This is a genomic window from Kitasatospora sp. NPDC004669 (assembly GCF_040609455.1).
In the GTDB taxonomy this organism is placed as follows: domain Bacteria; phylum Actinomycetota; class Actinomycetes; order Streptomycetales; family Streptomycetaceae; genus Kitasatospora.
This window is the reverse complement of the sequence record NZ_JBEXKB010000031.1, coordinates 1-55,628: the sequence shown is the minus strand read 5'-3', so window position 1 is coordinate 55,628 and position 55,628 is coordinate 1. Positions and strand designations below refer to the sequence as shown.

Sequence of the window (55,628 nt, the reverse complement as noted above, 5' to 3'; positions counted from 1 at the left end):
CGAAGCAGTGGCGCGACGATCATCTTCATCAGTCGGTAGAACAACCCGGGCCTCCTGTTATGCGGACCGGTCGATCCTAATGCCCCGCGGCCGTCGGCTGTGCCCGGCCCCGCCGCAGGGGGTGTACGTCCCGGCGCGGAGCGTGGGACGATGCGGCTTCCCGCAGCTCTTCCCCATCAAGCGTCCCCTCCCCCAGCGCCACCCGCCCGCGAAGGAGTCCGCCATGTCGCTGCTGCCCGGTGCCGAACCGTACCGCCACCGCGGCGGACCGGTGGGAGTGCTGCTGTGCCACGGCTTCACCGGGTCGCCGCAGTCGCTGCGGCCCTGGGCCGAGGAGCTGGCGGCGGCCGGATTCACCGTCTCGCTGCCGTTGCTGCCGGGGCACGGCACGCGTTGGCAGGACATGCAGGTCACCCGGTGGGAGGACTGGTACGCCGAGGTCGAGCGCGAGCTGCTGACCCTGGCCGAGGAGTGCGAGCAGGTCTTCGTCTGCGCGCTGTCGATGGGCGGGGCGCTGGCGCTGCGGCTGGCCGCGCTGCACGGCCCGAAGGTGTCCGGACTGGTGCTGGTCAACCCGTCGGTGCGCTCCGACAACCCCGCGAGTGTGCTGCTTCCGGTGCTCCGGCACCTCGTCCCGAGCCTGCCCGGGATCACCGACGACATCCGCAAGCCTGGCGTGACGGAGCTCGGCTACGACCGCACCCCGCTGCACGCCGCGTGGTCACTGGCCAGGCTGTGGCAGGAGGTCCAGCGGCGGCTGCCGCAGGTGACCCAGCCGGTGCTGCTGCTCCACAGTCCGCAGGATCACGTCGTCTCGCCGGCCAACTCGGAACTGGTGCTGGCCCGGATATCCTCGACCGATGTGACGGAGCGGCTGTGCCAGCGCAGTTTCCACGTCGCGACGCTGGACCACGACGCGGCGGAAATATTCGCGGCGAGCCTGGACTTCATCCGACGGCTGGCCCCCGCGCACGCGGCGGGGGGCAGGGCCGAATCCGACGATCACCAGGGCTGAAGGGCCGGAAGTGCACGAGAGCAGCACGGCGGGCGGCGGGGACGAGAAGCCCCGCGAGGACGGCGCGCGGACGGACGGCGCGCCCAAGGACGGCACGGTCCAGGGGGACGGCGCCATGGGTGGTCCGGCAGGCGGTACGGGGACGGACGGTACGGAGGCGGGCGCGGCCGCGCCCGCGAAGCCCGCGGGGGGCGCCGCCGAACCGGCCGCCACCGCCCCCGCGGAGTCCCGCACGCGCCGCACCCCCGAGCGCAGCCAGGCCGAGCAGGACGCGATCTTCGCCGCGCTGGTGGCCCAGTTCGACGACCCGGTGGACCTCACCAACCCCAACTGGCCGGAGATCGAGAACCTCCGGGCGCAGAACGGGCTCAAGGGCGGCTTCAAGGACGGCGTCGGCCCCGAGGCCGCCCCGGACGACCTCTCCGACCTGGCCCCGCGGCCCCGCCCCCGCTCCGGCCGACCCGTCCTGCCGGCCGCCGCCTCCGGCCCGCGCGACTTCGAGCTGGCCGAGGAGACCGACGAGGGGCACTACGTCCCGCCGGAGCCCCCGCCGCTGCCCGCCGCCGACGTGACCGCCAAGTTCGCCTGGCTGGCCGTGCTCGGCGGCCCGGCGCTGCTGCTGATCGACGCGGTGGTCTGGCGGGAGATCTCCGGCTGGCCGGCCTGGGTCGGGATCACCGCCTTCCTCGGCGGCTTCGTCACCCTGGTCGCCCGGATGAAGGACCGCGACGAGGACGAGCCGGAGGACCCCGACCACGGCGCGGTCGTCTAGGAGTCTGATGAAGATCTTGAAAATGCGCCCGGCTTGCACCAGTTCGACCTGATTGACATTTACCGGCAATCTGGGGCGAACTGGGCGACCGAACCAAGATCTTCAGGAGACTCCTAGGGCCCGCTGGACAGGCCCTGGCTTTCGGGCAGTTCGAGGAAGGCCAGCACCGGCAGGTGGTCGGTCGCGGCCCGCAGGTCGGCCCCGGTGACGCCGGGCAGCCCGTGCGGCACCCCGCAGCCGAGGACGGTGATCCCGGGCGTGGCGAAGACGGCGTCGATCCGCTGGTAGGGGTTCTCGGGGACGGAGGTGAACTCCCCGCCCCAGGGCGCGGTCGGGTACCCGTCCCACAGTCGCGAGGCCAGCAGCCGCCAGCCCGGCCCGTCCGGGTGCTCGTTGAAGTCCCCGGCCACGATGCCCTGTTCGGCGATGGCGAGCTGGTCGAGCAGCAGCTCGAACTGCCCGTGGCGCTCCTCGGCGTCAAGGCTGAGGTGGCAGCTGGTGACGGTGAACGGCGCCGTGCCGGGCAGCCGCAGCAGAGCACTGGCGAAGCCGCGCGCGTGCAGGCCGCGGGTCTTGGGCAGCAGCCGGTCGTAGACGCCCAGCACCTCGACCGCGCCGGGCCGGCCGAGCAGCAGCGGCCCGGCGGTGGTGCGTCCGCCGCCGGCCAGCACCACCGTCCCGGTGCTCCGGGCCAGCCAGGCGGCCTGGCCCTCGGGCCGCCAGTAGCGCGGTGACTCCTGGACGCAGACCAGGTCGGGCGCGCAGGCCCGGATCACCCGCACCAGCGCCCGGCGGTCGTCGCGCAGTGAGCGGATGTTGTAGCTGAGCAGGCGCAGTCGGCGCGGGCCGGGCGGCGGTGCGACGGGTGCGGCGGTCATGTTCCTCCCCTGTGCGGTGTCACTGGGAAGGACGGTAGTGCGACGGCGGCGGCGCGTCCGGGATTGGTCGGGGCCCGGTCGCACCGCCGCCGGCGGGCTTGAAGGCTCCCCCTGAGCCGAAGGGGCGCGCCGGTGCCGATAGGGAGGAGGGCCGGGCTCCCGACGCAGGAGGAAACGCGGCGCCCGACGACCGTCGGCACCGGGTACGAACGCCCCGGCGGCGAAGGGGGTGTAACGGCTAGGCGGTGCGGGCGAGGTCCGCCGCGCCGACGATGCCGGCCGCGGAGCCCATCGAGGCGAGCACGACCTCGGCGCGCGGGCGGTGCACCCCGCCGGTCAGGTAGTGCTCGAAGGCCTTGGCGACCGGGTCGAGCAGCAGGCGGCCGGAGTCGGAGACACCGCCGCCGAGGACGAAGACGCCCGGGTCGAACAGCGCGGCGAGGTCGGCCATGCCGCGGCCCAGCCAGTCCGCCAGCTCGGCGTAGCACTCCAGGGCGAGCGGGTCGCCCCCCTCGGCCGCCTCGGTGATGTGGATGCCGCGGATGGTCTCGGCGACACCGTCGTTGAGCTCCAGCATCCGCCGGCCGCGCACCGGGTCGGCCGCCGTCTTCTCCCGGCCGTAGCGGCGCAGTGCCCGCCCGGAGCCGTACTGCTCCCAGCAGCCCTTGCCGCCGCAGCCGCACTGCAGGCCGTCCGGGACCATGTTGAGGTGGCCGATCTCGCCGGCCACGCCGAAGCGGCCACGGTGCAGCCGGCCGTCCAGGACGATGCCGCCGCCGATGCCGGTGCCGACGGTGATCAGCACCATGTCCTGGTGGTCGGCGGCCGCGCCGAAGCGGAACTCGGCCCAGGCGGCGCAGTTGGCGTCGTTCTCGACCACCGTGGACAGACCGGTGAGCTCCTCGATCCGGCCGCGCAGCGGCTCGTTCTCCCAGTCGATGTTGGGCGCGAAGATCACCGTGGACCGGTTGCTGTCGACGAAGCCCGGGGCGCCGACGCCGACCGCGGTGACGTCGGGGTGCTGCTCCTTGAGCTCGCGCACGGCCTGCGCGATGGCGTCGACCGCCCACTGGGGGTCGGCCGGGGTGGGCACCCGGGTCCGGGCCAGGATCGCGCCCTCATCGTCGACCACGCCTGCCGCGATCTTGGTCCCGCCGACATCGACGCCGATGGTCAGAGCCATGTGTCCCTCAGCTATTCACTCGTTCCCGCTGGACGGAACGGTACCGCCCAACCCTGTCCCCGTACACTGCCTCGCATACATTATCCGAAGACATTTTTGGGAGAAGCGGGCCGGGACACTTCAAAAGTCGTATCTAATCCCCTTCTTCGTGACGCACGAGAGCAGCGCGATCACGCTACGGAATTCACGGATTCACTGCTTGGCGGACAGCCCGTCAGCCTCGCCGGTCCCCTCGGCCCCGCCCGGCGCATCGAGGTCGATCTTCTCCACCGACGCCCCCTCCCCCGCCGTCCAGCGCTGCTCGTGCCCGGCCACGGCGGCGCGGTAGGCGGCCAGCAGCTCGGTGCCCGCGGCGGCCAGCCCGGAGCCGGCCGCGGCGAGGTGGGAGTAGATCTCCGGCTGCTGGGTGCGCAGGCGATCGGCCAGCCCGGAGAGGGTGATCAGGGTGGTGGCGCTGGTCTCCTGCGCCTTCTCGCCGAGGGCCGCGGCGAACCGGCGCACCTCGTCCACCAACGGGCCCAGCTCCGGCCCGAACGGGTGGGACTGCCCGCCGTCCGACCCGCTGCGGTCGGCGCCGGGCTCGGTGCGGTCGGCGCCGGGCTCGGTGCGGTCGGTACCGGGCTCGGTGCGGTCGTCGGTGCTGGTCATCGCGGGCGCCTCCTCAGCCGTGGCCGCACCCCGCGGCCCTTTGGCCCGACGCTACCCGACCGGCCCGGCAGCCCGAAAAGAGCGGAAGGTCCGTCAGCCCTGCGGCCAGAGCGAAGGGTCGGGGGCGAACCGCACCGAGAGCACTCCCTCGTGCAGCCCCGCCCCGGCCACCGTGCAGCGGCGCAGCGCGGCCGGCAGGGCGAGCACCCGGCGGTGGGCACCGAGGCCGACCACCAGGTCGTCGCCCCGGCGGACCAGGTCCAGCTCGGCGCGGTCGGCGCCGGGCAGGTCGAGGTGCCAGACCAGCAGACCCTCCTCGGCGAGCCGGTCCTCGACCGTCCAGGACGCGGGGGCGAGCCGCTCGGGGCCTGGTCCGTCCCCGTACAGGTGGTCGGCGACCGCCTCCAGGGTGCCCTCGGCCAGGCCGGAGACCAGCACCGGGGCGTCGGTGTCGGCGGCGAGCCGGTCCAGCTCCTCCCGACGGCGGCGGGCCAGCTCGGCCAGCCAGGGGTCGGGCGAGGCGAGGGCGGCGGGCGGCAGCGCGCCGTGCACCACGACCGCGTCCGGCCGGTGGCCGTACAGCGCGAGCCCGGCCCGGATCCGGCGCAGCCCCTCGTACGGGTGGCCGTCGGCCGGGACGACCAGGCGCACGCTGGTGCCGGGGTCGCTGATCGCGGCGCGGGACTCGGCGAGCACCGCCGCGGCCTTGGTGCGCCCCTCGTACAGCCACTCGGCGGGCATCGGGACGCCGGCCAGGCCGGCCAGCAGCGGGCGCAGCGCCCGGGCGGCCTGCCGCTGCTCGGGGACGAGCCGGTCCAGGTAGCGGGTCAGCTGCTCGGGCAGGGCGAGGGTGGCGATCAGCTCGGCGGGCGGCGGGGCGAGCACCACCAGGACGTCCTGGTCGGCAGCGGGCAGGGCGCGCAGCAGAGCGAGCCGGGCGATGCCGGGGAGGGCGGTCAGCTCCTCGGGGTCGAGCTGCTCGGCGCCGAGCAGGTCGAGGGCCGGCTTGAGTCGGCCGGTCAGCTCGCCGACGGCGTAGCGGAAGGCGGCCTGCTCGTCGATCCGGGAGACGGTCAGGCCCGGTGCGTAGCCCAGCGGTTCGGGTTCCAGGCGGGTGCCGAGGGCGGAGTCCAGGGCGCGGTGCGGGTCGTCGGCGGCCAGCAGCCAGGTGCGGTGGCCGCGCCGGGCGGCGTGCAGGGCGGTGGCGGCGGCCACGGTGGGCGCGCCCGCGTCGCCGCTGACCAGGATGGTGCGTGTCGCCGTCATGCCGTCCAGCCCCCGTTCTGTGGTGTCAGCCCTCGACGCGCTTCTTCAGACCGGCCAGGGCGCGGTCGATGATGACCTTCTCGGCCTTGCGCTTGATCATCCCGAGCATCGGGATCTTGACGTCGACGGCGAGCTGGTAGGTGACCTCGGTGCGGCCGCCGGCCAGCGGGGCCAGGGTGTAGGAGCCGTCCAGCGAGCGGAGCATCTGGCTGCGGACGAGGGTCCAGCCGACCTCGCGGTCGCCTTCCCAGGTGTAGGCGAGGACGTGCTCGTCGCGGATCGCGCCGGCGTCCAGCAGCAGCCGGACCTGAGCGGCGCGGCCGTCCTCACCGGTCTCCAGGACCTCGACCTCCTTCACCTCGCCGGTCCAGGCCGGGTAGGCGGCGAAGTCGGCGATCACGGCCATGACCGTGGCCGGGGTCGCGTCGATGGTGATGCTCGACCTGGTGTGCTCCGCCATGGAATGGCCCTCCGCCTCGTCCCTCTGCCTGCCGATCCGGTCGAGGCGCGCTCGACCCGATCCGCCCGGAGCAGGCTATCGCGACCGGCGATCGACTCGGCGGCACGGGCACCGGCCACGGACCGTACGAGCCGGGCGGCGGAGCATGCTACCGGTCGGTCACCGGGGCGCTGCCGTAGGGTGCCAGTCGAACGACCCGGTCACCGCCTGGTCCGACCGGCCGGGTGTGACACTTCGAACACCGGGGCCGACCCCTCTGGTCGAAGCTGCCTACCGGGCAGTAACGTCCTGCCGTCCCGCAGCGTCGCGAACGAGGAGCAGTCTTGCTCGACTTCAGCCTTCCGGCCCTCTACCAGGTACCGAGCGGCGGTAACCTCTCCGACCCTGTGCACCGGAACGCCGAGGAGCACCCGGATGTCGCGGTGCTCAGCCGGAAGGTGGACGGCCACTGGCAGGAGTTGACCGCGGTCCAGTTCCTCGCCGAGGTGCACGCCGCCGCGAAGGGCCTGATCGCCTCGGGCATCGAGCCGGGCGACCGGGTGGGCATCATGTCCCGCACCCGGTACGAGTGGACGTTGCTGGACTTCGCGATCTGGACGGCCGGCGCGATCACCGTGCCGGTGTACGAGACCTCCTCCGCCGAGCAGGTCGAGTGGATCCTCGGCGACTCGGGCGCGGTGGGCGTCCTCGCCGAGACCGACCAGCACCGCACGGTGGTCGAGGAGGTCCGCGACCGGCTGCCGGAGCTGAAGCACCTCTGGCAGATCGAGGGCGGCGCGATCGCCGCGCTGGCCGAGGCCGGCAAGGACGTCCCGGACGCGACGGTCCAGGAGCGCCGCTCGATCGCCGGCCCCGACTCGATCGCCACCATCGTCTACACCTCGGGCACCACCGGTCGCCCGAAGGGCTGTCAGCTGACGCACGGCAACTTCCTCGCCGAGTGCGGCAACATCGTCGAGCGGCTGACCCCGCTGTTCCGCACCGGCGAGGGCTCCGTCCTGCTGTTCCTGCCGCTGGCCCACGTGCTCGCCCGGATCGCCGAGATCGCCCCGGCGATGGCCCCGATCAAGCTGGGCCACGTCTCAGACATCAGGGACGTCACCGCCGAGCTGGCCGCGTTCAGGCCGACCATGATCCTGGGCGTGCCCAGGGTGTTCGAGAAGGTCTACAACACCGCCCGCGCCAAGGCCCAGGCCGACGGCAAGGGCAAGATCTTCGACAAGGCCGCCGAGACGGCGATCGCCTACAGCCGGGCGCTGGACGCCGGCGGCGCGGGCCTGGGCCTGCGGATCAAGCACGCGGTCTTCGACAAGCTGGTCTACAGCAAGCTGCGCGCCGCCCTCGGCGGCCGGGCCACCCACGCACTCTCCGGCGGCGCCCCGCTCGGCGAGCGGCTCGGCCACTTCTACCGGGGCATCGGCTTCACCGTCCTGGAGGGCTACGGCCTGACCGAGACCTGCGCGGCCACCACCTTCAACCCGTGGGACAAGCCGAAGATCGGTACGGTCGGCCAGCCGGTCCCCGGCGCCTCGGTGCGGATCGCCGAGGACGGCGAGGTCTTCTTCAAGGGCCCGCACGTCTTCACCGGCTACTGGAACAACCCGCAGGCCACCGCCGACACCCTCAAGGACGGCTGGATCGCCACCGGCGACCTCGGCTCGCTGGACTCCGAGGGCTACCTGACCATCACCGGCCGCAAGAAGGAGATCATCGTCACCGCGGGCGGCAAGAACGTCGCCCCGGCCGTGATCGAGGACCGGATCCGGGCCCACGCCCTGGTCGGCGAGGTCATGGTGGTCGGCGACCGCAAGCCGTTCATCGCCTGCCTGATCACCGTCGACCCGGACTTCTTCCCCAAGTGGAAGGAGCTCAACGGCAAGCCCGCCGCCGCCACCGTCGCCGAACTCGCCGACGACCCGGACCTGCTGGCCGCCCTGCAGTCCGCGGTGGACGACGGCAACGCGGCCGTCTCGCACGCCGAGGCGGTCAAGAAGTTCCGCCTGCTGGACACCGAGTTCACCGAGGAGAGCGGCCACCTGACGCCCTCGCTCAAGCTCAAGCGCAACGTGGTGCTGAAGGACTTCGCCGCCGAGGTCGAGGCCCTTTACAGGAAGTAAGCACAGCAGGAAGTAAGCACAGCAGGAAGTAAGCACAGCGAGAAGCAGGCTCAGCGAGAAGCAGCGGTAACGCGCGAAGGCACCGTCTCCCCCGAGAAGGAGGCGGTGCCTTCGCCGTGTCGGCCCGTCCTAGCCCGCCAGCAGCGAGGTCAGCCGCCCGGCCAGCAGGTCCCAGCGCCAGGAGCGCTCCACCCAGCGCCGCCCGGCCTCGCCCATCCGCCGCCGCAGTTCCTCGTCCCGCAGCAGCCGGACGATCCGCTCCGCGGCCGCCGCGGCCGAGCCGCCCGGCACCACGTACCCGGTCTCGCCCTCCAGCACCGCGTCCGGCGCGCCGCCGGAGTCCCCCGCGACCACCGGCAGGCCGGTCGCCGAGGCCTCCAGGTAGACGATCCCCAGGCCCTCCACGTCCAGCCCACCCCGCCTGGTCCGGCAGGGCATCGCGAAGACGTCCCCGGCCCCGTAGTGGGCGGGCAGCTCCTCCCACGGCACCGAACCGGTGAACCGCACCGAGGTCCGTACGCCCTTGGCTTCCGCCAGCTTCTCCAGGTCCGCCCGGTACGGGCCGCCGCCGACGATCAGCAGCACCGCGTCCGGCACGTCCGCCAGGATCTGCGGCATCGCCTCGATCAGGGTGTCCTGGCCCTTGCGCGGTACCAGCCGGGAGACGCAGACCACGACCGGCCGGTCCGCCAGCCCCAGCCGGCGGCGCACCTCCGCACCCCCGGACCCGGGGTTGAAGGTCGTCTCGTCCACCCCCGGCGGCAGCTGCACCATCCGGGCGGCGGCCTGCGGCCCGACCGCGGCGGCGATCCGCGAGCGGGTGTACTCGCCGAGGTAGGTGAGCACGTCGGTGCCCGCGCCGATCCGCCGCAGCAGCTGCCTGGAGACCGGCAGCTGGGCCCAGGCGGCCTCGTGCCCGTGGGTCATGCCCAGCAGCCGCCCGGCCCCGGCCCGGCGCAGCGTGGGCGCCATCAGGCCGAGCGGGGCGGCGGCGCCGAACCAGACCGAGTCGCACTTCTCGGCACGCAGGATCTCGGCGGCCCGCCGGGTGACCCGGGGTGTGGGAACCATCACCTTCGTGCGGTCACGGATCACCGGGAACGGCTGCTCGGCGTCGAAGCGCCGCACCTCGCTGCCGTCCCGCCAGGTCGAGGCGTACACCACGACGCTCCCGGCGGGCTGACGGACAGCCATGTTGTGCACGAAGGCCTGGATGCCGCCCGGGCGGGGTGGGAAGTCATTGGTGACGATCAAGGTTCTGTGCATCAGGCCACGGCTCGCTCGGTCGGGGGGTGCTCGGTGTACCTCTGGGTGATCCGTACGATAGGTCAACACCATGACCCGCCGGGAACGGAACCGCACACGGCAACCGTTGGACCCCCGGGTCAGTCCTAGTACCTAGGCCGCGACGCGGCGGCCCGGGCGTCCGTCAGTACGACGCCTCCGGTGAGGACGTCCGAGACGAACGAGGGAGCGCAGTGGAATTGGCCCCGGCCACCGAGCCCGGTTCTCCGCGCGGCCGCCTCGGCCGCCCGATCGGGGCGCTCGCCGCCCTCGGGGCGACCTGGGTGGCCACCCGTACCCTGCTGGTGCTGCTGATGACCGGCGTGCTGAAGGCGCCCGGCGGCGACGTCACCGCCGACGTGTGGATGATCTACCACGCCTGGTACGGGGTGCTGCAGACCGGCACCTTCCCCTTCGACGACGTGACCTGGCAGTACCCGCCGGGCGCCGCCCTGATCATCCTGCTGCCGGGCCTGCTGCCCTGGTCGTACCTGGTCTCCTTCTGGGTCATCTGCGGGATCGCCGACGCCGCCGCGGCCGCGCTGCTGATCCGCACCGGCCTGCGCAAGGGCCGGGCGCTGACCGGCGCCTGGATGTGGGTGGTCGGCGTGCCGCTGCTCGGCCCGATGATCTACAACCGCTTCGACATCCTGGTCACCGCGCTCGCCCTGGCCGGGCTGCTGGCGCTGGTCCGCCGCCCGGCCGTCGGCGGGCTGCTGCTGGGTCTGGGCGGCATCGTCAAGATCTGGCCGCTGATCGGCCTGATCGGCACCCCCTCCGGCCGCCGCACCCGCCGCTCCTGGACGCTGGCCGCCGCCACCGCCGTCTCGGTGGGCTTCCTGCTCGCCGCCGGGATGAACGGCGCCTTCGACTTCCTGACCTTCCAGGCGGACCGCGGCATCGAGGTCGAGTCCGTCGGCGCGCTGCCGCTGCACTTCGCCCGGATCGCCGGGGCCTGGGACGGCAGGGTCACCATGAACTACGGCTCCCCCGAGATGCTCGGGCCGTGGGTCAGCGTGATCAGCAAGGTGATGATGGCCGGCACCGTGCTGGGCTTCCTCTGGCTGCTGCTGTGGCGCTTCACCGCCCACCGCCGCAACGCGGCCACCATGTACGACGCCGCGCTGTGCGCGCTGCTGATCTTCGTGGTGACCAGCCGGGTGATCAGCCCGCAGTACCTGGTCTGGCTGATCGGCGTCGCCGCGGTCTGCCTGACCGTACGCGGCACCAGCCAGCGGCCGGTGGCCCTGCTGATCCTGATCGCCTGTCCGCTGACCCTGGTCGAGTTCCCCACCATGTTCACCCAGATCCTCGCCAGCGACCCCTGGGCGATCACGGTGCTGACCCTGCGCAACCTGCTGCTGCTGACCGCCGCCGTGCTCTCCGGCATCCGGCTCTGGCGCTCCACCCGCGCCTCGGCGGCCCTGCCGCCCACCGTGGTGCTGGAGGAGACCCCGGCGCTGCCACCCGCCTCCGCCTACCCGGTCCGCCCCGGCATCGCGTACGAGCAGGACCTGCTGGACGGCATCGACCACCCGGCCGGCCGTTGACCCCTGGGCCCGGCCGGGCGCCGAGGGCCCGGCCTTCGGACGCTAGCCCTTCAGCGCCGACACCTCGGTCAGCCAGAGCGCGGTGAACTCGGCCGACCCGACGCCCAGCTCACCACGCAGCAGCCGGTCGATCCGGTGGTCCCGGTCCTCGCTCTGCCCGTCGCCCGCGCCGACCGCCCGGTAGAAGGCGACCATCCGGTCGCGCCCCCAGCGGCGGGCGATCAGGTCGCAGGCGAGCCAGGACTGTTCGTAGGCCTGGGCGATGCCGCTGGCGCCTGCGGTGAAGTCCCGGTCGGCGGGCAGCGCGGTGGGCAGCTTCCCGGCCGTGACGTCCCGGGCCAACTCGGGGGCGATCTGCTGGGGGCGGCGGCCGGAGTCCCGGTAGGCCGTCCAGTCGGCGACGCCCTCGGAGAGCCACAGCGGGGTCCAGGCCCGGGTATCGGCCCTGGTCGCGACGTGGGTGGCCTCGTGGGTGACCACCACCTGCCGACCGAAGTCGCTGAGCCGCCCGAACGCCTCGGGGTTGACCACCACCCGGTCCGCCGGGGTGTGCCAGGGCGCGCCGGGGGCGGCCACGGTGACCGCCGCCATGCCCGTCCAGCCTGCCGGGTCGGCCTCCAGCAGCCGGGCGAACTGGGTCTCGTCGGCGGGCAGTTCGAGCAGCAGCCGACCGGGCCCGCCACCGCCCCAGACCGCGCTGACGGCCGGCAACGCCTTGTCCCCGACCGCCACCAGTCCGGCCGGGTCGGGCCCTTCGGCCAGGCCGAGCACCAGACAGTGCTCTCCGGGGGCGGTACGGGCGGGGCCGAGGTCCCACAGCGCCGGGGGCCCGCTCGCGGCCTCCTCCCGCTCGACCCGCCAGCCGCCCGCGTCCCGGACCAGCGCGATCCGGCGCGGGTACACCATCGGGTACTCGTCGTACCCGACGATCCGCACCGCCAACTCGGCGGAGGCGGTCAGCCGGTCCGGCCCGTCGGCCGCCGACGACCCCTGGTCGGGCGACAGCACCAGATTGCGGTAGAGCGCCTCGGCCCCCGTGAGCCCGGACCACGCGGGCAGTGAGCGCGCCCGCGCCGCCAGCAGCTCCGTCACCTCGGCGCGCTGGTCCGCCGCCCGCCCGGCGGGTGCCGCCGGGGCGGCCGGGGGCAGCGACAGCTGGGCCAGCCCGCCGACCGCCAGCAGCAGCGCACCGCGCCGGGACAGCACGCAGCGGGCCGGGCCCATCGGGTGGGGCCCGGCCGGGCCGGAGGGCGTCGCGCTCAGAGCCGGACCACCCCCGACACCGGCATCGCGCTGACGCTCTCGTACCGCACCTTGGCGCCCGGGTAGGGGGCGTGCACCATCACCCCGCCGCCGGCGTACATCCCGACGTGGTGCATGTCCCGGTAGAAGATCACCAGGTCTCCCGGCCGCGCTTCGGAGAGGCTGACCCGCTGCCCGGCGTACGCCTGGGCCTGCGAGGTGCGCGGCAGGGTCACTCCGGCCTGCCGCCAGCTGTAGTACATCAGACCGGAGCAGTCGAAGGCGCGGGGCCCGGCTGATCCGTAGACGTACGGCGAGCCGATCATCCGGACCGCAGCGGCCAGCGCGGCCGCCCCGCGCTCGGAGGCGGGCGGGGCGGTGCCGAGGTCCAGCCGGTCGGTGCCGCGGGTGGCGCGCTGCTCGGCGTCCTTGGCGTCCTGGGCGACCATCCGGGCCCGCTCGGCCGCGCCCAGGCTGTCGAGCAGCTTCTGCGCCGTGGCCAGCCGCTGCCGGATCTGCTGCTTGTTCTCGGCCAGCGAGCGCCGGGCCTGGTCCAGCTCGGCGAGCTTGCCCGCGGTCTCGGTGCGGCGCTGGTCGAGCCGACGCTGACGGCCGACCAGCTCGTGCAGGGTCTCCTGCTGCCGCTCGGCGGCCTGGCCGAAGGTGCGGGCGCGGGCGAGGTAGGACTCGGGGTCGCTGGAGAGCACCAGCTGGGCGGCCTGGGTCATCCCGCCGCCGCGGTACTCGGCCCCCGCCACGGTCGCGAGGTCCCCGCGCAACTGGTTGAGCTGGTCCTGGGCGGCGGCCACCTCGCCCTGCAGGGTGGCGGTCTCGCCCTGGAGCCGCTTCTGCGCCTCCTGCGCGGCGTTGTACTTCTCGGACGCCTGCTCGGCCTCGTCGTACAGCTGCTCGACCCGCGCCTTGACGTCCTTGCGGTCGGGGGTGTCCGGCCCACCCGGAGTGGCTTGGGCGCTTCCACAGGTCGCCACACCCAGGGCCGTGGTGGCGGCTGCGGTCAGTACCAGCGCACGGGCGAGCAGTCGGGAACGGCGGTGCACGGGCATGGCGGCAGCGGCTCCAATCCTGCGGCGCGGCCCGCGGCCGCGCCCCAGCGGGCGGCCGTCGAGCGGGAGTCCGGTGGCAGACGTTAGCGAGTCCGGGCAAGCGAGTCCAAACACCTCCCTACCCGAATATTTGACCCTAAATCAGACATCTGCCCGAGCCGCCGGAAAAGCCGCAGGCCCGGCCCTCCGTGACGGAGGACCGGGCCTGGAACGGCCTGGGCGGGGATCAGACCCGCACGATGGAGGCCAGCGGCATGTTGGAGACCGCCTCGTAGCGGACCGAGGCACCCGGCTTGGGCGCGTGCAGCACCTGGCCGTTGCCCGCGTAGATGCCGACGTGGTGGGCGTCGCTGAAGAAGATCAGCAGGTCGCCGGGCTGGGCCTGGGAGATGTCCGAGCCGATCCGGGTGCCGGCGCCGGCCTGCTCCTGCGAGGTGCGCGGCAGCGACACGCCGACCTGGTTGAACGCCCAGACCATCAGGCCGGAGCAGTCGAAGGAGCCGGGGCCGGTGGCGCCCCAGACGTACGGGCTGCCGACCTTGCCGGCGGCGGCGGCCAGCGCGGCGGCACCGTGCGAGCTGCCGGGCGCGGCCGGCTTGACGACCGGCGAGGACGAGGAGCCCGCGGAGGAGCCCGAGCCGATGTCGGTGCGGCCGCTGTCGCGCGAGGCACGGTCGGAGGCGGCCTGCTGCTGGGCGGCCTTCGCGGCGGCGTCGGCCTTGGCCTTGGCGTCGGCGGCGGCCTTCTCCTCGGCCTGGCGGATCGCCTGGCGCTCCTGCTCGGTCAGGGTGTTGAGCAGGTCCTGGGCGGCCTTCAGCTTGTTCTGGACCTCCTCCTTGGAGGCCTTCAGCTGCTGGGTGGTGGACTCCAGTTCGGCGAGCTTGCCCTGGGCCTCGGTGCGGTCCTGGTCGAGCTTGCGCTGCTGCTCCTGGAGCTGCTTCAGCTGGTTCTTCTGGGTGTCACCGGCCTGGTTCAGCGCACCGGCCTGGTTGAGGAAGTTGTCCGGCTTGGACGAGAGCATCAGCTGGACGGTCGGGGATATGCCGCCGTTGCGGTACTGCTCCCCGGCGATCTCGGCGAGCCCGCCCTGCAGGTCGGTCACCTGGGACTGCTGCCGGGCCACCTGGTCCTGCAGGCCGGAGACCTGCTTCTCCAGCGCCTGCTGCTTCTCCTGGGCGGCGTTGTACTTCTCGGTCGCCTGCTCGGCCTGCTCGTTGAGCTGGTCGACCTGCTCCTTGACCTGCTCCTTGGTCGGCTGCGGGTCGGCGTGCGCGCCGGACTGCGCGGAGAGGGCGACGGCTGCCGCGGCGACACCGGTCAGGATCGAGACACGGGCGCGGCTGGCGGGCTTGGGACGACGATGGGACGCCACGAAGGCGGACTCCTTCTTCCTACGTCCGCCTACCGGGTGAGCTGACGGGTTCGGGCCGGAAGCATGCCCTACGACGCCTCACGGCCGTTCCACCGGCCGACCTGGCGCCGATTCACCCCGGAGGAACGTGGTTCCCCGGCTCCGCTCCGCAGCGCCCCCGACCACTGGGCTCCCCTGTCGGACAGTCGCTTCGACCTGCCCCGCTGTTTCGCGAACTCGACGGAAACCACCGCCGCCACCCGGGCTGGGCGATCGACAGTGCGGTGGTTCGGAGCACGACCCTAGTAACTGAACCGTGATCCGTTCAAATCCTTGTCAGAAAAAAGTCGGAAGATTACCCATGTTCTTTTGTGAAAATGACTGATGGTGATCGTCGCTGCACACAAAGCTGATCGGTTCTCACCAGTCGGACGTTGAACCCGCAAACCCGAAGCGCCACCCCCGGTCGGAGGGTGGCGCGGATCACAGGGCCGGAGCCGGCCCCTCGGGCGTGTCGGGTCGTCAGACCCGGCGGATCGTGTTGATCGGCATCGCGTCGGCCTTCATCACCTTCACCACGTCCCCGGTGTGCGGCGCGTGGACCACCATGCCGTTGCCGATGTACATCCCGACGTGGTGCCGGTCGCTGCCGTAGATGACCAGGTCGCCGGGCTGAGCCTGGTCCAGCGAGGGCACCGCGGTGCCGACGTTGCCCTGCTCCTGCGAGGTGCGCGGCAGCGAGACGCCGGCCTGGGAGTACGACCAGACCATCAGACCCGAGCAGTCGAAGGTGTTCGGCCCGGTGGAGCCCCAGACGTACGGCGAGCCCTGCTTGCTCATCGCCTTGGCGACGGCCACGGCCGCGTAGCCGCTGGCCGGCGGCAGGCTGCTGAGGTCGACCCGGGCGCTGCCGCGCGAGGCGCGGTCGTCCTGCTGCTGCTGGGCCTTCAGCGCGGCGCGGTCCGCGGCGCTGAGCGAGTTCAGCAGGTCCTGGGCGGTCTTCAGCTTCGTGTTGACGTCCGCCTTGGCCTGGTTCAGGTCCTTGGTGGTGGAGTCCAGCGAGGCCAGCACGGCGGCGGCCTCGGCCTTCTCCTGGTCCAGCCGGCGCTGCTGGTCGAGCAGGCCCTTGAGCGCCTCGGTCTGGCTGGCGCTGGCCTGCTGGACGCTGGAGGCCTTCTCCAGGTAGCCGGACGGGTCGGAGGAGAGCATCAGCTGGACGGACGGGTCGACGCCGCCGGTGCGGTACTGCTCGCCCGCCACCTGGGCCAGGCCGGTCTGCAGCTGGCTCATCTGGTCCTGGCTGCGGGCCACCTGGTCCTGCAGCTGGTCGGCCTGCTTGCGGAGCTGGTCGGCGCGCTCCTTGGCGCCGTTGTACTTCTCCGCCGCCTGCTCCTGCTCCTGCTGGAGCTGGTCGATCTGCGCCTTGACGTCAGCCTTGTTCGGCTGCGGCGCGGCGTGCGCGGCCACCTGGGCGGAAAGGGCGACCGCGGTCGCAGCGGCAGCGGTGAGCACGGAGACCCGCGCGCGGCTCGGCTGCTTGGGACGGCGGTGGGAGGCCAAGGGACCGGCTCCTTCTTCCAACGGACTCACCTGTTCGGATGAGATTCCGGAAAATAGGTTTGACGCCAGACCCTAGTGAAGATCTATCCGTTTTACCACTCCCCCGAAGGCGTGAAGTCCGGTTCCCACGCTGACTTCACGGGATCCGCACACCCTTGCAAAACGGGCGATAAACAGGTGTCACCCCGCCCGGACCGAGGTCAAAGCCGAGGTCAGGGCCGAGCCAGCCGGTTCAGCAGCAGCACCGAGGCCACCGGGCGCGCACCCGCCTTGCGCACGCCCTCCGCCACCTCCCGGTCGGTGGACACCACCACCACCGGACGGCCCTGCGGCTCGGCACGCACCAGACGACGGATCAGCTCGTCCGCGGTCTCACCGGTCCGGCTGAACCGTACCCGAACCCCGCGCGGCGGCGCCATGATCACCGGAACGTCCAGGTCCTGCCCGTCGAACACACAGGTGACCTCCGCCTGGGTGCGCTGGGCCAGCATCGCCAACCCGCCCAGCAGCCGGATCCGCTGCTGCTCCAGCGGCAGCGTCGGATAGCCGGTCTTGGTCACGTTGTAGCCGTCCACCACCAGGTGGACCTGCGGGATCGCCAGCAGCTGGTCCAGCAGCGCCGGGTCGTCCTCCGCCAAGCCGCGCCGGGCCACGTCGTGCGGTGAGGCCGCCCCCGGCACCACCGCCTCGACCAGGTCCGCCGGGCGGATCTGGGAGACCGGCAGTGCCAGCTCCCGCTGCAGCCCCTGCGCCGACTGCAGCACGGTGTCCAGCAGCAGCCGCAGCCGCATGTCCTCGACGCTGCGCCCCTCGCGGGCCGAACGGCGGCCCTGCTCGGCGACGTTCTCCAGCTCGGACACCCGGTGCCGCAGCCGGCGTGCCTCGCTCTCGGCCGCGCCGCGCTCACTCGCCGCCTGCGCCTTCGCGGCCTCCAGTTCCCCGGCCACCCGCCGGGTCTCGGCCTGCGCCCGCCGGGTGTCGCTCTCCAGCGAGCGCACCTTCTTGCGCAGCGACTCGGCCTCCCGCCGGACGCCCTCGAACTCCGCGCGCTGCCGGTCCAGGTCGGCCCGCGCGGCCGCCCGCACCTCGGCCAGCTCGGCCTGCAGCTTCTCCACCAGCCGGCCGGCCTCCGCGGCCGCGTCCTCGGCGCCGGCCCGCTCGGCCTCCTCGCCGGCCTCGGTGACCAGTCGGCTCCAGCCGGCCGAGCGCACCAGATAGGCGGCGGCTGCGACGTCCATCGGATCGGCGGCGCCGGGAACGGTGCCCGACTCCAGTGCCTTCACCAGATCCGGCTGGCCCAGCCGCAGCCGCTCCGCTATGCGCACCCGGAAGGCCGGCTCGGACTCCAGCGCCGCCGCCAGCGCCGTGGCCGCGTACTTGGCCCGGCGCGCGGGGGTGAACTTGACGTACTGACGCAGGCTCTGCGGCAACTCCGCCGACGGCAGTCCGCCCAGCGCGTCCGAGGCCAGCCCGACCACGCGCCGGCGCACTCCCTCGGGCAGCGGCCGGCCGAGCTTCTCGACCGCACCCTCCGAAACGGCGTCCGGGGCTCCGGACCCACCGGACTCGGCGGTCTCAGGGTCAGCGCCCTCCGGGAGGGGGGCCTCGGACGGCGCCGCCCCGGCGCCCGGCTCCGGTGTCGGCGCAGCGGGCTGAAGCCCCTGCGCTTCGGCGGGCTCCTTCGCTGCGTCCACCACGTCCTCGGCTCCGATCCTGGTCCAGCGGGTGCGGCCGCGGCCGCCCCTGTCGTCACGCTCCGTGCGTCTTGTCTGTATTGTCCCGTGCGGCGGACGGGCGCGTCGCGCACCGCCCACCGCACCGGCGGGGATCAGCCCTGCTCGGCGTGGGCCTCCGCGCCCTCGGCGCCCGGACGGGCCACCAGCTCGACCTGGTCCACCGCGTTGCACCAGCGGCAGCGCACCGACTCGATCGTCTCGCTGAGCACCTCGGTCTCCTCGACCTTGGACTCGCCGGCCAGGTCGAAGTGCAGGAACTCGGTCACCCGCGCGGTGCGGGTCACGTCGAAGCGGGTGAGGTTGCCGCACAGCGTGCAGCGCCAGCGCGTCTCGGCGGTCAGAGCGGGGACGGTCATCGGGGATCCTCTCGGCTGGTCCCTGGGTGGGCTAGGCGCTCCCCCCGGAGCCCCGGCGTCGGCGGCGGGAGGCGGGAATGCCCGCCCCAAGCCTATTGCCTGGGGCAACCACCACGACCACCGGTTACCAGAACCCGAGGGCTAGTCCACCTGCCGTAAACCGCCGTGTCACCTGCGGCGTCCGGAGGGATGCTTGGCCGCATGGCACTCGCGGCCCCCGACCACACCGACGCGCGGGACGGCCGCCCGACGGTGCCCGCCCCGGCGGTCACCTACGCCCTGATCGCGGTCAACACCCTGGTCTTCCTGCTCGGCCCGGCAGCCGGGCTCAACCCGCTGTACAGCAGGGGTCAGGCCCGGCTCTGTGCCGAACAGCGGTACGAGCAGCGCTGGGGCGCCGTACCGGCCGAACTGCTGGCCGGACACCCGCTGACCGCCGAACAGCTGGCCGAGGCCCCCGACCCGGTCCCCGGCTGCCCGGCCGCCCCCACCCCCGGCAAGCACCCGGCGGTGTCCGCCCTCACCGGGCTCTTCCTGCACGCCGGCTGGCTGCACCTGCTGGGCAACCTGCTCTTCCTCTATGTCTTCGGCCCCACCGTCGAGCGTCGACTCGGCCGGGCCCGGTTCCTCCTCTTCTATCTGGCGGGCGGCAGCCTGGCCTCGTACGGCTTCGCGCTCGCCGAGGCGCACTCGGCGGACTCCACCCGGGTCCTGATCGGCGCCTCGGGCGCGATCTCCGCCGTGCTCGGCGCCTACCTGCGCTTCCACCCCCGCGCCCGGGTGACCACCCTGGTCCCGCTGCTCCTCTTCCTCCCGCTGCGCTTCCCGGCCTGGCTGGTGCTCGGCCTCTGGTTCGCCCTGCAGTGGTGGTCGGTGCACTCGGCCGGGCCCGGGGTGGCCTACCTGGTCCACGTGATCGGCTTCTCGGCCGGCTTCCTCTACGCCTGCACCGTCGTCGGCCGCCCCCCGGGACGCCCCGGCTGAGGCCCGATACCCTGGCCGCACCCCACAAAGGAGCCCGAACAGTGATCACCGCCATCGTCCTGATCAAGACCAGTGTCGACCGCATCCCGGAGATCGCCGAGGCCATCGCGGCCATCGAGGGCGTCAGCGAGGTGTACTCGGTGACCGGCGGCTACGACCTGGTGGCGATGGTCCGGGTCCGCCGCCACGACGACCTGGCCGAGGTCATCCCGGGTCGGCTCAACAAGGTCCCGGGCGTGGCCCACACCGAGACCCAGATCGCCTTCCGCACCTACTCCCAGCACGACTTGGAAGCGGCATTCGCCCTCGGCCTGGACGAGTAGGACTCAGCCCTCGCGACGGCCCCTGTCGATCTGCACAGTGGCGACGCAACGGCCACCCTCGTTGCGGTAGTTCCAGGCCGCGCCGTCCGTGACCAGCTCCCGGACGGCGGTCAGAAAGCGCTCGATGTGCTCGTCCGGCGTCCCGGCGCCGAAGCTCACCCGGATCGCGTTCAGGCTGCGCTCGCCCGGCAGCGAGGGCTCGGGCGCCCCGCACTCGGAGACCGGACCGGGCGCCACCCCGGACTCCTCCCCGAGCAGGGTGCGCACCAGCGGGTGGGCGCAGAACAGTCCGTCGCGAACCCCGATGCCGTACTCGGCGGACAGCGCGGCCGAGAAGTGCGAGCTGTTCCAGCCCTGGACGACGAAGGACAGCACGCCCACCCGGGCGGCGCTCTGAATGTCACCGGTCGCGCCGAACAGGCTGAGCACCCTGACCTGCGGGATCTCCGCCAGCCCCGCCGTCAGCCGCTCGACCAGCTGCCGCTCCCGGGCCTCCAGCGCGTCGAAGCCGGCCTCGGTCAGCGCCCGACAGGCCGAGGCGATCGCGTAGGCGCCGATGACGTTCGGCGAGCCGGCCTCGTGCCGGGCCGGGCCGGTGTGCCACTGGACGGCCACCGAGCCGTCCACCTCCCGCGCCACCGTCCGGGTCGCCCCGCCGCCGGCCAGGTACGGGTCGGCCGCGTCCAGCCAGTCCGTCCGCCCGGCCAGCACCCCGGCGCCGAACGGCGCGTACAGCTTGTGACCTGAGAAGGCGATCCAGTCGACGTCCAGCTCGCGCACCGAGACCCGGTGGTGCGGGGCCAGCTGGGCGGCGTCCAGCACCACCCGGGCGCCGTGCCGGTGCGCGGTCGCGGTCAGTTCGGCGACCGGCCACAGCTCACCGGTCACATTGGAGGCCCCGGTGACGCACAGCAGCTTCGGCCCTGCGGGCGCCCCGGCGAGTGCGGCGTCCAGCACGGCCACCGCCTCGGCCCGCGAGCGCGGCGCCCGCAGGTAGTCGACCTCCAGCCCGGCGTGCGCCCAGGGCAGCAGCGCGGCGTGGTGCTCGGTCTCGAAGGCGAACACCCGGGTGCCGGCCGGAACGGCGGAGGCCAGCAGGTTGAGCGAGTCGGTGGTGGCGCGGGTGAAGACCACCTGGTCGCCCTCGCGCAGGTCGAGGAACTCGGCGACGGTGCGGCGGCTCTGCTCGAACAGGTCGGTGGACAGCTGGGAGAGGTACCCGGCACCCCGGTGCACGCTGCCGTAGTAGGGCGCGTAGGCGGCGACGTCGTCCCACACCCGCTGGAGCGCCGGCGAGCTGGCCGCGTAGTCGAGCGCCGCGTAGCCGACCTTCTCCCCGCTGGCCAGCGGGACCTGGACGTCGTGGCCGAGGACGGCGAGCGGGGCGCATGGGAGGGACCGCGCGGAGCGCGCCGAAAGAAGGGTGGTGGCGGGCGACGGGTGGGAGACGGACATGAGGATGCACTCCTTCGGGGGTAGGGACCCCGGGAGTGCCAGTCGTCGGGCGTCCGCGCTTGTCGCACGGACGGCTTGCCGAGCGACCCGGTCCTCACCCAGGGCACCCCGCCACGGACGGAGGGTTGCCGGACAGCAAGCTGGGGCTTGACGCTGTCACTCATGACCTGGCCAGGACTCTAGGTCGGGTCCGTCGAGCGGTCAAACAGGAATCCACCATCCGGACAGTGCTCTCGCCCGCTCTCCTCCGGGGCGCGCGAAGGGCCCGCGCCGACGAACCGGCACGGGCCCTCAACTGCCGCCTCAGCTACGGCTGGTGACGTCCGCCCAGCGCCGCAGCAGATCCTGCGCCGCGCCCGAGTCGATCGCCTCCGCCGCCCGCGCCATGCCCGTCGCGAGCTGCTCGGTCAGCGGCGCGTCGCCCAGGTCGAGCGCCACCAGCGCCGCCGCGGTGTTCAGCAGCACGGCGTCCCGCACCGGCCCGCGTTCCCCGGCCAGCAGCCGGCGCGCGACCTCGGCGTTGTACGCGGCGTCCGCCCCGCGCAGCGCCTCGATGCCGACCAGCTCGATGCCGACGTCCCGCGGGTCGAAGGTGGTCTCGGTGACCACCCCGTCGCGCACCAGCCACACCCGCGAGGTGGTGGTGATGGTCAGCTCGTCCAGCCCGTCGTCGCCGCGGAACACCAGTGCGGTCGCCCCCCGCCGGGCGAGCACCCCGGCGATCAGGCCGGCGAGCCGGGTGTCGAAGCAGCCGATCGCGTGCGAGGTGACCTTGGCCGGGTTGGTCAGCGGGCCGAGGATGTTGAAGGCGGTGGGCACCCCGAGGTCGCGCCGCGCGGTGGCGGCGTGCCGCATCGAGGGGTGGAACTTCGCCGCGAAGCAGAAGGTGAGCCCGACCTCCTCGGCCACTTCGGCCACCCGGCGGGCCGACAGGTCGAGCGCCACCCCGAGCTTCTCCAGCACGTCCGAGGAGCCGCTGGTGGAGGAGGCCGACCGGTTGCCGTGCTTGACCACCTTGGCCCCGGTGGCCGCCGCGACGATCGCCGACATGGTGGAGATGTTGACGGTCTTCGCCCGGTCGCCGCCGGTGCCGACGATGTCCACCGCCGGGCCGGGGATGTCCAGCGGCTCGGCGTGCTCGTACATCGCGTCGACCAGCCCGGAGATCTCCTCGACCGACTCGCCCTTGGCCCGTAGCGCCACCATGAACCCGGCCACCTGGACGGGGGACGCCTCGCCGCTCATGATCCGGTCCATCGCCCACGCGGTGGACGAGCGGTCGAGGTCCTCCCCCTTCAACAGCGCCGCCAGGAGGTCCGGCCAGGTGCGGACCACCTGCGCGGGGTCGGTACCACCGTTCGCAGGGTTCACGTTCACCATGGCTGACTCCAGCTATTGTCGGCTCCCCTACACCGGGGACGTCCGTACGGATGGAGCCAGCCTATCCAGCGGTGGGGTTCCTACGGCGGTGTCTTCTCTAGTGGTGAGACAACACCGCTCAACGCGTGGCCGGGGTCCGCTTGGCCAGTCGGGCCCGCAGCAGGGTGGCCACCGCCCCGGCCAGCGCGACCGGGTCCACCGGGCGGGAGATCGCGGCGTCGGCCCGGCTCCAGGCGGCGAGCCAGGAGTCCTGCGGCCGGCCGATCAACACCAGCACCGGCGGGCAGCCGTAGATCTCGTCCTTGAGCTGGCGCCCGAGGCCGAGCCCGCCGGCCGGCACCGCCTCGCCGTCCAGGACACAGAGGTCGATGCCGCCCTTCTCCAGCGCCTTGAGCACCGCGGGGGTGGTCGCGCACTCCAGGTAGGACAGCTCCGGAAGATCCTCGGCGGGCCGACGGCCGAGCGCCGTCAGCAGCTGCTCGCGGGTGTTGCGGTCGTCGCTGTAGACGAGGACGGTGAGCGTCTCGTCGGTCGTGTACGCCATGGGTCCTGCTCCCTCAAGTGTGATCCGGACCACGTTCACCTGATCCGGATGCTACTCCCGTTTCCCCCGCTCCCGAGCCCCCATCGCGCACGTTCACCCTCAAGTCGCCGCGCCCACGGCTCACCCGCCCGGAGGACGGCCCGTCACCCTGACCCGCCCAGACCACCCGGACGGCCGACCGGGCACCCTGCCCCCTACAACCGGACGCTGCGCCGACCGTGCAACGACGCGCCGGGCAACGGGGTCGCGGGCCGCTCCGAGGAACCGTCAGAAAAGGGACACGCCGCTGCCCAATCGCCGTCCGGACACCCCGTCGGCCGCCAAGCGGGCATACCGCACGCACCGGACACTCCGAGGGACACCCCCCGGCGTGAAGACGGAATAAGGGACCGACATAATGTCCGTCGTGGCGACAGCAACAGCAGTAGAAACCGGGCACGCGCACGGGTCGGTCAACCGACCGAACATGGTCAGCGTCGGAACGATCGTCTGGCTCAGTTCCGAGTTGATGTTCTTCGCGGCCCTCTTCGCGATGTACTTCACGCTCCGCTCCGTCAAGGGAGCCGAGTTCTGGACCGAGAAGGCGCACGCCCTGAACGTGGGCTTCTCCTCGGTCAACACGACCATCCTGGTGCTCTCCTCGCTGACCTGCCAGCTCGGCGTGTTCGCCGCCGAGCGCGGGGACGTGAAGAAGCTCCGCATGTGGTTCATCATCACGTTCATGATGGGCGCGATCTTCATCGGCGGCCAGGTCTACGAGTACACCGAGCTGGTCAAGAAGGACGGCCTCTCGCTGTCCTCCGACCCGTACGGCACGGTGTTCTACCTGACCACCGGCTTCCACGGGCTGCACGTGACGGGTGGTCTGATCGCCTTCCTGCTGGTCCTGGGACGGACGTACGCAGCCAAGCGCTTCACGCACGAGCAGGCCACCGCCGCGATCGTCGTGTCGTACTACTGGCACTTCGTCGACGTCGTGTGGATCGGCCTGTTCGCGACCATCTACCTGATCAAGTAACCAGCTGATCAGGTCGCTGGCCACCGGCTGCGGTCCCCGCCCTCATCGGCGACGGGCCGCTTCTGCCGGTGCCGACGCTCCCACCGACCGACCGCGCGCGCAGCCTTGGAACAGGCAGCCTCGTGCCGGCCAGACCGGCCGCCGGGTGCACCCACCAGTCGACCAGATCCTGACACCGGGGTTATTCCGTGAAAAAGCTCTCCGCACGACGGCGCCACCCATTGGCGGCGCTGGTCGTCCTACTTCTCGCCCTGGCGGCAACCGGGGGGCTGTACGCCGCGTTCGCGCCCGCCGACAAGGCGCAGGCCGACGTCGCCGCGCAGTCGCTCGCGATCGATGAGGGCAAGAAGCTCTTCGCCGTGGGCTGCTCCTCCTGCCACGGCCTGAACGGCCAGGGCAGCAGCGAAGGCCCGAGCCTGGTCGGCGTGGGCTCCGCCGCTGTCGACTTCCAGGTCGGCACCGGCCGCATGCCGGCCCAGCAGCCCGGCGCGCAGGTCCCGCGCAAGAAGGACATCTACTCGCAGGCCGAGATCGACCAGCTCGCCGCCTTCGTCGCCTCCCTCGGCCCCGGCCCGGTCACGCCGGAATCGAAGCAGTACACCTCGACCGACCCCGAGGACATCTCCAAGGGTGGCGAGCTGTTCCGCACCAACTGCGCCCAGTGCCACAACTTCGCCGGCCAGGGCGGTGCCCTGACCAAGGGCAAGTACGCCCCGTCGCTGGAGGGCGTGGACGCCAAGCACATCTACGAGGCCATGCAGACCGGCCCGCAGAACATGCCGTCGTTCCCGGACACCACCATGCCCGAGGAGCAGAAGAAGCAGATCGTGGCCTTCGTCCGCCACACCACTAGCGAAGAGCCCAACCCCGGTGGTCTCACGCTGGGCAGCCTCGGTCCGGTGACCGAGGGTCTGTTCGGCTGGATCTTCGGGCTCGGCACGCTCATCGCGGTCGCGATCTGGGTCGCCGCCCACACCACCAAGGCCAAGAAGTCATGAGCCACGACATGTCAGAAGAGAAGCTCCCGGAGTCGCACGGCTCCGCCGGCGAGGTCGCCGAGCACGGCAACCCCTTCGCCGACCCGGGCCTGCCGGCCCACGAGCCCCGTCGCACCGACATCGACGAGCGGGCCGCCCAGCGCGCCGAGCGCCAGGTCTCGCTGATGTTCGTGGTCTCGATGCTCGCCACCGTCGGCTTCATCGCCTCGTACGTGGCCATCGACCCGGACAAGATCGTCTACATCTTCCCGCTCGGGAAGGTCAGCGCGCTGAACTTCGCGCTCGGTCTGACCCTGGGCGTCGCCCTGTTCATGATCGGCGCGGGCGCGGTCCACTGGGCCCGCACCCTGATGTCGGACGTCGAGATGCCGTCCGAGCGTCACCCGATCGAGGCCTCCGACGAGGTTCGCGCGGACGTCATCGAGCAGTTCAAGACCGGTGCCGCCGAGTCCGGCTTCGGTCGCCGCAAGATGATCCGCAACACCCTCATCGGCTCGATGGCGCTGGTCCCGCTCTCCGGTGTGGTCCTGCTCCGCGACCTCGGCCCGCTGCCCGAGAAGAAGCTGCAGGAGACGGGCTGGAAGGAGGCGACCCCGGCCAAGCCGCTGGCACTGATCAACATGAACACCAACCAGCCGATGAGGCCCGAGGACATCGCCGTCGGTTCGCTGACCTTCGCCATGCCGGAGGGTCTGACCACCCACAGCGAGGACTTCCAGCAGCAGATCGCCAAGGACGCCCTGATGCTGGTGCGCATCGCGCCGGAGGACATCAAGGACGACAAGTCCAAGGAGCTGGGCTTCGAGGGCATCCTCGCCTACTCCAAGATCTGCACCCACGTCGGCTGCCCGATCAGCCTCTACGAGCAGCAGACCCACCACGCGCTCTGCCCCTGCCACCAGTCGACCTTCGACCTGGCGGACGGCGCGCGCGTCATCTTCGGCCCGGCCGGCCACCCGCTGCCGCAGCTGAAGATCACCACTGACGAGAAGGGCAATCTGGTCGCCACCGGCGACTTCGAGAAGCCTGTCGGCCCGAGCTTCTGGGAGCGTGCTCGATGAGTAGCGCGAGCAGCACCACGACCGGTGCCGCCAAGCCCTCCAGCACGCGCGCCAATCCCGCCAACAAGTGGGAAGCCGCGGCTGACTGGACGGACGGTCGGCTGGGGATCTACTCCCTCGCCAAGGCCAACCTGCGCAAGATCTTCCCGGACCACTGGTCCTTCATGCTGGGCGAGATCTGCCTCTACACGTTCGTCATCATCATCCTGACCGGTGTCTACCTGACGCTGTTCTTCAAGCCGTCGATGGCCGAGGTCGTCTACAACGGCTCGTACGTGCCGCTCAAGGGCATCGGGATGTCGGAGGCGTACGCCTCCACGGTGGACATCAGCTTCGAGATCCGCGGCGGTCTGCTGATCCGGCAGATCCACCACTGGGCCGCCCTGGTCTTCGTGGCCGCGATGCTCGTCCACATGATGCGCGTGTTCTTCACCGGCGCGTTCCGCAAGCCGCGCGAGATCAACTGGGTCTTCGGCTTCCTGCTGCTGGTCCTGGGCATGTTCGACGGCTTCTTCGGCTACTCGCTGCCGGACGACCTGCTGTCGGGCACCGGTATCCGCTTCATGGAAGGCGCGATCCTCGCCGTCCCGCTGATCGGCACCTACGTCCAGATGTTCCTGTTCGGGGGCGAGTTCCCCGGCCACGACATCGTGCCGCGCTTCTTCACCATCCACGTGCTGCTGATCCCGGGCATCATGCTCGGCCTGCTGGTGGCGCACCTGATCCTGGTCTTCTACCACAAGCACACCCAGTGGGCGGGCCCGGGCAAGACCGAGAAGAACGTCGTCGGCATGCCGCTGATGCCGGTCTACATGGCCAAGGCCGGTGGCTTCTTCTTCCTGGTCTTCGGCCTCATCGCCGCCATCTCGGCGATCGCCACGATCAACCCGATCTGGGCCTACGGTCCGTACCGTCCGGACCAGGTGTCGACCGACGCCCAGCCCGACTGGTACATGGGCTTCTCCGAGGGTCTGATCCGTGTCATGCCGGGCTGGGAGATCAGCCTGTGGGGCCACACCCTGAACCTGGGTGTCTTCGTCCCGCTGATGATCTTCCCGCTGGTCCTGGTCTCGATCGCGGTCTACCCGTTCATCGAGGGCTGGATCACCGGCGACAAGCGCGAGCACCACATCCTGGACCGCCCGCGCAACGCCCCGGTCCGCACCGCCCTGGGTGCCGCCTGGATCAGCCTGTACCTGGTGCTGCTGGTCGGTGGTGGCAACGACCTGTTCGCCACTCACCTGCACCTGTCGATCAACTCGATCACCTACTTCGTCCGCGTCGGCTTCTTCGCGGTGCCGGTCATCACCTTCATCGTCACCAAGCGCTGGTGCCTCGGCCTGCAGCGCCGTGACAAGGAGAAGGTGCTGCACGGCCGCGAGACGGGTGTCATCAAGCGCCTGCCGCACGGTGAGTTCGTCGAGATCCACGCCCAGCTGCCGCAGAAGGACCTGCACACGCTCACGGCGCACGAGCAGATCCAGCCGGTCGAGCTGCCGGCCCAGACGGACGAGAACGGCGTGGCCCGCAAGGCCGGCGTCCTCACCCGCACCCGGGCCAAGCTCTCCCGCGGCTTCTACGGCGAGGGCAGCCAGATCCCCAAGCCGACCGCCGAGGAGCACCACGAGATCACCAGCGGCCACGGCCACCACTGATCCCGTACGCACCCCCGCGTCACCCCGAGGGCCGCTGACCAGAGTTCATCTGGTCGGCGGCCCTCGGGCTTTCCCGTACCCGCACCGCTTCCAGGAGCCCCCGTGCAGCTGTCCGTCGACCCCGCCGCCGCCACTCCCCCGTACGAGCAGATCCGCGCCCAGATCGCCGAGCAGGCCCGCACCGGCGAGCTGCCGACCGGGCTGCGGCTGCCGACCGTACGGGCGCTGGCCGAGGAGCTGGGACTGGCCGCCGGGACGGTGGCCCGGGCGTACCGGGAACTGGAGGCGGACGGCGTGGTGGAGACCCACGGCCGCCGCGGCACCCTGATCGCCGCCACCGGGGACACCGCCCACCGGCTCGCCGCCGTGGCCGCCGGCGAGTACGCCGAGCGGGCGAGCCGCCTGGGCCTGTCCCGCCAGGACGCCCTGGCGGCCGTGGTCACCGCGCTGGGGCTGGCCTACCCCGAGGCCTGAGCCGCCCCCGAGGCCGCGAGCGGAGGAGTGACAGTCTCAGACCTCCGGCCGCACCATCCCCGAGGCATGGGCCTGGGAGTCCGGTGCGATGGTGCTGAGGGGCTGCCCGAGGGCGCTGTGCTTGACCCAGTCCGTCCAGGAGACGTTCCAGTCCCCGAAGCCGTTGCCGAAGGGCTCCATCCTGGCGCCGCGGCTGTTGACCACCGTCACCAGGTCCCCCACCCGGGTGTTGTCGTAGAACCAGTGGGCGTTGTCGGTACTCATGCCGGTGCACCCGTGGCTGACGTTCTCGTACCCCTGAAAGCTGACCGACCAGGGCGCCGCGTGGACGTACTCGCCGCTCCAGGTCACCCGGGTGGCAAACTCGACGTTCAGGTCGTAGGAATCCGAGCCGCCGGCCGCGATGCCGATCGTCTCGCCGTTCATCCGGACCGAGCGCTCCTGGCCGAGCACCACCTTGATGCCGTTGCGGGTGTCGAAGCCGGGCTTGCCGGTGGTGACCGGCATAGTCCGGACCACCACGCCGTCGCGCTTGAGGGTGAGCTCGTGGGCGGCGGCGTCGACCACCGACTCGACCCGCGCGCCGATCCGCAGCCGCAGCGAGCTGCGGTCGCCGCCGTAGAGGCCGTCCGCTATCCGGCTGCCGGTGTCGTCGAAGGCCAGGGTGACGGCCGTCCCGGCCGGCCAGTACTCCTCCGGGCGGAAGTGCAGGTTCTTGTCGTCCACCCAGTACCAGGCGCCCGTGACGGCGGGCTGGGAGGTCACCGTCAGGGCCCGTTCGACCTCCTGGCGGGCCTGCGGGTCCTTCACCGCCTCGGACAGCTGGACGGTGAGCGGCTGGCCCACGCCGTAGACGCCGCTGCCGGAGGAGTCCGGGCCGAGCTTTGCGGTGAGCACGCGCTGGGCGGTCAGGGTCCTGAAGTCGGCGGTGGTGTCGCCGCGGCCGTTCCTGCCGTTGTCGGCGGAGATCCGGACGGTGTACGCGGTGTCGGCCTTCAGCCGGCCGGTGGTCTGCCAGCTGCGCTGGTCGTCGGCGAGCTTGCCGGCCACCATCCGGCCGTCCGGGCCGACCATGGTGACATCGGTCAGCCGACTGCCCTCCACGGCCGTCACGGTGACCGGCTGGGACGGGTCGACCTTGCCCTTGGCCGAGAGGTGGACGAGCCGCGCCGCGTCGATCCGGTGAGGTCTGGACTCGTCCTCGCCGGACGAGCAGGCGGCCAGCGGGGCCAGTACTGCCAGGGTCAGTGAGATGCCGCCGATACCCACGATTCCACGCCTGCCGGCCATGACCGCCTCCGAGGTTTCGCACAATTCGCACGATTGATCAGATCGTAGGAACGACCCGGATCGAACGACATCCGAGCGCCCCTCCGTTCACCCGGGTGAGTGAGGCGGTCACTCCCGCGACGCAGCAGGGCCGGTCCCCCCGTGCGGGGGGACCGGCCCTGTCGGCAGAATCGGAACCTTACTGGTTCTGGTTCTCACCGCGGTAGAACTCGAAGACCCATCCGAAGATGCCGATCAGGATGATCGGGGCGGCCCAGAACATCAGCCACCAGCCGAAGATCACACCCAGGAAGGCGAGCGCGCCACCGAGCGCCAGCGAGAGCGGCTGCCAGCTGTGCGGGGCGAAGAAGCCCAGCTCGCCGGCGTCGTCCGCGACCTCGGCCTCGGGGTTGTCACCCGCGCCGCTGTCCACCCGGCGGGCGGTGAAGGCGAGATAGTACCCGATGAAGGCGCAGAGGGCGAAGGCCAGGAACAGCGCCGTGGTACCGGCGGCCTCCAGACCCGGGCCCGAGTTGTTCGTCCACAGGCCGTAGGTGATGGCCATGGCCAGCACGAAGACCGACAGGCCGAGGAAGATCTTTCCCTGTTCCTTCATCAGGCGTCGCCCTCCTTCTTGCCCTTGCCCAGCTGCGGGGCGTCGTACTTCGCCGGGGTCACACCGGCGAGGTGCTTGGCCGACTCACCGTGGTTCTCCAGGTAGTCCAGCGCGGCGATCTCCGGGTGGTGGAGGTCGAAGGCCGGGGATTCGGAGCGGATCCGGGGCAGGGTGAGGAAGTTGTGCCGCGGCGGCGGGCAGGAGGTCGCCCACTCCAGCGAGCGGCCGAAGCCCCACGGGTCGTCCGCGGTGACCTTCTCGCCGTACTTGGCGGTCTTCCAGACGTTGTAGAGGAACGGCAGGATCGACAGGCCGAGCACGAAGGAGCCGATGGTCGAGACGGTGTTCAGGGTGGTGAAGCCGTCCGAGGCCAGGTAGTCGGCGTAGCGGCGGGGCATGCCCTCCGCGCCGAGCCAGTGCTGTACCAGGAAGGTGGTGTGGAAGCCGAAGAACAGCGTCCAGAAGGTGATCTTGCCGAGGCGCTCGTCCAGCATCTTGCCGGTCATCTTCGGCCACCAGAAGTGGAAGCCGGCGAACATCGCGAAGACGACGGTGCCGAAGACCACGTAGTGGAAGTGGGCGACGACGAAGTACGAGTCCGAGACGTGGAAGTCGATCGGCGGCGAGGCCAGCAGGACACCGGTCAGACCGCCGAAGAGGAAGGTGACCAGGAAGCCGACCGTCCACAGCATCGGCGTCTCGAAGCTCAGCGAGCCCTTCCACATGGTGCCGACCCAGTTGAAGAACTTCACACCGGTCGGGACCGCGATCAGGAAGGTCATGAACGAGAAGAACGGCAGCAGTACCTGTCCGGTGACGTACATGTGGTGCGCCCACACCGTCACGGACAGACCGGCGATCGCGATGGTGGCCGCGATCAGACCGGAGTAACCGAACATCGGCTTGCGGCTGAAGACCGGGATGATCTCCGACACGATGCCGAAGAACGGCAGCGCGATGATGTACACCTCGGGGTGGCCGAAGAACCAGAACAGGTGCTGCCACAGCATCGCCCCGCCGTTGGCCGGGTCGAAGACGTGGGCGCCGAACTTGCGGTCGGCCTCCAGGGCGAACAGCGCGGCGGCCAGCACCGGGAAGGCCAGCAGGACCAGCACCGAGGTCAGCAGGACGTTCCAGACGAAGATCGACATCCGGAACATCGTCATGCCCGGAGCGCGCATGCAGATGATCGTGGTGATGAAGTTGACCGCACCGAGGATCGTGCCGAAGCCGGAGAAGGCCAGACCCATGATCCACATGTCACCGCCGACGCCGGGCGAGTGCACCGCGTCCGACAGCGGGGAGTAGGCGAACCAACCGAAGTCGGCGGCGCCGTTCGGGGTCACGAAGCCCGCCACCGCGATGGTCGAACCGAAGAGGTACAGCCAGTACGCGAACATGTTCAGACGCGGGAAGGCCACGTCCGGGGCGCCGATCTGCAGCGGCATGATCCAGTTCGAGAAACCCGCGAACAGCGGCGTCGCGAACATCAGCAGCATGATCGTGCCGTGCATCGTGAACGCCTGGTTGAACTGCTCGTTCGACAGGATCTGGGTCCCGGGACGAGCCAGCTCGGCGCGCATGACCAGGGCGAGGATGCCACCGATCAGGAAGAAGGCGAACGACGTGCCCAGGTACAGGGTGCCGATCGTCTTGTGGTCAGTGGTGGTCAACCACTTGATGATGGTCGAACCCGGCTTCCGGGTCCGCTGCGCCCCGACCGTGACGGCCTCGGCGCCCCCGCCGGCCGCGGCGGGCTCGTTGAGGATGGTCACTTCTCTTCACTTCCCATGGTGATGAGGCCGGAAGGCACAGCACCGTTCTGGCCCTTGGCGCGAAGCTCGGCCAGGTGCTTGTCGTAGTCGGCGCGGTCGACGACCTTGACGTTGAACAGCATGCGCGAGTGGTCGACGCCGCAGAGCTCGGCACACTTGCCCATGTACTCGCCCTTGACGGTCGGGGTGACCTCGAACTTGTTCACCACGCCCGGCACGACGTCCATCTTCATCATGAAGTTGACGGGCCAGAAGTCGTGGATGACGTCACGAGAGGTGAGCCGGAACTGCACCGTCTCGTTGACCGGAAGCCAGAGCGTCGGAGCGTCCTTGGGCGTACCGACCTCGTACGCGGCGTCCTTGTTGGCCGGGTCGGGGGTCTCGGTGTTCTCGTAGTTGAACGCCCAGCTCCACTGGAAGCCCACCACGTTGACGTAGTGCTGCGGCTTCGCGGAGACCGACGTCAGCTTCGCCTCGTCGCGGGCGACGAAGTAGAAGAGGACCGAGACGATGATGATGGGGACCGCGGTGTAGAGCGCCTCGATGGGCACGTTGTACCGGGTCTGCGGAGGGATCTCCACACCGGTGCGCTTGCGCCGGTGGAAGATCACGCTCCAGATGATCAGACCCCACATCAGTACGCCGACCACCAGCGCCGCGATCCAGGAGCCCTGCCACATCTGGAGGACCATGGGCCCTTCCTTCGTGACCGGGCTCGGGAGGCCAAGCCTGGGGAGGTCGTTGGCCGAGCAGCCGGTGGCGGTCGCGATGACGAGGCCCAGTGCCAGCGCCTGAGGCAGCTTCCGCCGCATCGTGCGCCGCGGCGAGCGGTCGGAGCCGTTGGGACTCACGTAGCGCCTTCCCGAAGTCTCGCCCGCCTTCGCGTCGCACCGAAGGCGGATTGTGAGCCTCCCCGGCGACCCGTCCACGGGCACGGTTTGAATGCTTATGCGGGCCAAACCCTACTCCAGCCTTATGCGCTCCTGACGGGCAGCCCCCGGTAACGCGCCGCCCGGTCGCCCGATCAGGCCCGGCAGCGGCTGCATCGCAGGTCATCGTAGGCATTCGAGGTCCTTACCCCCGATCGGGGGATGACCTCGAACAACGTGAGTGACGGCCCGTCGGTCGCGGACGAAGCGGACATTCGGGGTGATCGACTGACGGCCGGTGAGCAGTGCGAACGGCGCAGGGACACTCCCAGGTGTGTCGTTAAATGTGACCGTGTACTTCGACGTGGCTTCGACGGCCCCTCTGCACCCCGTCGCGCGGCAGGCCCTGACCGCCGCCCTGGACGAGGGCTGGGCCGATCCGGCCCGGCTGTACCGCTCCGGCCGACAGGCCCGGATGCTGCTGGACGCCGCCCGCGAGACGGTGGCCGCCGTCCTGGGCGCACGGGCGGACGAGATCGCCTTCACCGCGAGCGGGACGCAGGCCGTCCAACTCGGTCTGCTGGGCGCCCTGACCGGGAACCGGCGGCGCGGCGGGCACCTGGTGCACTCCGCGGTGGAGCACTCCAGCGTGCTGCACGTCGCCGAGCGCCACGAGGCGGGCGGGGGCGAGGTCTCGGTGGTCCCGGTGGACCGCGCCGGCCGCGTCGACCCGGAGGCCTTCGGCGCCCTGCTGCGCCCGGACACCGCACTGGCCGCGCTGCAGAGCGCCAACCACGAGGTGGGCACCGTCCAGCCGGTCGGCGAGGTCGCCACGCTGTGCGCCGACGCCGGGGTCCCGCTGCTGGTGGACGCGGCGCAGAGCGTCGGGCGGGTGGACGTCCCGGCGGGCTGGTCGCTGCTGACCGCGAGCGCGCACAAGTGGGGCGGGCCGCCCGGGGTCGGGATCCTGGCCGTGCGCAAGGGAGTCCGGTACTCCTCGCCGCTGCCGGCCGACGAGCGCGAGGGCGGCCGGGTGCCCGGCTACGTCAACGTCCCGGCGATCGTGGCCGCGGCCGCCTCGCTGCGCGCCGTACGGGCCGAGGCCGAGCGGGAGAACGCCCGGCTGCACGAGCTGGTGGAGCGGATCCGGGCCCGGGTACCGCAGCTGGTGCCCGAGGTCGAGGTGGTCGGCGACCCGGTGCGGCGGCTGCCGCACATCGTCACCTTCTCCTGCATGTACGTGGACGGCGAGGTGCTGCTCACCGAGCTGGACCGGGCGGGCTTCGCGGTCTCCTCCGGCTCCTCCTGCACCTCCTCCACCCTGACGCCGAGCCATGTGCTGGCCGCGATGGGGGTGCTCACCGAGGGCAACGTCCGGGTCTCGCTGCCGTACGGGACGGCCGAGGCGGACGTGGAGCGCTTCCTCACCGTGCTGCCGGACCTGGTGGCGGGCGTCCGGGCCCCGCTCGGGCTGGACCTGCCCGCGCCGAAGCCGGTGACCGGGACTCCGCCCCGAGCCGAAGGGCACGCCGGTGCCGAGAGCGATGAGCGACGCGCGACCGACGGAGGAGGCAGTGCCGGAGCGGAGAGCGTCGCCCCCGGGCCCGAGCGCCCGGGGGCGAGCGGGCGGATCGCAGTCGTCGACGCGCTGGGCAAGCGGTGCCCGCTGCCGGTGATCGAGCTGGCGAAGCGGATCGGCGAGGTGCCCGTGGGCGGCACCGTCGCCGTACTGGCGGACGACGAGGCGGCCCGGCTGGACATTCCGGCCTGGTGCGAGATGCGCGGGCACGAGTACGCCGGCGAGGCCCCGGCCGCCGACTTCGGCGGTGACCGGGGCTCGGCCTATCTCGTCCTGCGTCGCTCCTGAGGAAGCGGGACTACTTGACCAGGTGCGCGCGGATCTCCGCGGCGGCCTCGGCGCCGTAGTTCTCCTCGAAGCGCCGCAGGAAGGCGCTCGGGCGCAGCTCGTACTCCTGGGTGCCGACGGTCTCGATCACCAGGGTGGCGAGCATGCAGCCGACCTGGGCGGCACGCTCCAGGTCCAGCTCCCAGGACAGGCCGGTCAGGAAGCCGGCCCGGAAGGCGTCGCCGACGCCGGTCGGGTCGACCTTGGCCTCCTCCTGGGCGCAGCCGACCAGGATCGGGGCCTCGCCCTTGCGGTCGATCCGGACGCCCTTGCTGCCCAGGGTGGTGACCCGGGTGCCGACGCGGGTGAGCAGTTCCTCGGCGCCCCAGCCGGTCTTGTTCTCGATCAGCGCGGCCTCGTACTCGTTGGTGAACAGGTACGCGGCGCCGTCCACCAGCTCGCGGATGTCGTCGCCGTCCAGGCGGGCCAGCTGCTGGGACGGGTCGGCGGCGAAGGCGTAGCCGCGGGTGCGGCACTCCTGGGTGTGGCGGACCATGCCCTGCGGGTCGTCGGCGCCGATCAGGACGAGGTCGAGGCCGCCGACGCGGTCGGCGATCGGCTTGAGCTCGATGTTGCGGGCCTCGGCCATGGCGCCGGTGTAGAACGAGGCGATCTGGTTGTGGTCCTCGTCCGTGGTGCACATGAAGCGGGCGGTGTGCCGGGTCTCGGAGATGTGGACGGACTCGCAGTCCACGTTGTTGCGCTCCAGCCAGCTGCGGTACTCGGCGAAGTCCGCACCGGCGGCGCCGACCAGGACCGGCCGCAGCCCGAGCACGCCCATGCCGAACGCGATGTTCGGCGCGACCCCGCCGCGGCGGATGTCCAGGGCGTCGACCAGGAACGACAACGACACGGTGTGCAGCTGCTCGGCGACGAGCTGGTCGGCGAACCGACCGGGGAACGTCATCAGGTGGTCGGTGGCGATCGAGCCGGCGACGGCGATACGCACGGGGGTCTCCTCAAGATGGCAACAGTGCCAGCGGGCGGGGTGGATGAACCCACCCACGGTACCGGGCCCGCGCCGTGCGGCAGCAAGAGTGCCACTCAAGCCGCCCCCCACCGGACATGGTGGCACCCCTTGCCCTCGAACGTGTACTACCTCCGGGTAGCACTGGTGGGTGTGCGGAGACCGGGCCTAGGGTCGGACTCAGGGGCCCGGCCGGACCGGGCGGGCCCGTCGACCGTGGCAGTGCCGCCACGGCTCTGGATCGGAGCGATGCCCGATGATGCCCAAGCACTCCCCGCCGTCCGCCCGCCGGGCCGACACCGACGGCGAGACCCTCGACGCGCTGGTGAGTTCCTCCCGGCGGCTGCGCCGGTTCTGGCCGCTGCCGGCGGCGGCCCCGGAGCCGGCCGTCCCCGCCTCCGTCGGCGTCCGGGTCCCGTCCGGGGCGCAGCGCCTGGTCGCCGGAATGGCCGAGTACGGAATCTGATCCGTTCCGGAACCGGATCCGACCGGGGCACGTCACATCCGCGCGGAGCGGCCGAGGAGGCGGCGCCGCTGAGCCCTCGGGAGGATGTGCAGATGGATCTGGAGACGATGCCCCGGCGTGGTCGGCGCGTGGTGGCCCTGGCGGCTGTGGCGCTGGCGGCGATGGTGACGGTGGCCGGGTGCAACGGGGACGGCAAGAGCTCGGCGGACTCGGCCGGCGCGTCCGCCACCACGAGCGCCTCGGCCTCGGCGAGCGCCACCCCGCAGGCCCCGACGCCCTCCGGCACCCCGTCCGCGACGGCGTCCGGCACACCGGGCCAGCCGAGCCAGGTGCCGCCGACCGGCTGGGCCCCCACCCCGGCCTCGCCGGCCCCGGGGCAGCCGTCGGGCGCGGCCACTCCCCCGGGCAACGCGATCGCCCCGGGCGAGCCCGACCCGGCCGGCACGGGGGCCGGTCCGGCGGTGCGTCCGCCGGTCGCCTACCGGGCGGACGGCGGCAAGCTGACCGTCTACTTCTTCGGCGGGGTCTGCACCAAGTACGCGCTGAAGGCGGACGAGTCGCAGGCGGGCAAGGTGGCCGTCGAGGTCGTGCCCGGCCCGCCGACGGTCCAGCCGGGCCACGTCTGCACCGCGCTGGCCAAGCGCCAGGCGGTCGCCGCCGATCTGCGTTCGCCGCTGGCCGGGCGGACGGTGGTCGACAGGACCAGCGGCCAGGATGTGCCGCTGGAGGGCGACCCTCACGCCGGCCCGGACCCGGTGACCCCGGACGGCGCGGCCCAGTAGGGCCTGTCTCCCGGGTTTCGGCGGACCCGGCAAGGACCCGCAAACGCGTGAGGCGGCCCCGGGGAGATCCCCGGGGCCGCCTCACTGCTTGCGGGCTCGGCCGCGCTTCAGGCTTAGCTGAAGGAGTCGCCGCAGGCGCAGGAGCCGGTGGCGTTCGGGTTGTCGATCGTGAAGCCCTGCTTCTCGATGGTGTCGACGAAGTCGACGGTGGCGCCGCCCAGGTACGGGGCGCTCATCCGGTCGGTGACGACCTTGACGCCGTTGAAGTCCTTCACCACGTCGCCGTCGAGCGAGCGCTCGTCGAAGAACAGCTGGTAACGCAGGCCGGAGCAGCCACCGGGCTGGACGGCGACGCGCAGCGCGAGGTCGTCGCGGCCTTCCTGCTCCAGCAGGGCCTTGACCTTGGCCGCGGCGGCATCGGTAAGGAGGATGCCACTCTCGACGGTGGTCTCGTCCTGGACGGTCATCTGCTTTCTCCCGGTCTTGACGACGGTCTGCCGCCAGTGCCAACCACCGGCCGTCCGGTTTCATTTCCCGGACGGCGATGGATTTCCTCGGCCTGTTCGGCGCCTGTCTTCCGTGGGCCGGGTGTGCCACCCGCGTCCCCTACGCTCCCCATGCTCGCACAACCGGGGAGCGCAGGTCACCGCCCGTGTCATGGATCCGGGTGAACCGGCCCCGCGGCCGCCCGTCGGACGCCAGGATGGTCGGCATGATCCTTCGCCAGCTCAGGGACACCGCAGAAGACGCGGAGGTCGTTCAGGAACTGTCCTCCGCCGCTTTCGCCGAGCCGACCGCCGCTCCGGCGCCGCCCAAGCCGACACCGCTGCAGTTGGCCCGGACCCGGCACCTGGCGAGCACCGATCCCGGGGGCTGCTGGCTGGCGGAGAGCGACGGGCAGGCGGTCGGGGTGGTGCTGTCGATGCGCCGCGAGGGCCTGTGGACGCCCTCGCTGTTCGCGGTCCGCCCGTCCGCCCAGGGCAAGGGGGTCGGGCGGCTGCTGCTGGAACGGGCGACGGCGCACGCGCGGGGCTGCCTGCGCGGGATGGTCTGTGCCTCCCCCTCCCCCGCGGCGGCCCGCCGCTACCGGCTGGCCGGGTTCACCCTGCACCCGGCGATGCGGCTGACCGGGCGGGTGGACCGGCAGGGGCTGATCGACCCGGGGGACATCCCGGTGCACCGCGGCAACATCACCCACCTGCACCTGCTGGACTCGGTGGACCGGCGGCTGCGCGGGTCCGCGCACGGCCCGGACCACGAGCTGATGCTCGGGCACTTCGAGGAGCTGCTGATCGCCGACGCCCTGGCCGGCAGCGGCTACTGCTACCGCGACGGCGGCACGGTGCGACTGCTGGCCGCCAGCAGCAAGCGGATCGCCGCCCGGCTGCTGCGTGAGGCGCTGGCCCGGGTGCCGGACGGGGTCGAGGCGCGGGTGGACTACCTGACCGCCGAGCAGGAGTGGGCCCTGGACGTCGGGCTGGAGGTCGGACTGACGCCGCAGACCAGGGGATTCGTCGGGGTGCGCGGGATGCGGCCGCCGAGCCCGTACCTGCCGAACGGGGCGTTCCTGTAGCCGGGCACCGGGGCGGGCGCACGCGTACGGCCCCACCGGGCGAGCCGGTGGGGCCGTACGGGCGGAGCCTCGGTCAGGCCATGGTGTCCAGGATCTCCCGGACCATCTCCATGGTCGTGCCCGGGTGCAGGAAGGCGAAGCGGGCGACCGTCTCACCGTCCCAGCCGGTCGGGGTGACGAAGCCGATCTGGTCCGCGAGCAGCTGCTGCGACCAGCGGTAGTAGTCGTCGTTGGTCCAGCCCTTGCGCTTGAAGCAGACGGCCGAGAGCTGGGGGTCGAACAGCAGCTCCAGGTGCTCGGTCTCGCGGATCAGCTGGGCGGTGTCCCGGGCGAGCGTGAGGCCGGTCTCGATGGCGTCGGTGTAGGCCTGGACGCCGTGGACGGCCAGCGAGAACCAGAGCGGCAGACCGCGGGCACGCCGGGTCAGGTGGTAGGCGTAGTCGGTGGGGTTCCACTCGTCGCCCTCGGTGTGCAGGACGTCCAGGTAGGAGGCGTCCTGGGTGTGCACGGCGCGGGCCAGCTGCGGGTTGCGGTAGATGAGCGCGGCACAGTCGAAGGGGGCGAACAGCCACTTGTGCGGGTCGACCACGAAGGAGTCGGCGTGCTCGATGCCGTCGTAGCGCTCGCGCACCGAGGGGGCGAACAGGCCCGCGCCACCGTAGGCGCCGTCCACGTGGAACCACAGGTCGCGCTCGCGGGCGACCTCGGCCAGGCCCTTGAGATCGTCGACGATGCCCTCGTTGGTGGTGCCGGCGGTGCCGACGACGGCGATCACCGTTTCCGGGTTCGGGTCGGCGGCCAGGGCGGCGCGCAGCGCCTCGCCGGTGAACCGCCGGTTCACGGTCGGGACCTTGAAGGCCTCGACGCCGATGATGTTGAAGGTGTTCTTGACCGAGGAGTGGACCTGGTCGGCGACGGCTATCCGCAGCCGAGCCTCCGGACCACTGTGACGACCGTCGTTGGCGAGGCGACGGCGGGCGGTGTCGCGGGCGACGACCAGGGCGGACAGGTTGCCCGCCGAGCCGCCGGAGACGAAGCAGCCGCCGGCCGTCTGGGGCAGGCCCGCGCGGTCGGCTATCAGGCGCAGCACCTGGTTCTCGGCGGCGATCGCGCCGGCCGCCTCCAGCCAGGAGATGCCCTGGAGCGACGCGCAGGAGACGACCATGTCGAACAGCAGCGCGGCCTTGGTCGGGGCGCACGGGATGAAGGACAGGTAGCGCGGGCTGTCGGCGGAGATCACCGCGCGGGACAGCTCGTGGTCGTAGAGCTTGAGCACGTCGGCCGGGTTGTTGCCGTCCTGGTTGAGCAGGCCGGCCAGCTGGACGCGCAGGTGCTCGCCGTCACCGGGGTGGTCGAGCGGGACCGGGTCGTACTGCAGCCGCTCCCGCATGTAGTCGAAAACCAGGTCGACCAGTTCGTTGTCGGGCCGGTGCATGCGGTCGGGTGCTGCGGACACGGCTGTCCCTCTCGGCTGTGGGGTGTCGGGGGGATCCGGTCTGCGGGACGCCTCACCGCGCTGGCCGGACGTGATCAGCGTAGGCAGCGGGGGTGGTTCGCCGCGCGTCGGAACGCGGCTGGTCAGGCAGGTTTCGAGCGTCTTCGGACGGGTCCGCGCAGGATTCCTGCGTACCCGCTTCCCGGGGCGCGACGGGCCTGGGGCGGGCCCTAGCCGATCAGCTGGGAGAGGACCACCGAGGAGCGGCTGCGCTGGACACCGGGCTCGCGCCGGATGCGCTCGATGACGGCCTCCAGATGGCGCATGTCGGCGGCCCGGAGGTGGACCAGGGCGTCCGGGTCGCCGGTGACCGTCCAGGCGGCGATCACCTCGGGGAACTGGCGCAGGCTGGCGAGGATCTCCTCGGGTGCGGTGCGCTCGCGGCAGTAGACCTCGACGAAGGCCTCGGTCTGCCAGCCGAGCACGGCCGGGTCGAGCACCACGGTGAAGCCCCGCACCACGCCGCGCGCCCGGAGCCGGTCGATCCGACGGCGCACGGCGGTGGCGGAGAGGTTCACCTGCAGGCCGATCTCGGCGTAGGAGGCGCGGCCGTCGCTGCCGAGCCGGGCGAGGAGCTGCCGGTCGGTCTCGTCCAGGTCCGCCCCGATCACCTCGTGCGCTCGGCTGTTGGTCATCGGTGCGGGGCTCCACGGGTCGTGCGGGGTTCGACGGTGTGTCCCGGCGGCGACTGGTGCTCGGCCACCATCGCTGCCGAAACGGTTCGCCACCCATTCTGGCGGATGACCTGAACGAGTTCATCGCCGACGGATGACGCGGAGGAGGACGTCAGTCCACGAGGAGGACGATCTTTCCCCTGGTCCGGCCCTCGGCGCTGAGCGCCTGGGCCGAGGCCGCCTGGGCCAGCGGGAAGGTGGAGGCGACGGTGACGGTCAGCCGGCCGTCGTCCGCGAGCGCGGCCAGTTCGGCCAGGCCGGCGGCGTCCGGGCGGGCCCAGACGTAGTGGCCGCCGAGGGCCTTCACCCCGAAGTCGGTGATCGAGGCGATCCGGCCGGGATCAGCCACCAGCCCGGCCGAGACCTGGACGGCGCCGCGGCCGACCAGGTCGAGCGCCGCGTCCACGCCGTCGGGGGCGACCTCGCGGACCCGCTCGGCCAGGCCCTCGCCGTACGTGACCGGTTCGGCGCCCAGGCCGCGCAGGTAGTCGTGGTTGCGCTCGCCCGCCGTACCGATCACCCGGGCGCCGCGGGCGCGGGCGATCTGGACGGCCAGGTGGCCCACCCCGCCGGCCGCCGCGTGCACCAGCAGGGTCTCGCCCTCGCGAAGCCCCAACGCCCGCAGGCTCTGCAGCGCGGTGAGCCCGGCCAGCGGCAGGCCGCCGCACTGCGCCCAGTCCAGCGCGGCGGGCCGGCGGGCGAGGGTGCGGACCGGGGCGGAGACCAGTTCGGCGTAGGTGCCGTGCTCGACGGCGTCCTTGCGGACGTAGCCGTAGACCTCGTCGCCGGGGGCGAACTCCGTCACCCCGCCGCCGACGGCACGGACCACGCCGGCCGCGTCCCAGCCCATGACCAACGGGAAGTGGACGTCCAGCATGCCGTCCAGGGCACCGTCCCGGACCTTCCAGTCCACCGGGTTCACCCCGGCCGCCCGCACCTGCACCAGGACCGAGTCGGGCCCGACCTTGGGGTCGGGCAGGTCGGTGTACTCGACCACCTCGGGGCCGCCGTAGCGGTTGATCGCGATTGCCTTCATGGGCTCAGCCATACCCGGCGGCTTCGAAATATCGATTCGGCCACACCAGACTGCCCCGAATCGGGGTATCCGGCTCCGCCGGGGCTTCCTTTCGGCGAGCGGTTCTCGTCACATCGACAGGACGGCCATCGTCACTCTGACGCTAACCGGTTAGAATAGATAGTGTCAGATAGACGAAAAGGCTTCACCGCTTGATCGGCCGCACAGAAGGGCACCCGCCCGTGACCACCACCATCACCGAGACCTACGGCGTCGACCCCACTCCGACGCCGCTCGCTCTGCTGCTGCTCGGCCGGGAGGCCGACCCGAACAGCGAGCGCGGCGTCGAGTGCCCCGGCGACCTCCCCCCGGCCTCCGACCCGGACCTCGTCGAGCGCGCCCGCGCGGCCAAGGCCGCGCTCGGCGACCGCGTCTTCATCCTCGGGCACCACTACCAGCGTGACGAGGTGATCGAGTTCGCCGACGTCACCGGCGACTCCTTCAAGCTCGCGCGCGACGCGGCGGCCCGCCCCGAGGCCGAGTACATCGTCTTCTGCGGCGTGCACTTCATGGCCGAGTCGGCGGACATCCTCACCAGCGACAGGCAGCAGGTCGTCCTCCCCGACCTCGCGGCCGGCTGCTCGATGGCCGACATGGCCACCGCCGAGCAGGTCGCCGAGTGCTGGGACGCGCTGACCGACGCCGGCATAGCCGACGTGACCGTCCCGGTCTCGTACATGAACTCCTCCGCCGACATCAAGGCCTTCACCGGCAAGCACGGCGGCCTCATCTGCACCTCCTCCAACGCCAAGCGCGCCCTGGAGTGGGCCTTCGAGCAGGGCGAGAAGGTGCTCTTCCTGCCCGACCAGCACCTCGGCCGCAACACCGCGGTGCGGGACATGGGCTTCTCGCTGGACGACTGCGTCGTCTACAACCCGCACAAGCCGAACGGCGGCCTGACCGCCGACCAGCTGCGGGACGCGAAGATGATCCTCTGGCGCGGCCACTGCTCGGTGCACGGCCGCTTCAGCCTGGACTCGGTGAACGACGTCCGCGAGCGGATACCCGGCGTGAACGTCCTGGTGCACCCCGAGTGCAAGCACGAGGTCGTCGCGGCCGCCGACATGGTGGGCTCGACCGAGTACATCATCAAGGCTCTGGACGCCGCCGAGCCCGGCTCCAAGTGGGCCATCGGCACCGAGCTGAACCTGGTCCGCCGCCTGGCCAAGGCGCACCCGGACAAGGAGATCGTCTTCCTGGACCGCGCGGTCTGCTTCTGCTCGACCATGAACCGGATCGACCTGCCGCACCTGGTCTGGGCGCTGGAGTCGCTGGTCGACGGCCGGGTCCCGAACGTGATCACCGTCGACCCGGAGACCGAGAAGTACGCGAAGGCGGCGCTGGACCGGATGCTGGCCCTGCCGTAGTCCTGCCCCGGGACCCGCGAGCGGGCGACCAGCACAGCGAAGGGCGGGCCCCCTCCCACCGGAGGGGGCCCGCCCTTTCGTCTGGCAGCAGCCGAAGAGCTACTCGTACTCGGGGAACCCCGGGATCACGCCCTCGCCCTCGGACAGCAGCAGTGCGCGGACCTCGCTGATCGTCGCCTCGGAACTCGGCAGGATCAGGTCGGACGGCTCCAGAGCGTCGTCGGGCAGCCGGGTGCCGTACCGCATCACCGCGTCGAGCAGCTTGCCGTAGGCCTGGCGGAAGTTCTCCTCGTCGCCCGACTCCACTGCGGTGAGCAGCTCGTCGTCGAGCTGGTTGAGCAGGTTCAGGTGGTCCTCGCCCACCTCGAACTGCCCCTCACCCATGACCCTCATGATCATGCCGTGCGTCTCCCTGGTTCGTGGGGTCGAGCTCAGGTCACTTGTTGTAGTTGATGCGCGGGGTGTCCTGCGGGTGCGCGTCCTGCGGCTGCTGGGCCGGCTTGCCCTGCTCGATCGCGGCCGGACCGGAGGCGGGGCCGCCGGCCAGCTCGGCCTTCATCCGGGCGAGCTCCAGCTCGACGTCGGAGCCGCCGGCCACCCGCTCCAGCTCGGCCTCGATGTCGTCCTTGCGGCCGAGACCGCTGGCGTCGTCGAGCGCGCCGGAGGCGAGCAGCTCGTCGATCGCGCCGGCCCGGGCCTGCATCTGCGCGGTCTTGTCCTCGGCCCGCTGGATGGCCAGGCCGACGTCGCCCATCTCCTCCGAGATGCCGGAGAAGGACTCGGCGATGCGAGTCTGCGCCTGGGCCGCGGTGTAGGTGGCCTTGATGGTCTCCTTCTTGGTGCGGAAGGCGTCCACCTTGGCCTGCAGCCGCTGGGAGGCCAGCGTGAGCTTCTCCTCCTCGGCCTGCAGGGCCTGGTACTGCGTCTCCAGGTCGTTGATCTGGGACTGCATGTTGGCCTTGCGGGTCAGCGCCTCGCGCGCGAGGTCCTCGCGGCCGAGGGACAGCGCCTTGCGGCCCTGGTCCTCGTACTTCGCGGACTGCTGCTGGAGCTGGGTCAGCTGGAGTTCCAGGCGCTTGCGCGAGGTCGCGACGTCCGCGACACCACGCCGTACCTTCTGCAGCAACTCGAGCTGCTTCTGGTAGGAGTAGTCGAGCGTCTCACGCGGATCCTCCGCCCGGTCCAAGGCCTTGTTCGCCTTGGAGCGGAAGATCAGCCCCATACGCTTCATGATTCCGTCGCTCATGGGCCTCGGGTGCCCCCTTCTCCGGCCTGCGGTGTATATCTCGTTACCAGACACGACGAGTGTATGTGCAGCGAGCCCTTCGCCGCAGTGCACCTGCCTGCAACAAGACTGCTACAGCGACCAGCGGGGGTTCCTCATCCCCCGGGTGGATCCGCCTCTCATCCTGCCCATACTCCATCCGATCGATCCCCTACGGGAAGAGCCCGGGAAACCCGGGTCGGAGCCCGGACCGGAGGATCGATATGCGTTTGGGTCCGAGGGGACCCGTGGTCGTAGCCGCGCACCCCGTACGCTGGTGGTGTGTTCCGACGCCGTTCAGATGATGCCGCCGCCTCCGCCACCGTGCTGGAGAAGCAGGACGAGACGACCCAGGCCCGCCACCCGCAGGCCAAGAAGGGCCGCCCCACCCCCAAGCGCAGTGAGGCCGAGGCCAACCGGCGCACCCGGGTGACGGTGCCCAAGGACCGCAAGGAGGCCTCCCGCCAGGCACGCGACCGGATGCGGGTCGAACGCGAGAAGCAGCGCCAGGCCCTGATGGACGGCGACGAGCGCCACCTGCCGGCCCGCGACAAGGGCCCGGTGCGCAAGTTCGCCCGCGACTACGTGGACGCCCGCTGGTCGCTCGCCGAGTTCTTCCTGCCGGCCGCCGTGGTCATCCTGGTGCTGAGCATCGTCAAGGTGCAGGCCCTGCAGCTGCTGTCCACGCTGCTGTTCCTGCTCTTCTTCATCCTGGTGATCCTGGACTTCGTCCGCCTCGGCTTCGGCCTGCGCAAGCAGCTGGGCGAGCGCTTCACCGGCCAGAACACCCGCGGCGCGGTCGTCTACGGGATCATGCGCACCCTGCAGATGCGCCGGCTGCGCCTGCCCAAGCCGCAGGTGCGGCGCGGAGAGAAGCCCTGACCGCCGAACCGGTGGACTCCGGCTGGGCCCCGCCGTCCTGGGAGGGGCCCGGCCTGTACGCGCTACCCGGACAGGGGGACGGCGGCCACGACCGGCTCGGCCAGGAGCGCCGACTGCCCTCGCGCAGCGGCTCCTTCGCCGGCGGGACCGGCGCCTGGCTGGACCGGCTCGGCGGACTGCGCAACTTCGTCCGCCAGGAGCTCGTCTCCCGCCAGCTCGCCGAGCAGCTGACCTGCCGAACCGCGCAGCGCGTCCTCGACATCGGCTGCGGCCAGGGCACCCAGGCCCTGCGACTGGCCAGGGCCGGCCACTACGTCACCGGGATCGACTCCGACCCGGTCGCGCTCGGCGTCGCCCAGGGGGCGCTGGCCGAGGAGCCGCCCGAGGTGCGCGGCCGGCTGCAGCTGCTCAGCGGTGACGGCCACCAGTGCGGGCGCTGGTTCGGCCCGCGCAGCTTCGACGTGGTGCTCTGCCACGGCGTCCTGATGTACCTGCCCGACCCGGACCCGATGATCGCCTCGCTGGCCCGGCTCCTGGCGCCCGGCGGTCTGCTCTCGCTGCTGGTCCGCAACCGCGACGCGCTCGCGCTGCGGCCCGCCGCCGCCGGGGACTGGCGAGCCGCCCTGCACGCCTTCGAGAGCGACCGGTACTACAACCGGCTCGGACTGGCCGCCCGCGCCGACCGGCTCGCCGACCTGTCCGTCACCCTCTCCGAGGTGTCGGTGCCGCTCCGGCACTGGTACGGCGTGCGGGTCTTCACCGACAACGCGCCCGACGACGCGACCCCGCCGGTGGACGGGCGGCAGCTGGCCCAGCTGCTGGAAGCCGAGGACCGGGCCGGCCGCACCGACCCGTACCGGCAGGTCGCGGCACTGCTGCACGTGGTCGGGGCGAAGTAGCCCGCCCCGACCGGCCGGCGGGCTACTCCTCGTGCAGGCTCATCGTGTAGACCTGCTGACCGTCCTCCAGCAGGACCGCGGTGTCCACGCCGTCCTCGACGAGCTGCTTCCAGGTCTCCCCGATCCAGGTCTCGGCGTCCCCCTGGCCGGCGAACTCCTCCTGGCCGCCGCTGGGCGTCACCGTGCTGCCGTCCGCCTTCTCGTACCGCCACGTCCAGACCATGCCCGGCTCCTCCCGCTTCCCGCTGCCCGCTTCCTATGTGGTGCGCACCATAGCCTGCCCGGCCGGATCTTCCGTATGCCTGGTCGGGCAGGATGAGCGGCATGGCGACCCACCTCCCGCTCCCCCGCACGCTGCTGCTCGGCGGCGCGCGCTCCGGCAAGTCCACCCGCGCCGAGCAGCTGCTCGCCGACCGGCCGGACGTCCTGTACGTGGCCACCGGCGGCACCCGGGACGGCGACGCCGAGTGGGCCCAGCGGATCGAGCTGCACCGCGAGCGCCGGCCGGCGAGCTGGCGCACCGCCGAGACCTGCGACCTGGCGGCCGTGCTCGACGACGCCGACGACCCGGCTCCGGTGCTGATCGACTGCCTGGCGCTGTGGCTGACCGCGGTGATGGACGAGTGCGACGCCTGGGACGACGGGGCCTGGGCGAACGGCGGCGAGGCCGCGGTGCAGCGCCGCTGCGAGGCGCTGGCCTCGGCCTGGGCGGCCACCTCGCGGACGGTCGTCGCGGTGAGCAACGAGGTCGGCATGGGTGTCGTCCCGGCCACCGCCGCGGGCCGACGCTTCCGCGACACCCTGGGCCGGCTCAACATGGCCGTGGCCGACGCCTCGGAGCGTGTGCTGCTGGTCGTGGCGGGACAGGTCGTCACAGTCAAGCCAGCCGCAGCCTGAATACCTTTGGCGTGTAGCCTTCCGGACGATGGACACGACCGTGGATCTCGATACGTTCTCCTCGCTCGTCGAGCGCCCCGACGACAGCGCCCGGCGGGCCGCCGAGGAGCGCTGGCAGGAGGCCGGCCGGCCGCGTGGCGGGCTCGGCAAGCTGGAGGAGCTGGGCAGCTGGCTGTCGTCCGTGCAGGGGCACTCCCCGGTGCGGCCGGTGTCGGCGCCCAAGGTGCTGCTGTTCGCCGCCGACCACGGTGTGGCCGCGCTCGGGGTCTCCCGGCTGCCCGCCCAGGGCGGCACCGTGGCGCGGGTGCGGGCCGTACTCGACGGCACCGCGCCGGTGGCCCGGCTGGCCGCGCGCTACGGCGCCGAGGTGCGGGTGGTCGACGTCGGTGTGGACACCGACGCCGCGGACTTCCCTGACGAGGTGGTCACCCACCGGATCCGGCGCGGCTCCGGCCGGATCGACGTCGAGGACGCGCTCACCCCGGAGGAGACCGTGCGGGCCTTCCGGGCCGGCATGGCCGTGGCCGACGAGGAGGCCGACTCCGGCACCGACGTGGTGCTGCTCGGCGACCTCGGGGTCGGCGCCACCACAGTGGCCGCCGTGCTGATCGGCGCGCTGTGCGGGACGGACGCCGCCGCGGTCTGCGGGCGCGGCTCCGGCATCGACGACCGGGTGTGGATGGTCAAGTGCGCCACCATCCGGGACTCGCTGCGGCGGGCCCGGCCGGTGCTCGGCGACCAGATCGCCCTGCTCGGCGCGACCGGCGGGGCCGACTTCGCGGCGGTCACCGGCTTCCTGCTGCAGGCCGCGGTCCGCCAGCTGCCGGTGGTGCTGGACGGTGTGGTCTCGGCGGCCTGCGCGCTGGTCGCCCAGCGGATCGCCTTCCGGGCGCCGGAGTGGTGGCGGGCCGGACAGTCCAGCGGCGAGCCGGCCCAGGCGAAGGCGTACGACCGGCTGACCCTGACGCCGCTGCAGGACCAGGGGATCACCATGGGCGAGGGCGTCGGCGCGGTGCTGGCGCTGCCGTTGCTCCAGGCTGCGGGCGACGCGCTCGCGGACGAGGCGCCGAGGTCGAACGCGGCGGCGGCGCCGAAGGAGCAGCCGAAGCTGCCGTCGGCGGCGGACCTGTTGCGGCGGCTGTAGGGCCCGGCGACTTGGGCGTCAGCGCTCGGGCGGTGGGCCCCGGCCTTCCGCTTCACGCGGTTCCCCGCGTCCCACTCGGGGCGCGGGGATTTTGCTTGTGCGGTGCCGTGCGGTGAGGAGAGGGAGCGATGGCGGACAGCGGTGACCGGGCCGGCTGGGGCGAGGGGCTGCGGTTCGCGTTCGGGACGCTGTCGGTGCTGCGGGTGCGGGTGGAGCGCTGGGACCGGGCGGCGGGGGCGCGGGCGATGACGGCGGCTCCGGTGGTCGGGGCGGTGCTGGGCGCCCTCGCGGCCGGGGCCGGGGCGCTGGTCGCCTGGCGCGCGGGCGGGCTGCTCGGGGCGGTGGCGGCGGTGGGGGTGCTCGCCGCGCTGACCCGGGGGCTGCACCTGGACGGTCTGGCGGACGTCGCCGACGGGCTGGGCAGCGGCAAGCCGGCCGAGGACGCACTGCGGATCATGAAGCAGTCCGACATCGGCCCGTTCGGCGTACTGACCCTGGTTCTCGTACTGCTGGCCCAGGTCGCCGCACTGGCCGGACAGTTCGGATATTCCGTACCGCGCGGCGCGCTGGCGGTGCTCGCCTCGGCGGTGGCCGCCCGGTGCGCGCTCGGCTGGGGCTGTCTGCGATCGGTGCCAGCCGCCCGCCCGGGCGGGCTCGGGGCGATGGTGGCGAGCACCGTGACGCCCGCCGGGGCCGCCGCCGGGACGGCCCTCGGGGCGCTCGCCCTCGCCGCGACCGGACTGTTCGACGGATGGTCAGTCCTCCGTCTCCCGCTGGCCGTTGCGCTCGGCGTCGGTGGCGCCCGACTGCTGCTGGGGCGCTGCGTCCGACGGTTCGGCGGAATCACCGGGGACGTGCTCGGGGCGATGGCCGAGACCGCGGCCACCGGCACGCTGTTCGCCCTGGCGCTGCTCGGCTGACACCGGGCGGCGCGTGATCCCAGCATGCGGACTACCATGCGTGAAGCACCGCAGCCCTGCACCGTGGCAGGTCCTGCCCGCCGGCGCGTATGCGAGGAGCCGGGGCCTCTGGTGTGCGCGCCCGCCGGTCGCGGCCGCGCACACCAGGGGGCCCGGATCCGCGTACCCGCCGGCGGACGGCCTGCCACGACGGGCTGCGCCGGTTCGGCAGCCACGCCGCGACCGGCCGTGGACCGCGAAAGAACAGGACGCATTACGTGACTGCATTGTCTGTGAGCACCTCCTCCGCCGCCTCGCTGCGCGCGGACGCCCTGGTGGTCGGCGCCGCGAAGGGGCCGAAGGGCATCGTGCTCGCCCCCGGCGCCGAGGCCGTGAACGAGGCGTTCGACGGCAAGCTGGCCGAGGTCCTCGGCACCCTGGGCGCGACCGGCGCCGAGGGCGAGACCGTCAAGGTGCCCTCCCCCGCCGGTCTGAAGGCCCCGCTCGTGCTCGCGGTCGGCCTCGGCGAGGCCGACGAGGACGGTTACGCCTCGGAGGCGCTGCGTCGCGCCGCCGGTGTCGCCGCCCGCGCCCTGGCCGGCACCAAGAAGGCCGCGCTGGCCCTGCCGACCGAGTCCGCGGACGACGTCGAGGCGCTCGCGCTGGGCGGTCTGCTCGGCTCGTACGCCTTCGGCACCTACAAGGGCAACGGCAACGGCAAGGACCCGGTCGGCGAGCTGGTCGTGCTGGCCGCCCGCAAGGGCAGCAAGGACGCCAAGGCCGCCGTGGAGCGCGCCGTCGCGATCGGCGAGGAGATGAACCGGGCCCGCGACCTGGTCAACACCGCGCCGAACGACCTGAACCCGAAGAGCTTCGCCGCGATCGCCCAGGCGGCCGGCAAGGAGCACGGCCTCAAGGTCGAGGTGCTGGACGAGAAGGCGCTGACCAAGGGCGGCTACGGCGGGCTGCTGGGCGTCGGCGGCGGCTCGGCCAACCCGCCGCGGCTGGTGAAGCTGGCCTACACCCACCCGAAGGCGAAGGCCACGCTGGCCTTCGTCGGCAAGGGCATCACCTACGACTCGGGCGGCATCTCGCTGAAGCCGGCCGGCCACAACGAGACCATGAAGTGCGACATGGCCGGCGCCGCCGCGGTGTTCGCCGCCGTGGTGGCCGCCAAGCGCCTGGGCCTGGTCGTCAACGTGACCGCCTGGCTGGCGCTGGCCGAGAACATGCCGTCCGGCTCCGCCGTCCGCCCGGGCGACGTGCTGCGCATGTACGGCGGCAAGACCGTCGAGGTGCTGAACACCGACGCCGAGGGCCGTCTGGTGCTGGCCGACGCGCTCGTGCGGGCCGGCGAGGAGAACCCGGACGTCATCGTCGACGTGGCGACCCTGACCGGTGCCATGGTGATGGCCCTGGGCAACCGCACCTTCGGCGTGATGTCCAACAGCGACGAGCTGCGCGAGAACCTGCACGCCGTCGCGGGCGAGGTCGGCGAGCAGTCCTGGCCGATGCCGCTGCCGGCCGAGCTGCGCAAGGGCTTCACCGAGTCGACCATCGCCGACATGGCCAACATGGGCGAGCGGATGGGCGGCGGCCTGGTGGCCGGTCTGTTCCTGAAGGAGTTCGTGGCCGAGGGCGTCGACTGGGCGCACCTGGACATCGCCGGACCGGCGTTCCACGAGGGCGCGCCGTTCGGCTACACCCCGAAGGGCGGCACCGCGAGCGCGGTGCGCACCCTGGTCCGCTTCGCCGAGCAGACCGCGGCGGGCGGCAAGGCCTGATCCTTCCGACCTGAGCCTCCACGGGGGCCCGGCGCACACGCGCCGGGCCCCCGTGGGCGTTCCCGCGCGGGTTACCTGCGAGTAGGACGCGCCATCCCGGCGCACCCCTGTTCGCCAAGGGCGAAACTTTGTTCCGCAGTGCGGAAGCAGCGACGGTGAACAGCCCGGGAGACGCCCGTCCGGCGGCCGTCAATACCGCCCTGAGCTGCGATGATGCCCTTCTGTCGGGGGTGTTCCCGCCCTGGTGACCACTCTGTGGGACACCCCTGGGGTGGACCCGGACATCAGCTACCGCGAACAAGTGCGAAGATGTATTTCCGGCACGACTGGGCGCCCCACAAAGGCTTCCGACCCACCGGACCGCGACCGGCCCGGCGACCCACCCCATTGCATGGAGGACGTGACGTGGCGAACGACGCCAGCACCGTTTTCGACGTAGTCATTCTCGGAGGCGGAAGCGGCGGTTACGCCGCGGCGCTCCGCGCCGCTCAGCTGGGTCTGAGCGTTGCCCTGGTCGAGAAGGGTGAGCTGGGCGGCACCTGCCTGCACCGCGGCTGCATCCCGACCAAGGCGCTGCTGCACGCCGCCGAGATCGCGGACGAGACGAAGGAGGCCGCCGAGTTCGGCGTGCTGGCCACCTTCCAGGGCATCGACATCAACGGCGTCCACAAGTACAAGGACGACGTCATCGCCGGCCTGTACAAGGGCCTGCAGGGCCTGGTGGCGTCCCGCAAGGTGACCTTCATCCAGGGCGAGGGCAAGCTCTCCTCGCAGACCTCGGTGGACGTCAACGGCCAGCGCATCGAAGGCCGCCACATCGTCCTGGCCACCGGTTCGGTGCCGCGCTCGATCCCGGGCCTGGAGATCGACGGCAACCGCGTGATCTCCTCCGACCACGCCCTCAAGCTCGACCGCATCCCGAAGTCGGCCGTCATCCTGGGCGGCGGCGTCATCGGCGTCGAGTTCGCCTCGGTCTGGAAGTCCTTCGGCGTCGAGGTCACCATCGTCGAGGCGCTGCCGCACCTCGTCCCGCTGGAGGACGAGAACTCCTCCAAGCTGCTGGAGCGCGCGTTCCGCAAGCGCGGCATCAAGTTCGAGCTGAAGGCCCGTTTCTCGGGCGTCGAGTACACCGAGACCGGTGTCCGCGTCTCCACCGAGAACGGCAAGCAGATCGACGCCGACCTGCTGCTCGTCGCCATCGGCCGCGGCCCGGTCTCGGCCGGCCTCGGCTACGAGGAGAACGGCGTCGCGATGGACCGCGGCTACGTCCTGGTCGACGAGTACATGCGCACCAACGTGCCCACCATCTCGGCCGTCGGCGACCTCGCCCCGACCCTGCAGCTCGCCCACGTCGGCTTCGCCGAGGGCATCCTGGTGGCCGAGCGCCTGGCCGGCCTCAAGCCGATGCCGATCGACTACGACGGCGTCCCGCGGGTCACCTACTCCAACCCCGAGGTGGCCTCCGTCGGCATCTCCGAGGCCAAGGCCGTCGAGCTGTACGGCAAGGAGAAGGTCGTCACCCTGAAGTACAACCTGGCCGGCAACGGCAAGAGCAAGATCCTGAAGACCGCCGGCGAGATCAAGCTCGTCCAGGTCAAGGACGGCGCCGTGGTCGGCGTCCACATGGTCGGCGCCCGCATGGGCGAGCAGGTCGGCGAAGCCCAGCTGATCTACAACTGGGAGGCCCTGCCGGCCGAGGTCGCGCAGCTGATCCACGCGCACCCGACCCAGTCCGAGGCCCTGGGCGAGGCGCACCTGGCGCTGGCCGGCAAGCCGCTGCACGCGCACGACTGATCGCGCCCACCACCCCCCGTTTCCAGTACTTCCCGTACGCAAGACTTGATAGGAGTCGCTGAAACCATGGCGGTCTCAGTAACACTGCCCGCGCTGGGCGAGAGCGTTTCCGAGGGCACCGTCACCCGCTGGCTGAAGGCCGAGGGTGAGCGTGTCGAGGTCGACGAGCCGCTGCTGGAGGTGTCGACCGACAAGGTCGACACCGAGATCCCGGCTCCCGCCGCCGGCATCCTGGCCTCGATCAAGGTCGCCGAGGACGAGACCGTCGAGGTCGGCGCCGAGCTGGCGATCATCGACGACGGTTCCGGCGCCCCGGTCGCCGCCGCCGCTCCGGTCGCCGAGGCTGCCGCTCCGGCCCCGGTCGCCGCCCCGGCCCCGGTCGCCGAAGCCCCGGCTGCCGCCCCCGCCGCTGCTCCGGCCGCCCCGGCCGGCGACGCCACTCCGGTGCTGCTGCCCGCGCTCGGCGAGTCCGTCACCGAGGGCACCGTCACCCGCTGGCTGAAGGCCGAGGGTGAGACGGTCGAGATCGACGAGCCGCTGCTGGAGGTGTCGACCGACAAGGTCGACACCGAGATCCCGTCGCCGGTCGCCGGTGTCGTCGTCAAGATCCTGGTCGGCGAGGACGAGACCGCCGAGGTCGGCGCTCAGCTCGCGCTGATCGGCGCCCCGGGTGCCGCCGCTGCCGCTCCGGCCCCGGTCGCCGCTCCGGCCCCGGTCGCCGCTCCGGCCCCGGTTGCCGCTCCGGCCCCGGTCGCCGCCCCGGCCCCGGTCGCCGCCCCGGCCCCGGTCGCCGCCCCGGCTCCGGCCGCTCCGGCCGCCGACGCCGGTGACGCCTACGTCACCCCGCTGGTGCGCAAGCTCGCCGCCGAGCACGGCGTCGCGCTGTCCTCCGTCGCCGGCACCGGCGTCGGCGGCCGCATCCGCAAGCAGGACGTCATCGCCGCCGCGGAGGCCGCCAAGGCCGCCCCGGCCCCGGTCGCCGCTGCCGCCCCGGCCGCCGCGCCGAAGGCCGCCGCCGCGCCGTCCGCCCTGCGCGGCCAGACGGTCAAGATGACCCGCATGCGCAAGGTCATCGGCGACAACATGATGAAGGCCCTGCACGAGCAGGCCCAGCTGACCAGCGTGGTCGAGGTGGACGTCACCAAGATCATGTCGCTGCGCGCCAAGGCCAAGGACGGCTTCCTCGCCCGCGAGGGCGTCAAGCTCTCCCCGATGCCGTTCTTCGTCAAGGCCGCCGCCCAGGCGCTGAAGGTCCACGCGGTCGTCAACGCCCGGATCAACGACGCCGAGGGCACCGTCACCTACTTCGACACCGAGAACATCGGTATCGCGGTGGACTCCGAGAAGGGTCTGATGACTCCGGTCATCAAGGGTGCGGGCGACCTCAACATCGCCGGCATCTCGAAGAAGACCGCCGAGCTGGCCGCCAAGGTCCGCGACAACAAGATCACCCCGGACGAGCTGTCCGGCGCCACCTTCACCATCAGCAACACCGGCTCGCGCGGTGCGCTGTTCGACACCGTGATCGTGCCGCCGAACCAGGTCGCCATCCTGGGCATCGGCGCCACCGTCAAGCGCCCGGTGGTCATCGAGGCCGACGGCGGCACCGCCATCGGCATCCGCGACATGACCTACCTGTCGCTCTCCTACGACCACCGCCTGGTGGACGGCGCCGACGCCGCCCGCTACCTGGTCGCGGTCAAGGAGATCCTGGAGGCCGGCGAGTTCGAGGTCGAGCTCGGCCTGTAGGGCACCCCGGTCGTACGGAACCCCGCGTCGTCCCCGGACGGCGCGGGGTTCCGCCGTTCCCGGGCCGTGTTTCCGCCCGTCGTGGCATGCGCGGAGGCGGCCGAGCGGGGATGCTGGAGCGGTGATGGACGAGACCGACTTCTGGCAGATCATCGACGAGACCCGGGAGGCCGCCGACGGCGATCCCGACGAACAGGCCGACCGGCTGGTGGAGCACCTCGTCCGGCTGACCCCGGACGACGTGATCGACTTCGCCCGACTGTTCGAGGCCCGGTTCCAGCGCGCCTTCCGCTACGACCTGTGGGGCGCGGCCTACCTGCTGCTGGACGGCGCCTCCGAGGACACCTTCGACTACTTCCGCTGCTGGCTGATCGGCCAGGGCCGGGACGTCTTCGAGGGCGGGCTGGCCGAGCCGGACGACCTGGCGGACCTCCTGCCCGAGTTCGACGAGGAGGAGGACGGCGAGGCCGAGGACCTCGGCTTCGCGGCCGACGAGGCGTACGAGCGGCTGACCGGCCTGCCGTTGCCCGAGGTGGGCGGTCGGCAAGCCGGGCGGCCGGGCGGGGCGGCACTGGACTTCGACGACCCGGACGTCATGGCGAAGCGCTTCCCCAAGCTCTGGGAGCGGTACGGGGATTAGGGCCAATGCCGGTGACTTTGCGTTCTGCCACGGCCCTCTGCCCGAAGCATCGCCACAGGTCAGCGGCTCGCGATCGCCGTTAAGTCAGTGGCATTGGGATTAGACCGTATGAAGTGCGCTGCTTGTGTGGTTCGGGTCCGCCCGGGGCGGGAGGTTTCCGGCCCGGCGGGCCGGGCGTCAAGCCCGGAGCCGCTTCGCGGTCGCTGCGCGAGCCTTGACGTCGGCCAGTCGGGCCGGAGCTTGTCCGGCGACTGTCCGGGGCGGACCCGGCAGGTGCGGGTGCGGGCCGGGCAGCATCGGTCCGGAGCCTCACACGCAAGTTGTCGCGGGTTGCCGCCCCGGCGGACCGTGGGCGGTAGTGCCGCAATTGCGAGAGGCACCGGATGTATACCGAGCGTACTGCTGTCGGGCTGGACGTTCACGCCCGATCCACCATGGCCTGGGCCCTGGACGGCGTCACCGGTGAGG

The 55,628-nt window shown here is 72.0% G+C and carries 52 protein-coding genes, 1 pseudogene and 2 riboswitches (1 of these 55 running past the window's edge); of the genes and pseudogenes, 25 read left to right on the top strand and 28 right to left on the bottom strand.

The features are described from left to right. On the bottom strand, positions 1-44 hold the beginning of the coding sequence (locus ABZW30_RS24695) for a lysophospholipid acyltransferase family protein (protein ID WP_355673357.1). Its footprint begins 781 nt before the window's first position; 44 of the gene's 825 nt are visible here — the first part of the coding sequence; its start codon is at positions 42-44; its stop codon lies off the left edge, out of view. A 179-nt stretch (positions 45-223) separates the two neighbouring features. Here ABZW30_RS24695 and ABZW30_RS24690 point away from each other — a divergent pair, with 179 nt between their 5' ends. Next, positions 224-1,015 (top strand): alpha/beta fold hydrolase, encoded by a 792-nt coding sequence (locus ABZW30_RS24690; protein ID WP_355673356.1) that lies wholly within the window; start codon positions 224-226, stop codon positions 1,013-1,015. Positions 1,016-1,025: 10 nt separating this feature from the next. Continuing rightward, positions 1,026-1,787, top strand: coding sequence for a hypothetical protein (locus tag ABZW30_RS24685; RefSeq protein WP_355673355.1), 762 nt, complete (start codon positions 1,026-1,028; stop codon positions 1,785-1,787). Between the two features lie 113 nt (positions 1,788-1,900). On the opposite strand, the gene ABZW30_RS24680 is transcribed toward ABZW30_RS24685, so the two are convergent. From ABZW30_RS24680 to ABZW30_RS24660, 5 genes are all read right to left on the bottom strand, one after another. Beyond that, on the bottom strand, positions 1,901-2,665 hold the full coding sequence (locus tag ABZW30_RS24680) for an endonuclease/exonuclease/phosphatase family protein (RefSeq protein ID WP_355673354.1): 765 nt from the start codon (positions 2,663-2,665) through the stop codon (positions 1,901-1,903). A gap of 238 nt (positions 2,666-2,903) precedes the next feature. Further along, positions 2,904-3,848, bottom strand: a complete 945-nt coding sequence (locus tag ABZW30_RS24675; RefSeq protein WP_355673353.1) for an ROK family glucokinase — start codon at positions 3,846-3,848, stop codon at positions 2,904-2,906. A 192-nt stretch (positions 3,849-4,040) separates the two neighbouring features. Then, positions 4,041-4,496, bottom strand: a complete 456-nt coding sequence (locus ABZW30_RS24670; RefSeq protein WP_355673352.1) for a DUF5304 family protein — start codon at positions 4,494-4,496, stop codon at positions 4,041-4,043. A 93-nt stretch (positions 4,497-4,589) separates the two neighbouring features. Next, positions 4,590-5,762 (bottom strand): ArsA-related P-loop ATPase, encoded by a 1,173-nt coding sequence (locus tag ABZW30_RS24665; protein ID WP_355673351.1) that lies wholly within the window; start codon positions 5,760-5,762, stop codon positions 4,590-4,592. Between the two features lie 25 nt (positions 5,763-5,787). Beyond that, on the bottom strand, positions 5,788-6,222 hold the full coding sequence (locus ABZW30_RS24660; protein ID WP_355673350.1) for an SRPBCC family protein: 435 nt from the start codon (positions 6,220-6,222) through the stop codon (positions 5,788-5,790). A gap of 323 nt (positions 6,223-6,545) precedes the next feature. On the opposite strand from ABZW30_RS24660, the gene ABZW30_RS24655 reads away from it, so the two are divergent. Continuing rightward, entirely contained in the window at positions 6,546-8,339 is a 1,794-nt protein-coding gene (locus ABZW30_RS24655; protein ID WP_355673349.1) for a long-chain fatty acid--CoA ligase, read from the top strand. A gap of 129 nt (positions 8,340-8,468) precedes the next feature. On the opposite strand, the gene ABZW30_RS24650 is transcribed toward ABZW30_RS24655, so the two are convergent. Then, positions 8,469-9,605, bottom strand: a complete 1,137-nt coding sequence (locus ABZW30_RS24650; protein ID WP_355673348.1) for a glycosyltransferase family 4 protein — start codon at positions 9,603-9,605, stop codon at positions 8,469-8,471. Between the two features lie 212 nt (positions 9,606-9,817). On the opposite strand from ABZW30_RS24650, the gene ABZW30_RS24645 reads away from it, so the two are divergent. Beyond that, the gene (locus ABZW30_RS24645) at positions 9,818-11,173 is read left to right on the top strand and encodes a glycosyltransferase 87 family protein (RefSeq protein ID WP_355673347.1); all 1,356 of its coding nucleotides are present in this window, start codon (positions 9,818-9,820) and stop codon (positions 11,171-11,173) included. 42 nt (positions 11,174-11,215) lie between these two features. Here ABZW30_RS24645 and ABZW30_RS24640 read toward each other — a convergent pair whose 3' ends face one another. From ABZW30_RS24640 to ABZW30_RS24615, 6 genes are all read right to left on the bottom strand, one after another. Continuing rightward, positions 11,216-12,397 carry a hypothetical protein gene (locus ABZW30_RS24640; RefSeq protein WP_355673346.1) on the bottom strand — a complete coding sequence of 394 codons (1,182 nt, stop codon included), beginning with the start codon at positions 12,395-12,397 and terminating at the stop codon, positions 11,216-11,218. 35 nt (positions 12,398-12,432) lie between these two features. Then, complete coding sequence (locus ABZW30_RS24635; protein ID WP_355673345.1) at positions 12,433-13,479, bottom strand: NlpC/P60 family protein; 1,047 nt, start codon at positions 13,477-13,479, stop codon at positions 12,433-12,435. A gap of 226 nt (positions 13,480-13,705) precedes the next feature. After that, on the bottom strand, positions 13,706-14,851 hold the full coding sequence (locus tag ABZW30_RS24630) for an NlpC/P60 family protein (protein WP_355673344.1): 1,146 nt from the start codon (positions 14,849-14,851) through the stop codon (positions 13,706-13,708). A 10-nt stretch (positions 14,852-14,861) separates the two neighbouring features. Further along, positions 14,862-15,015, bottom strand: a riboswitch (cyclic di-AMP (ydaO/yuaA leader). A gap of 337 nt (positions 15,016-15,352) precedes the next feature. After that, positions 15,353-16,390 carry an NlpC/P60 family protein gene (locus ABZW30_RS24625; RefSeq protein WP_355673343.1) on the bottom strand — a complete coding sequence of 346 codons (1,038 nt, stop codon included), beginning with the start codon at positions 16,388-16,390 and terminating at the stop codon, positions 15,353-15,355. A 212-nt stretch (positions 16,391-16,602) separates the two neighbouring features. Beyond that, complete coding sequence (locus ABZW30_RS24620; RefSeq protein ID WP_355673342.1) at positions 16,603-18,087, bottom strand: NYN domain-containing protein; 1,485 nt, start codon at positions 18,085-18,087, stop codon at positions 16,603-16,605. A gap of 131 nt (positions 18,088-18,218) precedes the next feature. Further along, positions 18,219-18,482 carry a hypothetical protein gene (locus ABZW30_RS24615; RefSeq protein ID WP_355673341.1) on the bottom strand — a complete coding sequence of 88 codons (264 nt, stop codon included), beginning with the start codon at positions 18,480-18,482 and terminating at the stop codon, positions 18,219-18,221. A 201-nt stretch (positions 18,483-18,683) separates the two neighbouring features. Between ABZW30_RS24615 and ABZW30_RS24610 the strand changes: the two genes are divergently transcribed. Both ABZW30_RS24610 and ABZW30_RS24605 read left to right on the top strand, forming a co-directional pair. Further along, entirely contained in the window at positions 18,684-19,466 is a 783-nt protein-coding gene (locus tag ABZW30_RS24610; protein ID WP_355673340.1) for a rhomboid family intramembrane serine protease, read from the top strand. Positions 19,467-19,507: 41 nt separating this feature from the next. Continuing rightward, the gene (locus tag ABZW30_RS24605) at positions 19,508-19,789 is read left to right on the top strand and encodes an Lrp/AsnC ligand binding domain-containing protein (RefSeq protein ID WP_030240061.1); all 282 of its coding nucleotides are present in this window, start codon (positions 19,508-19,510) and stop codon (positions 19,787-19,789) included. Positions 19,790-19,792: 3 nt separating this feature from the next. On the opposite strand, the gene ABZW30_RS24600 is transcribed toward ABZW30_RS24605, so the two are convergent. The 3 genes from ABZW30_RS24600 to ABZW30_RS24590 all read right to left on the bottom strand — a co-directional run bounded on the left by ABZW30_RS24600 (position 19,793) and on the right by ABZW30_RS24590 (position 23,168). Next, on the bottom strand, positions 19,793-21,244 hold the full coding sequence (locus ABZW30_RS24600) for an aminotransferase class V-fold PLP-dependent enzyme (protein WP_355673339.1): 1,452 nt from the start codon (positions 21,242-21,244) through the stop codon (positions 19,793-19,795). 50 nt (positions 21,245-21,294) lie between these two features. Then, positions 21,295-21,412, bottom strand: a riboswitch (SAM riboswitch). A gap of 135 nt (positions 21,413-21,547) precedes the next feature. After that, positions 21,548-22,624 carry an anthranilate phosphoribosyltransferase gene (gene trpD / locus ABZW30_RS24595; protein WP_355673338.1) on the bottom strand — a complete coding sequence of 359 codons (1,077 nt, stop codon included), beginning with the start codon at positions 22,622-22,624 and terminating at the stop codon, positions 21,548-21,550. Between the two features lie 118 nt (positions 22,625-22,742). Further along, entirely contained in the window at positions 22,743-23,168 is a 426-nt protein-coding gene (locus ABZW30_RS24590) for a hypothetical protein (protein ID WP_355673337.1), read from the bottom strand. Between the two features lie 397 nt (positions 23,169-23,565). Between ABZW30_RS24590 and ABZW30_RS24585 the strand changes: the two genes are divergently transcribed. The 5 genes from ABZW30_RS24585 (at position 23,566) to ABZW30_RS24565 (ending at position 28,374) form a co-directional block, all read left to right on the top strand. Further along, positions 23,566-24,186, top strand: a complete 621-nt coding sequence (locus tag ABZW30_RS24585; RefSeq protein ID WP_355673336.1) for a heme-copper oxidase subunit III — start codon at positions 23,566-23,568, stop codon at positions 24,184-24,186. Positions 24,187-24,374: 188 nt separating this feature from the next. Beyond that, complete coding sequence (locus ABZW30_RS24580; RefSeq protein WP_355673335.1) at positions 24,375-25,184, top strand: c-type cytochrome; 810 nt, start codon at positions 24,375-24,377, stop codon at positions 25,182-25,184. 8 nt (positions 25,185-25,192) lie between these two features. Continuing rightward, on the top strand, positions 25,193-26,245 hold the full coding sequence (locus ABZW30_RS24575; protein WP_355673334.1) for a Rieske 2Fe-2S domain-containing protein: 1,053 nt from the start codon (positions 25,193-25,195) through the stop codon (positions 26,243-26,245). Further along, entirely contained in the window at positions 26,242-27,900 is a 1,659-nt protein-coding gene (locus ABZW30_RS24570) for a ubiquinol-cytochrome c reductase cytochrome b subunit (protein ID WP_355673333.1), read from the top strand. Before ABZW30_RS24575 ends, ABZW30_RS24570 begins: the two co-directional genes overlap by 4 nt. A 102-nt stretch (positions 27,901-28,002) precedes the next feature. Then, entirely contained in the window at positions 28,003-28,374 is a 372-nt protein-coding gene (locus ABZW30_RS24565) for a GntR family transcriptional regulator (RefSeq protein ID WP_355673332.1), read from the top strand. A 36-nt stretch (positions 28,375-28,410) separates the two neighbouring features. Here the strand turns inward: ABZW30_RS24565 and ABZW30_RS24560 are convergent, their stop codons facing one another. From ABZW30_RS24560 to coxB, 4 genes are all read right to left on the bottom strand, one after another. Beyond that, on the bottom strand, positions 28,411-29,664 hold the full coding sequence (locus tag ABZW30_RS24560) for an Ig-like domain-containing protein (RefSeq protein ID WP_355673331.1): 1,254 nt from the start codon (positions 29,662-29,664) through the stop codon (positions 28,411-28,413). 178 nt (positions 29,665-29,842) lie between these two features. Next, complete coding sequence (locus ABZW30_RS24555) at positions 29,843-30,259, bottom strand: cytochrome c oxidase subunit 4 (RefSeq protein ID WP_355673330.1); 417 nt, start codon at positions 30,257-30,259, stop codon at positions 29,843-29,845. Then, on the bottom strand, positions 30,259-32,034 hold the full coding sequence (gene ctaD / locus ABZW30_RS24550) for a cytochrome c oxidase subunit I (RefSeq protein WP_355673329.1): 1,776 nt from the start codon (positions 32,032-32,034) through the stop codon (positions 30,259-30,261). The genes ABZW30_RS24555 and ctaD overlap by 1 nt, the downstream gene beginning before the upstream one ends. Continuing rightward, positions 32,031-32,885 carry a cytochrome c oxidase subunit II gene (coxB, locus tag ABZW30_RS24545; protein WP_355673328.1) on the bottom strand — a complete coding sequence of 285 codons (855 nt, stop codon included), beginning with the start codon at positions 32,883-32,885 and terminating at the stop codon, positions 32,031-32,033. Before coxB ends, ctaD begins: the two co-directional genes overlap by 4 nt. 352 nt (positions 32,886-33,237) lie before the next feature. Here coxB and ABZW30_RS24540 point away from each other — a divergent pair, with 352 nt between their 5' ends. Further along, positions 33,238-34,770: an aminotransferase class V-fold PLP-dependent enzyme gene (locus ABZW30_RS24540; protein WP_355673327.1), complete on the top strand. Its 1,533-nt coding sequence runs from the start codon at positions 33,238-33,240 to the stop codon at positions 34,768-34,770. 10 nt (positions 34,771-34,780) lie between these two features. Here the strand turns inward: ABZW30_RS24540 and ABZW30_RS24535 are convergent, their stop codons facing one another. Continuing rightward, the gene (locus ABZW30_RS24535; RefSeq protein ID WP_355673326.1) at positions 34,781-35,758 is read right to left on the bottom strand and encodes a carbohydrate kinase family protein; all 978 of its coding nucleotides are present in this window, start codon (positions 35,756-35,758) and stop codon (positions 34,781-34,783) included. A 274-nt stretch (positions 35,759-36,032) separates the two neighbouring features. On the opposite strand from ABZW30_RS24535, the gene ABZW30_RS24530 reads away from it, so the two are divergent. Both ABZW30_RS24530 and ABZW30_RS24525 read left to right on the top strand, forming a co-directional pair. Beyond that, the gene (locus ABZW30_RS24530) at positions 36,033-36,242 is read left to right on the top strand and encodes a hypothetical protein (protein ID WP_355673325.1); all 210 of its coding nucleotides are present in this window, start codon (positions 36,033-36,035) and stop codon (positions 36,240-36,242) included. Positions 36,243-36,334: 92 nt separating this feature from the next. Next, positions 36,335-37,024, top strand: coding sequence for a hypothetical protein (locus ABZW30_RS24525; protein WP_355673324.1), 690 nt, complete (start codon positions 36,335-36,337; stop codon positions 37,022-37,024). 113 nt (positions 37,025-37,137) lie between these two features. On the opposite strand, the gene erpA is transcribed toward ABZW30_RS24525, so the two are convergent. Beyond that, the gene (gene erpA / locus ABZW30_RS24520) at positions 37,138-37,491 is read right to left on the bottom strand and encodes an iron-sulfur cluster insertion protein ErpA (RefSeq protein ID WP_355673323.1); all 354 of its coding nucleotides are present in this window, start codon (positions 37,489-37,491) and stop codon (positions 37,138-37,140) included. Positions 37,492-37,736: 245 nt separating this feature from the next. Here erpA and ABZW30_RS24515 point away from each other — a divergent pair, with 245 nt between their 5' ends. Beyond that, positions 37,737-38,597 carry a GNAT family N-acetyltransferase gene (locus tag ABZW30_RS24515; RefSeq protein WP_355673322.1) on the top strand — a complete coding sequence of 287 codons (861 nt, stop codon included), beginning with the start codon at positions 37,737-37,739 and terminating at the stop codon, positions 38,595-38,597. Positions 38,598-38,670: 73 nt separating this feature from the next. On the opposite strand, the gene ABZW30_RS24510 is transcribed toward ABZW30_RS24515, so the two are convergent. The 3 genes from ABZW30_RS24510 to ABZW30_RS24500 all read right to left on the bottom strand — a co-directional run bounded on the left by ABZW30_RS24510 (position 38,671) and on the right by ABZW30_RS24500 (position 41,802). Beyond that, on the bottom strand, positions 38,671-40,053 hold the full coding sequence (locus ABZW30_RS24510; protein ID WP_355673321.1) for a pyridoxal-dependent decarboxylase: 1,383 nt from the start codon (positions 40,051-40,053) through the stop codon (positions 38,671-38,673). 209 nt (positions 40,054-40,262) lie between these two features. Then, a complete protein-coding gene (locus ABZW30_RS24505; RefSeq protein ID WP_355673320.1) occupies positions 40,263-40,727 on the bottom strand; it encodes an Lrp/AsnC family transcriptional regulator in 465 nt (154 codons plus the stop codon). Between the two features lie 151 nt (positions 40,728-40,878). Beyond that, positions 40,879-41,802 (bottom strand): NADP-dependent oxidoreductase, encoded by a 924-nt coding sequence (locus ABZW30_RS24500; protein ID WP_355673319.1) that lies wholly within the window; start codon positions 41,800-41,802, stop codon positions 40,879-40,881. Positions 41,803-42,023: 221 nt separating this feature from the next. On the opposite strand from ABZW30_RS24500, the gene nadA reads away from it, so the two are divergent. Next, positions 42,024-43,208 (top strand): quinolinate synthase NadA, encoded by a 1,185-nt coding sequence (gene nadA, locus ABZW30_RS24495; protein WP_355673318.1) that lies wholly within the window; start codon positions 42,024-42,026, stop codon positions 43,206-43,208. A 99-nt stretch (positions 43,209-43,307) separates the two neighbouring features. Here the strand turns inward: nadA and ABZW30_RS24490 are convergent, their stop codons facing one another. Then, the gene (locus tag ABZW30_RS24490; RefSeq protein WP_355673317.1) at positions 43,308-43,607 is read right to left on the bottom strand and encodes a hypothetical protein; all 300 of its coding nucleotides are present in this window, start codon (positions 43,605-43,607) and stop codon (positions 43,308-43,310) included. Between the two features lie 37 nt (positions 43,608-43,644). Then, a complete protein-coding gene (locus ABZW30_RS24485; protein ID WP_355673316.1) occupies positions 43,645-44,454 on the bottom strand; it encodes a PspA/IM30 family protein in 810 nt (269 codons plus the stop codon). Positions 44,455-44,754: 300 nt separating this feature from the next. Here ABZW30_RS24485 and ABZW30_RS24480 point away from each other — a divergent pair, with 300 nt between their 5' ends. Then, on the top strand, positions 44,755-45,354 hold the full coding sequence (locus ABZW30_RS24480; RefSeq protein WP_355673315.1) for a DUF3043 domain-containing protein: 600 nt from the start codon (positions 44,755-44,757) through the stop codon (positions 45,352-45,354). A gap of 158 nt (positions 45,355-45,512) precedes the next feature. Then, positions 45,513-46,253 (top strand): methyltransferase domain-containing protein, encoded by a 741-nt coding sequence (locus tag ABZW30_RS24475; protein ID WP_355673396.1) that lies wholly within the window; start codon positions 45,513-45,515, stop codon positions 46,251-46,253. Positions 46,254-46,275: 22 nt separating this feature from the next. On the opposite strand, the gene ABZW30_RS24470 is transcribed toward ABZW30_RS24475, so the two are convergent. Then, positions 46,276-46,476, bottom strand: a complete 201-nt coding sequence (locus ABZW30_RS24470; protein WP_355673314.1) for a hypothetical protein — start codon at positions 46,474-46,476, stop codon at positions 46,276-46,278. 125 nt (positions 46,477-46,601) lie between these two features. On the opposite strand from ABZW30_RS24470, the pseudogene cobU reads away from it, so the two are divergent. The 7 genes and pseudogenes from cobU to ABZW30_RS24435 form a co-directional block, all read left to right on the top strand. Beyond that, positions 46,602-47,150 (top strand): annotated as a pseudogene (cobU, locus tag ABZW30_RS24465) (bifunctional adenosylcobinamide kinase/adenosylcobinamide-phosphate guanylyltransferase); the annotation flags it as partial. 28 nt (positions 47,151-47,178) lie between these two features. Continuing rightward, a complete protein-coding gene (locus tag ABZW30_RS24460) occupies positions 47,179-48,294 on the top strand; it encodes a nicotinate-nucleotide--dimethylbenzimidazole phosphoribosyltransferase (protein WP_355673313.1) in 1,116 nt (371 codons plus the stop codon). 128 nt (positions 48,295-48,422) lie between these two features. Then, the gene (locus ABZW30_RS24455) at positions 48,423-49,214 is read left to right on the top strand and encodes an adenosylcobinamide-GDP ribazoletransferase (protein WP_355673312.1); all 792 of its coding nucleotides are present in this window, start codon (positions 48,423-48,425) and stop codon (positions 49,212-49,214) included. Between the two features lie 257 nt (positions 49,215-49,471). Beyond that, complete coding sequence (locus tag ABZW30_RS24450) at positions 49,472-50,977, top strand: leucyl aminopeptidase (RefSeq protein WP_355673311.1); 1,506 nt, start codon at positions 49,472-49,474, stop codon at positions 50,975-50,977. A 387-nt stretch (positions 50,978-51,364) separates the two neighbouring features. Further along, positions 51,365-52,771: a dihydrolipoyl dehydrogenase gene (gene lpdA, locus ABZW30_RS24445; RefSeq protein WP_263455757.1), complete on the top strand. Its 1,407-nt coding sequence runs from the start codon at positions 51,365-51,367 to the stop codon at positions 52,769-52,771. Between the two features lie 66 nt (positions 52,772-52,837). Then, positions 52,838-54,520 carry a 2-oxoglutarate dehydrogenase, E2 component, dihydrolipoamide succinyltransferase gene (gene sucB / locus ABZW30_RS24440; protein WP_355673310.1) on the top strand — a complete coding sequence of 561 codons (1,683 nt, stop codon included), beginning with the start codon at positions 52,838-52,840 and terminating at the stop codon, positions 54,518-54,520. A 124-nt stretch (positions 54,521-54,644) separates the two neighbouring features. Further along, a complete protein-coding gene (locus ABZW30_RS24435; protein WP_355673309.1) occupies positions 54,645-55,160 on the top strand; it encodes a DUF4240 domain-containing protein in 516 nt (171 codons plus the stop codon). Positions 55,161-55,628 lie beyond the last annotated feature (468 nt).

What these genes read in the sequence shown, in the direction of transcription:
- ABZW30_RS24690 (WP_355673356.1), top strand. Translation starts at nt 224, where the DNA reads ATGTCGCTGCTGCCCGGTGCCGAACCGTACCGCCACCGCGGCGGACCG.
- ABZW30_RS24680 (WP_355673354.1), bottom strand. Translation starts at nt 2,665, where the DNA reads ATGACCGCCGCACCCGTCGCACCGCCGCCCGGCCCGCGCCGACTGCGC.
- ABZW30_RS24675 (WP_355673353.1), bottom strand. Translation starts at nt 3,848, where the DNA reads ATGGCTCTGACCATCGGCGTCGATGTCGGCGGGACCAAGATCGCGGCA.
- ABZW30_RS24670 (WP_355673352.1), bottom strand. Translation starts at nt 4,496, where the DNA reads ATGACCAGCACCGACGACCGCACCGAGCCCGGTACCGACCGCACCGAG.
- ABZW30_RS24665 (WP_355673351.1), bottom strand. Translation starts at nt 5,762, where the DNA reads ATGACGGCGACACGCACCATCCTGGTCAGCGGCGACGCGGGCGCGCCC.
- ABZW30_RS24660 (WP_355673350.1), bottom strand. Translation starts at nt 6,222, where the DNA reads ATGGCGGAGCACACCAGGTCGAGCATCACCATCGACGCGACCCCGGCC.
- ABZW30_RS24650 (WP_355673348.1), bottom strand. Translation starts at nt 9,605, where the DNA reads ATGCACAGAACCTTGATCGTCACCAATGACTTCCCACCCCGCCCGGGC.
- ABZW30_RS24640 (WP_355673346.1), bottom strand. Translation starts at nt 12,397, where the DNA reads ATGGGCCCGGCCCGCTGCGTGCTGTCCCGGCGCGGTGCGCTGCTGCTG.
- ABZW30_RS24635 (WP_355673345.1), bottom strand. Translation starts at nt 13,479, where the DNA reads ATGCCCGTGCACCGCCGTTCCCGACTGCTCGCCCGTGCGCTGGTACTG.
- ABZW30_RS24615 (WP_355673341.1), bottom strand. Translation starts at nt 18,482, where the DNA reads ATGACCGTCCCCGCTCTGACCGCCGAGACGCGCTGGCGCTGCACGCTG.
- ABZW30_RS24610 (WP_355673340.1), top strand. Translation starts at nt 18,684, where the DNA reads ATGGCACTCGCGGCCCCCGACCACACCGACGCGCGGGACGGCCGCCCG.
- ABZW30_RS24600 (WP_355673339.1), bottom strand. Translation starts at nt 21,244, where the DNA reads ATGTCCGTCTCCCACCCGTCGCCCGCCACCACCCTTCTTTCGGCGCGC.
- trpD (WP_355673338.1), bottom strand. Translation starts at nt 22,624, where the DNA reads ATGGTGAACGTGAACCCTGCGAACGGTGGTACCGACCCCGCGCAGGTG.
- ABZW30_RS24590 (WP_355673337.1), bottom strand. Translation starts at nt 23,168, where the DNA reads ATGGCGTACACGACCGACGAGACGCTCACCGTCCTCGTCTACAGCGAC.
- ABZW30_RS24585 (WP_355673336.1), top strand. Translation starts at nt 23,566, where the DNA reads ATGTCCGTCGTGGCGACAGCAACAGCAGTAGAAACCGGGCACGCGCAC.
- ABZW30_RS24575 (WP_355673334.1), top strand. Translation starts at nt 25,193, where the DNA reads ATGTCAGAAGAGAAGCTCCCGGAGTCGCACGGCTCCGCCGGCGAGGTC.
- ABZW30_RS24570 (WP_355673333.1), top strand. Translation starts at nt 26,242, where the DNA reads ATGAGTAGCGCGAGCAGCACCACGACCGGTGCCGCCAAGCCCTCCAGC.
- ABZW30_RS24560 (WP_355673331.1), bottom strand. Translation starts at nt 29,664, where the DNA reads ATGGCCGGCAGGCGTGGAATCGTGGGTATCGGCGGCATCTCACTGACC.
- ABZW30_RS24555 (WP_355673330.1), bottom strand. Translation starts at nt 30,259, where the DNA reads ATGAAGGAACAGGGAAAGATCTTCCTCGGCCTGTCGGTCTTCGTGCTG.
- ABZW30_RS24530 (WP_355673325.1), top strand. Translation starts at nt 36,033, where the DNA reads ATGATGCCCAAGCACTCCCCGCCGTCCGCCCGCCGGGCCGACACCGAC.
- ABZW30_RS24525 (WP_355673324.1), top strand. Translation starts at nt 36,335, where the DNA reads ATGGATCTGGAGACGATGCCCCGGCGTGGTCGGCGCGTGGTGGCCCTG.
- erpA (WP_355673323.1), bottom strand. Translation starts at nt 37,491, where the DNA reads ATGACCGTCCAGGACGAGACCACCGTCGAGAGTGGCATCCTCCTTACC.
- ABZW30_RS24515 (WP_355673322.1), top strand. Translation starts at nt 37,737, where the DNA reads ATGATCCTTCGCCAGCTCAGGGACACCGCAGAAGACGCGGAGGTCGTT.
- ABZW30_RS24505 (WP_355673320.1), bottom strand. Translation starts at nt 40,727, where the DNA reads ATGACCAACAGCCGAGCGCACGAGGTGATCGGGGCGGACCTGGACGAG.
- ABZW30_RS24500 (WP_355673319.1), bottom strand. Translation starts at nt 41,802, where the DNA reads ATGAAGGCAATCGCGATCAACCGCTACGGCGGCCCCGAGGTGGTCGAG.
- ABZW30_RS24490 (WP_355673317.1), bottom strand. Translation starts at nt 43,607, where the DNA reads ATGATCATGAGGGTCATGGGTGAGGGGCAGTTCGAGGTGGGCGAGGAC.
- ABZW30_RS24485 (WP_355673316.1), bottom strand. Translation starts at nt 44,454, where the DNA reads ATGAGCGACGGAATCATGAAGCGTATGGGGCTGATCTTCCGCTCCAAG.
- ABZW30_RS24470 (WP_355673314.1), bottom strand. Translation starts at nt 46,476, where the DNA reads ATGGTCTGGACGTGGCGGTACGAGAAGGCGGACGGCAGCACGGTGACG.
- ABZW30_RS24460 (WP_355673313.1), top strand. Translation starts at nt 47,179, where the DNA reads ATGGACACGACCGTGGATCTCGATACGTTCTCCTCGCTCGTCGAGCGC.
- ABZW30_RS24455 (WP_355673312.1), top strand. Translation starts at nt 48,423, where the DNA reads ATGGCGGACAGCGGTGACCGGGCCGGCTGGGGCGAGGGGCTGCGGTTC.
- sucB (WP_355673310.1), top strand. Translation starts at nt 52,838, where the DNA reads ATGGCGGTCTCAGTAACACTGCCCGCGCTGGGCGAGAGCGTTTCCGAG.
- ABZW30_RS24435 (WP_355673309.1), top strand. Translation starts at nt 54,645, where the DNA reads ATGGACGAGACCGACTTCTGGCAGATCATCGACGAGACCCGGGAGGCC.